This is a genomic window from Paenibacillus sp. 32O-W (assembly GCF_007679495.1).
Taxonomy (GTDB): Bacteria; Bacillota; Bacilli; order Paenibacillales; family NBRC-103111; genus Paenibacillus_L; species Paenibacillus_L residui.
The window spans coordinates 1-55,850 of the sequence record NZ_VEGP01000026.1 but is presented as its reverse complement, the minus strand read 5'-3'; the positions used below and the strand labels follow the sequence as shown (position 1 = coordinate 55,850).

The 55,850-nt window shown below is 48.8% G+C and carries 71 protein-coding genes and 1 other annotated feature (1 of these 72 running past the window's edge); of the genes, 2 read left to right on the top strand and 69 right to left on the bottom strand.

What is annotated here, in order from left to right; translation table 11 throughout:
* From FS806_RS12385 to FS806_RS12080, 62 genes are all read right to left on the bottom strand, one after another.
* Nucleotides 1-662: the 5' portion of a primosomal protein N' gene (locus FS806_RS12385; protein ID WP_144936612.1), read on the bottom strand. It extends 367 nt beyond the left edge of the window; 662 of the gene's 1,029 nt are visible here — the first part of the coding sequence; it begins with the start codon at nt 660-662; its stop codon lies off the left edge, out of view.
* A 123-nt stretch (nt 663-785) separates the two neighbouring features.
* Nucleotides 786-1,466, bottom strand: coding sequence for a PspA/IM30 family protein (locus tag FS806_RS12380; RefSeq protein WP_144936609.1), 681 nt, complete (start codon nt 1,464-1,466; stop codon nt 786-788).
* A gap of 185 nt (nt 1,467-1,651) precedes the next feature.
* Complete coding sequence (locus FS806_RS12375) at nt 1,652-2,086, bottom strand: SgcJ/EcaC family oxidoreductase (protein WP_144936605.1); 435 nt, start codon at nt 2,084-2,086, stop codon at nt 1,652-1,654.
* 262 nt (nt 2,087-2,348) lie between these two features.
* Complete coding sequence (gene rpsI, locus FS806_RS12370; protein ID WP_144936602.1) at nt 2,349-2,741, bottom strand: 30S ribosomal protein S9; 393 nt, start codon at nt 2,739-2,741, stop codon at nt 2,349-2,351.
* An 18-nt stretch (nt 2,742-2,759) separates the two neighbouring features.
* Nucleotides 2,760-3,197 (bottom strand): 50S ribosomal protein L13, encoded by a 438-nt coding sequence (gene rplM, locus FS806_RS12365; protein WP_144936599.1) that lies wholly within the window; start codon nt 3,195-3,197, stop codon nt 2,760-2,762.
* Between the two features lie 187 nt (nt 3,198-3,384).
* Entirely contained in the window at nt 3,385-4,149 is a 765-nt protein-coding gene (gene truA, locus FS806_RS12360) for a tRNA pseudouridine(38-40) synthase TruA (protein ID WP_144936596.1), read from the bottom strand.
* 94 nt (nt 4,150-4,243) lie between these two features.
* Nucleotides 4,244-4,609 (bottom strand): 50S ribosomal protein L17, encoded by a 366-nt coding sequence (gene rplQ / locus FS806_RS12355; RefSeq protein ID WP_144936593.1) that lies wholly within the window; start codon nt 4,607-4,609, stop codon nt 4,244-4,246.
* Nucleotides 4,610-4,635: 26 nt separating this feature from the next.
* Entirely contained in the window at nt 4,636-5,580 is a 945-nt protein-coding gene (locus FS806_RS12350) for a DNA-directed RNA polymerase subunit alpha (RefSeq protein ID WP_144936590.1), read from the bottom strand.
* Between the two features lie 129 nt (nt 5,581-5,709).
* Entirely contained in the window at nt 5,710-6,108 is a 399-nt protein-coding gene (gene rpsK / locus FS806_RS12345; protein WP_144936587.1) for a 30S ribosomal protein S11, read from the bottom strand.
* A 19-nt stretch (nt 6,109-6,127) separates the two neighbouring features.
* Entirely contained in the window at nt 6,128-6,496 is a 369-nt protein-coding gene (rpsM, locus tag FS806_RS12340; protein WP_144936584.1) for a 30S ribosomal protein S13, read from the bottom strand.
* A 17-nt stretch (nt 6,497-6,513) separates the two neighbouring features.
* On the bottom strand, nt 6,514-6,627 hold the full coding sequence (gene rpmJ / locus FS806_RS12335; protein ID WP_023388342.1) for a 50S ribosomal protein L36: 114 nt from the start codon (nt 6,625-6,627) through the stop codon (nt 6,514-6,516).
* A 135-nt stretch (nt 6,628-6,762) separates the two neighbouring features.
* Entirely contained in the window at nt 6,763-6,981 is a 219-nt protein-coding gene (infA, locus tag FS806_RS12330; RefSeq protein ID WP_144936581.1) for a translation initiation factor IF-1, read from the bottom strand.
* A gap of 2 nt (nt 6,982-6,983) precedes the next feature.
* Complete coding sequence (locus FS806_RS12325) at nt 6,984-7,298, bottom strand: KOW domain-containing RNA-binding protein (protein ID WP_144936578.1); 315 nt, start codon at nt 7,296-7,298, stop codon at nt 6,984-6,986.
* Between the two features lie 3 nt (nt 7,299-7,301).
* Complete coding sequence (map, locus tag FS806_RS12320) at nt 7,302-8,054, bottom strand: type I methionyl aminopeptidase (RefSeq protein WP_144936575.1); 753 nt, start codon at nt 8,052-8,054, stop codon at nt 7,302-7,304.
* Nucleotides 8,054-8,704 carry an adenylate kinase gene (locus tag FS806_RS12315; protein ID WP_144936572.1) on the bottom strand — a complete coding sequence of 217 codons (651 nt, stop codon included), beginning with the start codon at nt 8,702-8,704 and terminating at the stop codon, nt 8,054-8,056. Before FS806_RS12315 ends, map begins: the two co-directional genes overlap by 1 nt.
* An 85-nt stretch (nt 8,705-8,789) precedes the next feature.
* Nucleotides 8,790-10,088, bottom strand: a complete 1,299-nt coding sequence (gene secY / locus FS806_RS12310) for a preprotein translocase subunit SecY (protein ID WP_144936569.1) — start codon at nt 10,086-10,088, stop codon at nt 8,790-8,792.
* Complete coding sequence (gene rplO / locus FS806_RS12305) at nt 10,088-10,528, bottom strand: 50S ribosomal protein L15 (RefSeq protein WP_144936566.1); 441 nt, start codon at nt 10,526-10,528, stop codon at nt 10,088-10,090. Before rplO ends, secY begins: the two co-directional genes overlap by 1 nt.
* A 67-nt stretch (nt 10,529-10,595) precedes the next feature.
* Nucleotides 10,596-10,784, bottom strand: coding sequence for a 50S ribosomal protein L30 (rpmD, locus tag FS806_RS12300; RefSeq protein ID WP_144936563.1), 189 nt, complete (start codon nt 10,782-10,784; stop codon nt 10,596-10,598).
* Between the two features lie 11 nt (nt 10,785-10,795).
* The gene (gene rpsE / locus FS806_RS12295) at nt 10,796-11,293 is read right to left on the bottom strand and encodes a 30S ribosomal protein S5 (protein WP_144936561.1); all 498 of its coding nucleotides are present in this window, start codon (nt 11,291-11,293) and stop codon (nt 10,796-10,798) included.
* Nucleotides 11,294-11,326: 33 nt separating this feature from the next.
* The gene (gene rplR, locus FS806_RS12290) at nt 11,327-11,689 is read right to left on the bottom strand and encodes a 50S ribosomal protein L18 (RefSeq protein WP_144936558.1); all 363 of its coding nucleotides are present in this window, start codon (nt 11,687-11,689) and stop codon (nt 11,327-11,329) included.
* A gap of 45 nt (nt 11,690-11,734) precedes the next feature.
* Nucleotides 11,735-12,277 (bottom strand): 50S ribosomal protein L6, encoded by a 543-nt coding sequence (gene rplF / locus FS806_RS12285; RefSeq protein ID WP_144936555.1) that lies wholly within the window; start codon nt 12,275-12,277, stop codon nt 11,735-11,737.
* Between the two features lie 32 nt (nt 12,278-12,309).
* Nucleotides 12,310-12,708, bottom strand: coding sequence for a 30S ribosomal protein S8 (gene rpsH, locus FS806_RS12280; protein ID WP_144936552.1), 399 nt, complete (start codon nt 12,706-12,708; stop codon nt 12,310-12,312).
* Nucleotides 12,709-12,738: 30 nt separating this feature from the next.
* Nucleotides 12,739-12,924, bottom strand: a complete 186-nt coding sequence (locus FS806_RS12275) for a type Z 30S ribosomal protein S14 (protein ID WP_144936548.1) — start codon at nt 12,922-12,924, stop codon at nt 12,739-12,741.
* 26 nt (nt 12,925-12,950) lie between these two features.
* The gene (gene rplE / locus FS806_RS12270) at nt 12,951-13,493 is read right to left on the bottom strand and encodes a 50S ribosomal protein L5 (protein ID WP_144936545.1); all 543 of its coding nucleotides are present in this window, start codon (nt 13,491-13,493) and stop codon (nt 12,951-12,953) included.
* Between the two features lie 30 nt (nt 13,494-13,523).
* Complete coding sequence (rplX, locus tag FS806_RS12265; protein ID WP_222126656.1) at nt 13,524-13,874, bottom strand: 50S ribosomal protein L24; 351 nt, start codon at nt 13,872-13,874, stop codon at nt 13,524-13,526.
* 58 nt (nt 13,875-13,932) lie between these two features.
* Nucleotides 13,933-14,301, bottom strand: coding sequence for a 50S ribosomal protein L14 (gene rplN / locus FS806_RS12260; RefSeq protein ID WP_144936542.1), 369 nt, complete (start codon nt 14,299-14,301; stop codon nt 13,933-13,935).
* A gap of 51 nt (nt 14,302-14,352) precedes the next feature.
* Nucleotides 14,353-14,616: a 30S ribosomal protein S17 gene (gene rpsQ / locus FS806_RS12255; protein ID WP_144936539.1), complete on the bottom strand. Its 264-nt coding sequence runs from the start codon at nt 14,614-14,616 to the stop codon at nt 14,353-14,355.
* A 32-nt stretch (nt 14,617-14,648) separates the two neighbouring features.
* Complete coding sequence (gene rpmC, locus FS806_RS12250; protein WP_144936536.1) at nt 14,649-14,846, bottom strand: 50S ribosomal protein L29; 198 nt, start codon at nt 14,844-14,846, stop codon at nt 14,649-14,651.
* Entirely contained in the window at nt 14,836-15,270 is a 435-nt protein-coding gene (gene rplP / locus FS806_RS12245; protein WP_144936533.1) for a 50S ribosomal protein L16, read from the bottom strand. The genes rpmC and rplP overlap by 11 nt, the downstream gene beginning before the upstream one ends.
* A gap of 2 nt (nt 15,271-15,272) precedes the next feature.
* On the bottom strand, nt 15,273-15,935 hold the full coding sequence (gene rpsC, locus FS806_RS12240; protein WP_144936530.1) for a 30S ribosomal protein S3: 663 nt from the start codon (nt 15,933-15,935) through the stop codon (nt 15,273-15,275).
* A gap of 12 nt (nt 15,936-15,947) precedes the next feature.
* Nucleotides 15,948-16,280, bottom strand: a complete 333-nt coding sequence (rplV, locus tag FS806_RS12235) for a 50S ribosomal protein L22 (RefSeq protein WP_144936528.1) — start codon at nt 16,278-16,280, stop codon at nt 15,948-15,950.
* Nucleotides 16,281-16,323: 43 nt separating this feature from the next.
* Nucleotides 16,324-16,605, bottom strand: a complete 282-nt coding sequence (gene rpsS / locus FS806_RS12230; protein ID WP_144936525.1) for a 30S ribosomal protein S19 — start codon at nt 16,603-16,605, stop codon at nt 16,324-16,326.
* 39 nt (nt 16,606-16,644) lie between these two features.
* On the bottom strand, nt 16,645-17,475 hold the full coding sequence (gene rplB / locus FS806_RS12225) for a 50S ribosomal protein L2 (RefSeq protein WP_144936522.1): 831 nt from the start codon (nt 17,473-17,475) through the stop codon (nt 16,645-16,647).
* 31 nt (nt 17,476-17,506) lie between these two features.
* A complete protein-coding gene (gene rplW / locus FS806_RS12220; protein ID WP_144936519.1) occupies nt 17,507-17,797 on the bottom strand; it encodes a 50S ribosomal protein L23 in 291 nt (96 codons plus the stop codon).
* Complete coding sequence (gene rplD, locus FS806_RS12215) at nt 17,797-18,420, bottom strand: 50S ribosomal protein L4 (RefSeq protein WP_144936516.1); 624 nt, start codon at nt 18,418-18,420, stop codon at nt 17,797-17,799. Before rplD ends, rplW begins: the two co-directional genes overlap by 1 nt.
* Before the next feature lie 24 nt (nt 18,421-18,444).
* Nucleotides 18,445-19,071 carry a 50S ribosomal protein L3 gene (rplC, locus tag FS806_RS12210; protein WP_144936513.1) on the bottom strand — a complete coding sequence of 209 codons (627 nt, stop codon included), beginning with the start codon at nt 19,069-19,071 and terminating at the stop codon, nt 18,445-18,447.
* A gap of 71 nt (nt 19,072-19,142) precedes the next feature.
* Entirely contained in the window at nt 19,143-19,451 is a 309-nt protein-coding gene (gene rpsJ / locus FS806_RS12205; protein WP_005544556.1) for a 30S ribosomal protein S10, read from the bottom strand.
* Between the two features lie 331 nt (nt 19,452-19,782).
* A complete protein-coding gene (gene tuf, locus FS806_RS12200; protein WP_144936510.1) occupies nt 19,783-20,976 on the bottom strand; it encodes an elongation factor Tu in 1,194 nt (397 codons plus the stop codon).
* A 30-nt stretch (nt 20,977-21,006) separates the two neighbouring features.
* On the bottom strand, nt 21,007-23,082 hold the full coding sequence (gene fusA / locus FS806_RS12195) for an elongation factor G (protein WP_144936507.1): 2,076 nt from the start codon (nt 23,080-23,082) through the stop codon (nt 21,007-21,009).
* A gap of 42 nt (nt 23,083-23,124) precedes the next feature.
* Nucleotides 23,125-23,595, bottom strand: a complete 471-nt coding sequence (gene rpsG, locus FS806_RS12190) for a 30S ribosomal protein S7 (protein ID WP_144936504.1) — start codon at nt 23,593-23,595, stop codon at nt 23,125-23,127.
* A gap of 52 nt (nt 23,596-23,647) precedes the next feature.
* Entirely contained in the window at nt 23,648-24,067 is a 420-nt protein-coding gene (gene rpsL, locus FS806_RS12185) for a 30S ribosomal protein S12 (protein ID WP_144936501.1), read from the bottom strand.
* A gap of 164 nt (nt 24,068-24,231) precedes the next feature.
* Entirely contained in the window at nt 24,232-24,486 is a 255-nt protein-coding gene (locus FS806_RS12180) for a 50S ribosomal protein L7ae-like protein (RefSeq protein WP_144936498.1), read from the bottom strand.
* A 131-nt stretch (nt 24,487-24,617) separates the two neighbouring features.
* On the bottom strand, nt 24,618-28,274 hold the full coding sequence (gene rpoC / locus FS806_RS12175; RefSeq protein ID WP_144936496.1) for a DNA-directed RNA polymerase subunit beta': 3,657 nt from the start codon (nt 28,272-28,274) through the stop codon (nt 24,618-24,620).
* Between the two features lie 73 nt (nt 28,275-28,347).
* Nucleotides 28,348-31,884: a DNA-directed RNA polymerase subunit beta gene (gene rpoB, locus FS806_RS12170; RefSeq protein ID WP_144936650.1), complete on the bottom strand. Its 3,537-nt coding sequence runs from the start codon at nt 31,882-31,884 to the stop codon at nt 28,348-28,350.
* Between the two features lie 989 nt (nt 31,885-32,873).
* Nucleotides 32,874-33,476, bottom strand: coding sequence for a class I SAM-dependent methyltransferase (locus FS806_RS12165; protein ID WP_144936493.1), 603 nt, complete (start codon nt 33,474-33,476; stop codon nt 32,874-32,876).
* A 139-nt stretch (nt 33,477-33,615) separates the two neighbouring features.
* A complete protein-coding gene (gene rplL / locus FS806_RS12160; RefSeq protein WP_144936490.1) occupies nt 33,616-33,981 on the bottom strand; it encodes a 50S ribosomal protein L7/L12 in 366 nt (121 codons plus the stop codon).
* A 54-nt stretch (nt 33,982-34,035) separates the two neighbouring features.
* Nucleotides 34,036-34,545: a 50S ribosomal protein L10 gene (rplJ, locus tag FS806_RS12155; RefSeq protein ID WP_144936488.1), complete on the bottom strand. Its 510-nt coding sequence runs from the start codon at nt 34,543-34,545 to the stop codon at nt 34,036-34,038.
* Between the two features lie 38 nt (nt 34,546-34,583).
* Nucleotides 34,584-34,731 (bottom strand) — a sequence feature (ribosomal protein L10 leader region).
* 46 nt (nt 34,732-34,777) lie between these two features.
* Nucleotides 34,778-35,470, bottom strand: a complete 693-nt coding sequence (gene rplA, locus FS806_RS12150; protein WP_144936485.1) for a 50S ribosomal protein L1 — start codon at nt 35,468-35,470, stop codon at nt 34,778-34,780.
* Between the two features lie 103 nt (nt 35,471-35,573).
* Nucleotides 35,574-35,999 (bottom strand): 50S ribosomal protein L11, encoded by a 426-nt coding sequence (rplK, locus tag FS806_RS12145; protein WP_144936482.1) that lies wholly within the window; start codon nt 35,997-35,999, stop codon nt 35,574-35,576.
* A gap of 137 nt (nt 36,000-36,136) precedes the next feature.
* Nucleotides 36,137-36,670: a transcription termination/antitermination protein NusG gene (gene nusG, locus FS806_RS12140; RefSeq protein ID WP_144936479.1), complete on the bottom strand. Its 534-nt coding sequence runs from the start codon at nt 36,668-36,670 to the stop codon at nt 36,137-36,139.
* 17 nt (nt 36,671-36,687) lie between these two features.
* On the bottom strand, nt 36,688-36,900 hold the full coding sequence (gene secE, locus FS806_RS12135; protein ID WP_144936476.1) for a preprotein translocase subunit SecE: 213 nt from the start codon (nt 36,898-36,900) through the stop codon (nt 36,688-36,690).
* Between the two features lie 17 nt (nt 36,901-36,917).
* Nucleotides 36,918-37,067, bottom strand: a complete 150-nt coding sequence (gene rpmG / locus FS806_RS12130) for a 50S ribosomal protein L33 (RefSeq protein ID WP_144936473.1) — start codon at nt 37,065-37,067, stop codon at nt 36,918-36,920.
* Between the two features lie 823 nt (nt 37,068-37,890).
* Nucleotides 37,891-38,538, bottom strand: coding sequence for an RNA polymerase sporulation sigma factor SigH (gene sigH / locus FS806_RS12125; protein WP_144936470.1), 648 nt, complete (start codon nt 38,536-38,538; stop codon nt 37,891-37,893).
* A 127-nt stretch (nt 38,539-38,665) separates the two neighbouring features.
* Nucleotides 38,666-39,181 carry an NYN domain-containing protein gene (locus FS806_RS12120; protein ID WP_144936467.1) on the bottom strand — a complete coding sequence of 172 codons (516 nt, stop codon included), beginning with the start codon at nt 39,179-39,181 and terminating at the stop codon, nt 38,666-38,668.
* A gap of 4 nt (nt 39,182-39,185) precedes the next feature.
* Nucleotides 39,186-39,935: a 23S rRNA (guanosine(2251)-2'-O)-methyltransferase RlmB gene (rlmB, locus tag FS806_RS12115; RefSeq protein ID WP_144936464.1), complete on the bottom strand. Its 750-nt coding sequence runs from the start codon at nt 39,933-39,935 to the stop codon at nt 39,186-39,188.
* Between the two features lies 1 nt (nt 39,936).
* Nucleotides 39,937-40,395: a Mini-ribonuclease 3 gene (locus tag FS806_RS12110; protein WP_186328341.1), complete on the bottom strand. Its 459-nt coding sequence runs from the start codon at nt 40,393-40,395 to the stop codon at nt 39,937-39,939.
* A gap of 8 nt (nt 40,396-40,403) precedes the next feature.
* Nucleotides 40,404-41,798 (bottom strand): cysteine--tRNA ligase, encoded by a 1,395-nt coding sequence (gene cysS / locus FS806_RS12105; protein WP_144936458.1) that lies wholly within the window; start codon nt 41,796-41,798, stop codon nt 40,404-40,406.
* Nucleotides 41,799-41,800: 2 nt separating this feature from the next.
* Nucleotides 41,801-42,448: a serine O-acetyltransferase EpsC gene (epsC, locus tag FS806_RS12100; protein WP_144936647.1), complete on the bottom strand. Its 648-nt coding sequence runs from the start codon at nt 42,446-42,448 to the stop codon at nt 41,801-41,803.
* Between the two features lie 391 nt (nt 42,449-42,839).
* Nucleotides 42,840-44,297, bottom strand: a complete 1,458-nt coding sequence (gltX, locus tag FS806_RS12095) for a glutamate--tRNA ligase (RefSeq protein ID WP_144936455.1) — start codon at nt 44,295-44,297, stop codon at nt 42,840-42,842.
* A gap of 49 nt (nt 44,298-44,346) precedes the next feature.
* On the bottom strand, nt 44,347-44,829 hold the full coding sequence (gene ispF, locus FS806_RS12090) for a 2-C-methyl-D-erythritol 2,4-cyclodiphosphate synthase (RefSeq protein WP_144936452.1): 483 nt from the start codon (nt 44,827-44,829) through the stop codon (nt 44,347-44,349).
* Entirely contained in the window at nt 44,826-45,530 is a 705-nt protein-coding gene (gene ispD / locus FS806_RS12085; RefSeq protein WP_144936449.1) for a 2-C-methyl-D-erythritol 4-phosphate cytidylyltransferase, read from the bottom strand. The genes ispF and ispD overlap by 4 nt, the downstream gene beginning before the upstream one ends.
* A gap of 40 nt (nt 45,531-45,570) precedes the next feature.
* The gene (locus FS806_RS12080; RefSeq protein WP_144936446.1) at nt 45,571-46,659 is read right to left on the bottom strand and encodes a PIN/TRAM domain-containing protein; all 1,089 of its coding nucleotides are present in this window, start codon (nt 46,657-46,659) and stop codon (nt 45,571-45,573) included.
* Nucleotides 46,660-46,834: 175 nt separating this feature from the next.
* Here FS806_RS12080 and FS806_RS12075 point away from each other — a divergent pair, with 175 nt between their 5' ends.
* Nucleotides 46,835-47,230, top strand: coding sequence for a nucleoside triphosphate pyrophosphohydrolase family protein (locus FS806_RS12075; protein WP_144936443.1), 396 nt, complete (start codon nt 46,835-46,837; stop codon nt 47,228-47,230).
* 110 nt (nt 47,231-47,340) lie between these two features.
* On the opposite strand, the gene pssA is transcribed toward FS806_RS12075, so the two are convergent.
* From pssA to FS806_RS12040, 7 genes are all read right to left on the bottom strand, one after another.
* The gene (pssA, locus tag FS806_RS12070; protein WP_144936440.1) at nt 47,341-48,015 is read right to left on the bottom strand and encodes a CDP-diacylglycerol--serine O-phosphatidyltransferase; all 675 of its coding nucleotides are present in this window, start codon (nt 48,013-48,015) and stop codon (nt 47,341-47,343) included.
* Nucleotides 48,016-48,065: 50 nt separating this feature from the next.
* Complete coding sequence (gene disA, locus FS806_RS12065) at nt 48,066-49,145, bottom strand: DNA integrity scanning diadenylate cyclase DisA (RefSeq protein ID WP_144936437.1); 1,080 nt, start codon at nt 49,143-49,145, stop codon at nt 48,066-48,068.
* Between the two features lie 29 nt (nt 49,146-49,174).
* Nucleotides 49,175-50,542: a DNA repair protein RadA gene (radA, locus tag FS806_RS12060; protein ID WP_144936434.1), complete on the bottom strand. Its 1,368-nt coding sequence runs from the start codon at nt 50,540-50,542 to the stop codon at nt 49,175-49,177.
* Between the two features lie 217 nt (nt 50,543-50,759).
* Nucleotides 50,760-53,207: an ATP-dependent protease ATP-binding subunit ClpC gene (clpC, locus tag FS806_RS12055; protein WP_144936432.1), complete on the bottom strand. Its 2,448-nt coding sequence runs from the start codon at nt 53,205-53,207 to the stop codon at nt 50,760-50,762.
* A gap of 50 nt (nt 53,208-53,257) precedes the next feature.
* Nucleotides 53,258-54,316, bottom strand: a complete 1,059-nt coding sequence (gene mcsB, locus FS806_RS12050; RefSeq protein ID WP_144936429.1) for a protein-arginine kinase McsB — start codon at nt 54,314-54,316, stop codon at nt 53,258-53,260.
* 19 nt (nt 54,317-54,335) lie between these two features.
* On the bottom strand, nt 54,336-54,854 hold the full coding sequence (mcsA, locus tag FS806_RS12045; protein WP_144936426.1) for a protein-arginine kinase activator protein McsA: 519 nt from the start codon (nt 54,852-54,854) through the stop codon (nt 54,336-54,338).
* 102 nt (nt 54,855-54,956) lie between these two features.
* Nucleotides 54,957-55,418, bottom strand: a complete 462-nt coding sequence (locus FS806_RS12040) for a CtsR family transcriptional regulator (protein WP_144936423.1) — start codon at nt 55,416-55,418, stop codon at nt 54,957-54,959.
* Between the two features lie 168 nt (nt 55,419-55,586).
* Between FS806_RS12040 and FS806_RS26170 the strand changes: the two genes are divergently transcribed.
* Nucleotides 55,587-55,850, top strand: a 264-nt coding sequence (locus FS806_RS26170; protein ID WP_222126655.1) for a hypothetical protein, incomplete at its 3' end; no start/stop codon positions are given.

Sequence of the window (55,850 nt, the reverse complement as noted above, 5' to 3'; positions counted from 1 at the left end):
CCTGCCAGATACGGTGTTTTAAAATCTTTCAAATGGCTGTAATCATACGGCTCTAATTTATCCATTAATTCATCATTCATTTTTTTGGAGGCATCCACGGGAACCTTAACATAATTCAGATCAATATCTCTATACACATCATAATGTTTCGTCTCTGTATATATATAATTACCGCTTGTATATTGCCTCACCCTCGTACAATCGGCACTTACCTTCGCTTTCGTGTTTAAATCATACAACCAGAAGGGAATGTACATTCCTGTAATCCCCTTAACCCTATCCGCTGTCATAAAACCTTTAGGAGTTAGCCTGCCGTTCTTACACCATCTGCGAAATGCAGCCATCGCTTGTTCCTTGCTAATGGTAAATGGAATAACCTTGGCTGGAGCCAATGCCCCCGATAACCGGTCCCCAAGCACAACACCCGCTCCGCAGAAGCTGCACGTCGTAGCCGCTGTTTCCGCCTCTGTAATCAATATGGCGCCGCAATTGTCGCAGTGATATTCGTGGGCGTCCTCGTCAGAAAACGTCGTTGTTATGAAATCTTCGGAAAATTCCTCTATTCTATCCTGTCTTCCGCAGCTATGACAGGTTAACCTTCCCGAATCGCTGTCGAATGCCATATCATCGCCGCAGTTGGGACATTTGTAATGGATAACCATCCCCTGTGTCACCTCGCTCAATGCCTTTCATTATGAAAGCTGTAGCTACAGCTACAGCTTATTCCTTCATTTTAACACTTTCAGTTGGAATGAAGAAACCCGATCCGGTGAAGCTTCGTGCGATTATTCTTTATTGTTTTTAAGTTCCTTTTTGAGGGCCTCCAACTCATCTTCCACATCGTTACTTTCCTCGTATTTCTCCGTTAACTCCTCGAATTCGTCTGCCGGATCCTTTCTTAATTCGGCCAACGCCTCAGCCTCGTCGTATGCCCTGTTCACCTTCTCCTCCATCCTTCCGAAAGCAGAAATGGATGAATTGGCACCGGCGACGGATGAACCCATTTCATTCATTCTCTTCAAGGCCTTGGCTGCGGCCATTTTGCCCTTGAGCATGGCTGCCTTTGATTCCAGCTCTCCGATATCGGATACGAGCTTGTCATGCATTTCTTTCATTCTAACCGCATTGGCGGACGCCAGATTGTAGGCTGCTTGCAGCTCCTCTTCTTTCGCAGCCAGAGAAGACTTTTTCTCCAGGAAGGTCCGGGCATCGCCCTCATTCCCGGCTTCCAAAGCTTTAACCGCGTACTTTTTCAGCTTGCTGATCTCCGATTTGCATTCATCCCACTGCCTCTTGCTTCTTTGTTCTTCCGCCATAATCGAAGCCGTTTCCGCCTTTACCTGGCCTAAATCGCTTCTGAGATTTCGTAAGTATTGATCCAGCATTTTCTCCGGGTCCTCCGCCTTATCTAAAAAAGCATGGATATTGCTGGACATAATGTCTTTAAATCTGGATAAGATCCCCATAGTCTTCTCCTCTTTAAAATTAGTCTTAGTATATATACTGTTTATCTTACCAAAAGGATTCATTTTATACGGAACACTTTGCCAAATGGAGAAATTTAGAAAATAAAAATACCCTTTCCGACAGAACTAGGAAAGGGCTGTATACATGTAAGCTGCACGCTCTGTTTCAGAGTCGCTTAAGCGAGTCATGATAGCATGGATCGTAATTCCTCTGTCATACGTTCGACCAACTCTGGTCTACCATGAAACTGAGCAGGGGTATTTTGAAAAAGTTCGATTTTCCATTTCCCTTCTTTCCTGCTAACAACAAGGGTCTGATGTGCATTGGCGTCCGGGTTGATATCAGTTTGTCCACGGGGAACCATGCCCGCTATCGCTCTTAACAATGCTGTCTCTGAACCTAAGAAGCGCACATCATTAACTTTACTAACGAATTTTGCGGTGGGGTGGTCTCTGAAGATGGGGTCAAGGTGCGAAAAAATGTTTTCCGGTCCAATTTCTTGACTTCCGTCAAAACCGATAAGCTCGCCGCTCTCCGAAAACAAGTCAGCCATTTCTCGTGCATCTTGATTGTTCCACGCATTCAACAACTGTCGGTAGATTGTCTCGATTTCGTTCATGCTGTATGCCTCCCTCACTAAAAATTCATATATTTTTCTTAATATAACCTAAATGCATTTTATGAATTTCTTCCGAATTGCTTTTATTTTAGCTCATTAAAGAAAAACCAAGTGTAATTTTGAAGTTATCAACAAAAAGAGCACACCACCCGGGTGATGTGCTTCTTATATTGTGGATTTTGCTTTTTCTTTTGGTGCCTAATATAGCTTTCGCCCATTTGCGAATAACGCAAATGGGCGAAAGGGTTGAAAATAAGGTTTTTTAACGTTTCGAGAATTGAGGTGCGCGACGAGCGGCTTTCAAGCCGTATTTCTTACGCTCCTTCATACGCGGATCGCGGGTCAGGAAGCCGGCTTTCTTCAAAGAACCGCGGAATTCCGGATCTGCTTTAAGCAGTGCACGGGAAATTCCGTGGCGGATAGCACCTGCTTGCCCAGTCGTTCCGCCGCCATGTGCCGTTACCAGCACATCATATTTACCTTCCGTTTCGGTAAGGGCCAATGGTTGCTTAACGATTAATTTTAATGTTTCCAGACCAAAATATTCATTCAGATCGCGTTTATTAATAACAATTCGTCCTTCACCCGGTACAAGGCGGACACGTGCTACCGAATGCTTACGACGACCGGTTCCATAGTATTGTACTTGTGCCACGAAAGAGTCCTCCCTTTATTACCCGCGAAGTTCCCAAACTTCGGGTTGTTGTGCTTGATGTGGATGCTCGCTTCCGGCATACACTTTCAGCTTTAATTTCATTTTGTTGCCGAGACGGTTCTTAGGCAGCATTCCATGAACAGCCAGTTCGATCATCCGCTCCGGTTTCTTGGCCAGCATTTCCTGAGCCGAGGTTACTTTCAGACCGCCGGAATGCAGCGAGTGTCTGTAGTATTTCTTGTCTTGCAATTTGTTCCCCGACAGGACAATCTTGCTGGCATTAATAATGATAACGAAGTCACCCGTATCAATATGTGGCGTAAAGGTCGGCTTATGCTTACCGCGAATCAGGCTGGCCGCTTCGCTGGCCAGTCGACCCAAGGTCTTGCCTTCGGCGTCGATAATGTACCATTTACGTTCAACTTCGTTAGGCTTAGCCATATATGTGGTACTCATTTGCTTAATCCTCCTAAGCATCAGAAATAGCTTGTATGATTTAATTCATTAATGTTCAATTATCCGGTGGTCATTTCATGACTCGGGGCCGTGGGATAGCCAGTTATGAAACACCATCTAATATCTTACTATACCTGGATTTGAATAGCAAGAAAAAGTCGTACAAATCAGCAGGCAATATGAAGATTTATTCATACCTGACTTCCCATAGCGTGAGTCCGTGAGCCATAGCTGTCGGCCCTGCCAGTTTACGGTCCCGGGCATCAAGAATTTGTTTGATTTCCGACTCGCTTCTCTTGCCTGTGCCGACCTCCAATACGGTCCCGACGATAATTCTCACCATATTGAATAGAAAACCGTTCCCCGTGATATAAATATGAATCACACCTGCCTCACCATCTCCCAGCATCGGTTCCGGCCTATACTCCACGCTGGTCGAGAAGATGGTACGCACGTGTGATTCAACCGAAGTCCGGGTGGAGCAGAAGGAAGTAAAATCGTGCTCCCCTTCCAAGTAGCGAAGGGACCTTCTCATAGCATCGATGTCCAGCAATGAAGGGTGATGCAAGCGTGTCTTCCGGTGGAAGACGTCCGGCCAGCGGCTCCTATGAATGCTGTAGCGGTAGGTCTTTTGTTTGGCATCGTGTCTGGCGTGGAAATTAAGAGGCATTTCTTCGGCAGTATGAACGGTAATATCGTCAGGAAGTCTGGAATTGATCGCAAGGCACCAGCGTTCGATCGGGATGGCCGACCTGGTTAAGAAGTTAATGACCTGGGCCCGGGCATGAACCCCCGCATCCGTCCTACCGGAAGAGGTAATATGAACCTCTTCACCGGTAAGGATGGAGACGGCTTCTTCCAGCTTGCCCTGAATAGTCACCTGATCCGGTTGAATCTGATATCCGCAATAGGCTGTACCATCGTAGCTTACCTGCATCTTAATGTTTCTCACGATATGCTCCTGTTCCTCACCTAATCGCGTGAACGATACAAAAAAAGGGCTTCAGCAGAATCAGAGATTCTGTCCACCCTTTCCTATCCAGTCGTTAAGCTTGATCCACCAGTTCCAAATAAACCATAGGAGCAGCATCTCCGCGACGAGGCCCCAGCTTCAGGATACGTGTGTATCCGCCTGGACGCTCGGAATAGCGGGTGGCCAATTCAGTAAACAGCTTTTGAATGGCGTCCTGCTCATCGTTAGCCGCTTCACGGCGAACGTAGGCGGCTGCTTGGCGACGAGCATGAAGATCTCCGCGTTTAGCCAGAGTGATCAGCTTCTCCGCGATGGATCTAACCTCTTTCGCCTTAGCCTCTGTCGTTTGGATGCGCTCTTGAATGAATAAGTCGGTCACCAGATCACGGAACAAGGCTTTCCGCGCACTGGAATCACGACCCAGCTTTTGATATGCCATGTTGTTCCCTCCTTCTAATGGGAAATTTAATCTTCCGATCGAAGGCTTAATCCTAATTCGTCGAGCTTCTCCTGAACTTCTTCCAGAGATTTGCGGCCAAGATTGCGGACCTTCATCATGTCCTCTTCCGTCTTGGTTATCAGCTCTTGAACGGTATTAATTCCCGCACGTTTCAAACAGTTGTAAGAACGAACGGAAAGATCCAACTCTTCGATGGTCATTTCCAATACTTTTTCTTTTTTGTCTTCTTCTTTCTCTATCATGATCTCAGCATCTTTGGCTTCATCCGTCAAGCCAACAAAGAGCATAAGATGTTCGGTCAAAATCTTGGCTCCGAGACTAACCGCTTCCTCCGGACGAATACTGCCATCGGTCCATACTTCGAGGGTAAGTTTATCGTAGTTAGTAACTTGACCAACACGAGTGTTCTCAATACTGTAGTTGACGCGGGTAATTGGAGTGTAGATCGAGTCAATCGGGATAACACCGATCGGATGATCCTCACGCTTATTCTTGTCCGCCTGTACGTACCCTCTGCCACGATTGGCATTGATTCGCATATGAAGGCGTGCGTCAGCCGATAAAGTAGCAATATGAAGGTCCGGGTTCAAAATTTCTACATCGCTGTCCGCGCGAATGTCTCCAGCTGTGACTACTCCTTCGCCATCCGCGTCAATTTCCAGTACTTTCTCTTCGTCGGAATGAATCTTTAACGATAGTCCTTTGAGGTTTAGGATAATTTCCGTAACATCTTCCATTACACCGGGAATGGTCGAGAACTCATGAAGGACACCTTCGATTTGAACGGAGTTAACAGCAGCTCCCGGCAAAGAAGAGAGCAAAATACGACGTAAAGAATTGCCAAGCGTCGTCCCGTAACCCCGTTCCAAAGGTTCAACCACAAACATGCCGTATGTGCCTTCTTCGTTTACTGTCACGGTCTCAATCTTTGGTTTTTCAATTTCTATCATTAAATTTACCCTCCTTCGAAACGTCGTTTCCACTGGATACCCGATAACCGATAAAAACATCTAGTATTCCTATCCTTCAACACCATTATTCACATGTTACGGATATTTATACTAGTTTTCGATCCTTAATTAGACACGACGACGTTTAGGAGGACGGCAACCGTTATGCGGAATCGGAGTTACGTCTTTGATCATGTTGACTTCCAGACCTGCAGCCTGCAAGGAACGAATTGCAGCTTCACGTCCGGCGCCAGGACCTTTAACCATAACCTCCACAGTTTTCATACCGTGCTCCATAGCAGTTTTGGCTGCGGCTTCGGCTGCCATTTGTGCTGCAAAAGGAGTACTCTTACGGGAGCCTTTAAATCCAAGGTTTCCGGAGCTTGCCCAAGAAATAGCGTTCCCGTGCGGGTCCGTAATCGTAACGATCGTATTGTTAAATGTGGAACGGATATGAGCTACTCCAGATTCAATATTTTTACGGTCACGACGTTTTGTACGGGTTACTTTTGTTTTAGGTTTAGCCATTCGTCTTTATCCCCCCTTATTATTTCTTCTTGTTAGCTACGGTACGACGAGGACCTTTACGCGTACGTGCATTCGTCTTAGTCCGTTGACCACGAACCGGAAGTCCGCGACGGTGACGAATTCCCCGATAAGATCCGATCTCAATCAAACGCTTGATGTTGAGAGAAATTTCACGGCGAAGGTCACCTTCCACTTTCACCGTCTTGTCAATTGCGTCACGCAGTTTGCTGACTTCATCTTCCGTTAAATCACGGACACGAGTATCCGGATTAACGCCGGTGCTGCTCAGAATTTTCTGCGAAGTGGTGCGGCCAATTCCAAAAATGTAGGTAAGGGCAATCTCCACCCGCTTATCACGAGGCAAGTCTACTCCAGCTATACGAGCCATTGATTGAATGCACCTCCTTAACCTTGTTTTTGTTTATGCTTCGGATTTTCGCAAATCACCATAACGTTACCTTTACGCTTGATGACTTTGCATTTTTCGCATATAGGTTTAACCGACGGTCTAACCTTCATTGTGGTTACCTCCTATTGGTTTTGTCTTAGCAAAACCTACTTCGTAAGCTTGAGCTTTGGGGTTTTGCCTGAGCAAAACCATACTTCATATGCATAACCTCATCTATCTCATGCGTCACTAACAGGAATGCCGACTTATTTAAAGCGGTACGTAATGCGTCCTCTTGTCAGATCATAAGGGGAAAGCTCGACTGTAACCTTGTCTCCAGGCAAAATCCGGATAAAGTGCATTCGAATTTTACCAGATACGTGAGCCAAAATTTTATGACCGTTCTCCAATTCCACTTTAAACATGGCATTCGGGAGAGGTTCTACTACCGTACCTTCAACTTCAATAACATCTTCTTTGGCCACCGTTATTCTCCTTTCTCATGAACTGAGGCTTGTTGCTCTTCCACAAACTTGCTCAGTGCATATCGCAGTTTTCCGTTGGTCACACGACCGGTTTCCGTTAAACTATCCACAACCTCACTGCTTACCGCTTCTAGCAATTTAAGGTGAAGCAGGTTTTTCTTCTTTGGCTGATCGAATTTCCTCTTATCGCCGTCCGCGATAAGAACGAAACGGTCATCGACGATTTGTATGATAATCCCGAATTTTCCAGTGTCCCTTCCTTTCAGGATCTGTACAATTTGCCCAAGCCGGGGATGATCGGATACCTCCACGCTCATCACCTACATTTCCGATTTAGTCAGGATCTCGTACCCATCGTTCGTAATCGCGATAGTATGCTCGAAATGAGCACAGAGAGATCCGTCTACCGTCACAACCGTCCATTGATCATCCAATGTTTTGACATACCGTTCGCCGATGTTTACCATCGGCTCGATGGCCAAGACCATACCGGGCTTCAGGCGAGGCCCTCGGTCAGGAAGTCCGTAGTTCGGTATTTGCGGCTCTTCATGCAGGCTGGCCCCGATTCCATGACCGACATATTCCCGGACAATGGAGAACCCTTCCGCTTCAACCGTGCGTTGAATAGCATGTGAAATTGTGAACAGGCGAGCATCCGGTTTGGCTTCTGCAAGTCCATCATATAGAGCCTTTTCGGTCACTTCCAGCAATTTCTGAGCGCTTGAAGAGATCTCCCCTACCGGATAGGTCCATGCAGAGTCGCCATGATAGCCTTGATATTGTGCTCCGATATCTATGCTGATGATGTCGCCTTCTTTTAGTTTTCTGGGTCCGGGTATTCCATGTACCAACTCTTCATTGACTGAAGCACAGATACTGCCGGAAAAACCGTTGTAGCCTTTAAAAGATGGTGTCGCACCCTGACTGCGAATGAATTCTTCCGCGATCCGATCCAATTCTTTGGTCGTCACACCAGGTCGGATCTCTTTGGAAAGCAATCGGTGGGTCTCCGCCACAATCCGACCTGCTTCCCTCATTAAATCCAACTCGTATTCGGACTTACAAATAATCATCAGGCATTCCCTCTTAGCAGAGAATGGATGTTTGCAGTAACCGAATCAATTTCCTGCTCTCCGTCAACTTGACGTAAAATACCTTTAGCCCGGTAGTAATCAAGCAGAGGTGCCGTCTTGTTGGTATATTCATCCAACCGGGTACCTACTTTCTCCTCGTTATCATCGGCCCGCTGATACAGCTCGCCGCCGCATTTATCGCATGTTCCCTCCGCCTGAGGCGGATTAAACATAACGTGGTAAGTAGCTCCGCAGGATTTGCAAATTCTTCTACCGGTCAATCTCGCCAACAGCAGGTTGCGATCGACTTGCAGATCAATGACGTGATCCAGTTTTCTTCCCATGGACTCCATGATTTCATCAAGTGCTTCGGCCTGGGCCGTCGTTCTTGGAAACCCGTCCAGCAGAAATCCTTGTTCACAATCCGGCTGCATCAGTCTGTCCCTCACAATGCCGATCGTTATGTCGTCCGGCACCAGGAGACCCTGATCCATATACTTCTGGGCTTCCAAGCCAAGCGGTGTAGCCTGGCTCTTGGCCAAACGAAAAGCGTCTCCGGTAGAAATGTGAGGGATCCCGAACTCGCTGACGATTCTTTCCGCTTGAGTCCCTTTCCCCGCCCCGGGAGGACCCATAAATAAAATGTTCACTTCGCTTTAACCTCCCCGAAGGTGACAGACAAAGCGATGAATCCAGTCTACTTATCGCTAGCCTGCAATGCGAATGCAAAGCTTCTTATTTGTTGATAAACCCTTTGTAGTGACGTTTGATCAGCTGGCTTTCGATTTGTTTCATAGTCTCAAGCGCAACTCCGACTACGATCAAGAGTGAAGTTCCACCGATTCGCACCGATTCCGGCAGACCGGCCAATCCTCCGAACAGCATAGGGAGAATGGAGATAGCCGCCAGGAATATGGCACCCGATAATGTAATTCTTGTCATTACTCTCGTTAAATAAACCGAGGTCGTCTTACCTGGACGAATCCCAGGAATGTATCCGCCGTTTTTCTTCATTTGGTCCGCCATTTGCTCAGGGTTAATTTGTACGAACGTATAGAAGAATGTAAATCCGATAATCAACAGAACGTACAGAACCATACCGAGCGGAGCGGTGAAGGACAGATTTTCGATGATCCAATTAGCGACGACATTTCCACTCCAGAACTGTGCAATCGTAGCTGGGAACATCAGCAGCGACATCGCGAAGATGACCGGAATAACCCCTGCTGCGTTCACTTTAAGCGGAATATGAGTCGACTGACCGCCGTACATTTTACGCCCAACTACGCGTTTGGCATACTGTACAGGGATTTTGCGCACACCTTGTTGAACGAAAATAACCCCGGCAATAATGAGGACAATCGCAACAAGGATAACAATAAATTTAATGATATTAAGGAACAGCGCATCTCCTGCGTCAACGAACAGCTGAAGATAGATTGCGCGTCCGTGAGTCGGAATTCCTGCTACAATACCGGCAAAGATAAGGATGGAAATCCCGTTTCCGATCCCATGCTCGGTAATTTGTTCACCCAACCACATCAAGAAAGCAGTACCTGCAGTCAATACGATAGCGATCATCGCGTAGGTTGTGAAGCTCGGATCGATGACCAGATTGCCGTAATAGCTGTTAAATCCAACCGAAGTTCCGAAAGCCTGGATCAACCCAAGTACGATCGTTCCGTATCTTGTAAATTGAGTAAGCTTCTTGCGTCCCGCTTCCCCTTCTTTAGCCCACTGCGCAAACTTGGGGACAACATCCATAGACAACAGCTGAACGATAATGGACGCTGTAATGTATGGAAAAATACCCATGGCGAAAATGGAGAATTGGAACAAGGCGCCGCCTGAGAAAGTATTTAACAGCCCGAATATATCTGCTTGCTGCCGGTCAGTAGCTGATAAAATGTCAGTATCGATATTGGGCACTGGAATAAACGCACCAATCCGATAGACAATCAGAACGAGAAGAGTAAACAGGATCCTTCTGCGAAGATCCTCTACTTTCATGATGTTTGATATGGTCTTTAACATTAAATCACCTCGGTTTTACCACCGGCAGCTTCAATTTTTTCCACCGCAGATTTAGAGAACTTATTGGCTTTAACTGTCAGCTTAACGGTCAGTTCGCCTTCCCCTAAGATCTTGATGCCGCTCAGAGTATTTTTAACAATACCGGCTTGCACTAAAACCTCTGGTGTCACCTCAGCGCCCTCTGTAAATTGATTCAGGCGGTCGAGGTTAACCACTGCATATTCCTTGCGCGAAATGTTCGTAAAACCGCGTTTTGGAAGTCGACGGAACAGCGGGTTTTGTCCACCCTCGAATCCAGGACGTACACCGCCGCCGGAACGGGCTTTCTGCCCCTTATGACCTCTGCCTGCAGTTTTTCCGTTACCGCTGGCAATACCACGACCAACACGCTTTTTCTCATGACGGGAGCCGGCTGCAGGAGTAAGTTCATGCAATTTCATCGTGTGCACCTCCTTATAATTTTTGCAATCTGTTATGTTGAAGCCGGAATGTCATCCGAACGGATTCTTAAGCTTCGACTTCTTTAACTTCAACCAAATGGCTAACTTGATTCACCATGCCCCGAATAGCCGCGTTATCCGGTTGAACAACAGTCTGGTGCAGTTTACGCAGACCTAAAGTTCTAACCGTTGTGCGGTGGGTCTCCGGACGTCCGATCAAACTGCGCTTGAGGGTGATTGCTAATTGCTTGGTCATCGTTTCCCCTCCTAACCTAATAACTCTTCTACAGTTTTACCCCGAAGTTTAGCAACGTCTTCTGCTTTCTTCAAACGCTGCAAGCCTTCCAAAGTGGCGTTGACCATGTTGATAGGATTGGAAGATCCTAAAGACTTGGTCAGAATGTCGCCTACGCCTGCCAGTTCGAGCACCGCACGAACAGGTCCTCCGGCAATAACTCCGGTACCTTCTGCTGCCGGCTTCATCAAAACTTTACCCGCACCGAACCGTCCAATTACAAAGTGCGGAATAGTAGTGTTGACCAGCGGAACATAGACCAGATTCTTCTTGGCGTCTTCGATGCCTTTGCGGATCGCATCGCCGACTTCAGAAGCTTTACCGATTCCGGCGCCAACCCAGCCCTTCTCGTCGCCAACAACAACGAGAGCGCTGAAGCTGAAGCGACGACCACCTTTAACTACTTTAGCAACACGGTTGATGTGAACTGTTTTATCCTTAAGTTCTAAAGTGTTGGGATCTACACGCAAGTTCTATTACCTCCTTATTAAGTGAATTCGCGGTTAGAATTCTAATCCTGCTTCCCGTGCCGCATCGGCCAGAGCCTGTACGCGACCATGATACAGATAACCACCGCGGTCAAATACTACTTTGTCGATGCCTTTCTCTTTGGCACGCTTGGCAATCAAGGCACCTACTTGGCGGGCCGCTTCGACATTGCCGCCGTTCTCCATCTTCAATTCTTTATCCAATGTAGAGGCCGCTGCGATCGTAACGCCTTTAACATCGTCAATAACTTGAGCGTACATATGCTTCTCGGAACGGAAAATGTTCAGGCGAGGACGTTCCGTCGTCCCTTCAATTTTCTTGCGGACACGAAGGTGTCTTTTCACGCGGGCTTGATTTTTATCGGATTTAGTAATCATTCGGTTGTCACTCCTTTCCATTTCCCTTAACACGCTTCAGAGAAATCACTTCTTCTTACCGGCTTTACCTTCCTTGCGGATAATCCGTTCGCCTTCATACTTGATTCCTTTGCCTTTGTAAGGCTCAGGCTTACGAATAGAGCGGATTTTGGCCGCTGTAGCGCCAACCTGCTCTTTATCGATACCTTTAACAATCACTTTCGTATTGGAAGGAACTTCGAACTCGATTCCTTCTTCCGCTTCGATCTCAACCGGATGGGAGTAGCCAACGTTCAGCACAAGCTTGTTGCCGCTTTTGTTAGCGCGGTATCCGACCCCGACAAGCTCTAACGCTTTCGCGTATCCTTCCGTTACACCGTTAACCATATTCGCTACCACAGTGCGGGTAGTTCCGTGCAGGGAACGATGCAATTTATTATCTGAAGGACGTTCGATCAGAATAGTGTTATCTTCAATATTTACATTAATTTCCTTATGCAGTTCGCGGGTCAATGTTCCTTTAGGACCTTTAACCGTAATTACGGAATTGTCCAAAGTCACTGTAACGCCGCCTGGAACAGCAATCGGTTTGCGTCCAACTCGAGACATGTGTGCACCTCCATTCGTTTACGATAAAAACATTACCATACGTAGCAGAGAACTTCTCCGCCTGCGTTGGCCTGACGTGCTTCCTTATCCGTCATCACACCGCGAGACGTGGAAATGATCGCCAAACCCAGACCGCCCAATACTTTAGGAATCTCTTGGCTTTTGGAATATACGCGCAATCCCGGCTTGCTGATTCTTTTCAGCCCGGTAATAACGCGCTCGTTGTTCGGACCATATTTCAGAAACAGGCGGATAATTCCTTGCTTGCTATCCTGAACGTATTCCGCGTCGCGGATGAAACCTTCTCTTTTCAGGATTTCAGCAATTTCCTTCTTGATCTTGGAAGCGGGAATTTCCACAGTTTCATGACGAACTGTATTAGCGTTGCGAATGCGAGTAAGCATATCTGCAATCGGATCAGACATTACCATATTGCGAACCTCCTTCCCGAACTAGGGTGATTACCAGCTTGCTTTTCTGACGCCAGGAATCTGGCCTTTGTATGCTAATTCACGGAAACATATTCTGCAGATTTTGAATTTGCGCAGAACGGAATGCGGACGACCACAACGCTCGCAACGGGTATATGCACGAACCTGAAATTTCGGTTTACGGCGTTGCTTTACGATCATCGAGGTTTTTGCCACTTACTTTCCACCTCCAATAGTTGGAATTATTTGGCGAAAGGCATACCCAATTGAGCAAGCAATTCGCGGGATTCTTCATCCGTTTTGGCGGTTGTTACGATAACTACGTCCATACCGCGAACTTTGTCTACTTTGTCATAATCGATTTCCGGGAAAATGAGCTGTTCCTTCAAACCAAGCGTATAGTTGCCGCGGCCGTCGAATGCCTTGTTCGACACCCCGCGGAAGTCACGTACGCGTGGAAGAGCTACGTTAAACAGCTTATCCAGGAAATGGTACATGCGTTCACCGCGCAGGGTTACTTTAACTCCGATCGGCATTCCTTCACGCAATTTAAAACCTGCAATAGATTTCTTTGCTCTTGTAATAACAGGCTTCTGACCGGCGATCAGCTGAAGATCCTCAACTGCGCTGTCCAGAACCTTGGAGTTAGCCACAGCGTCGCCCACGCCCATATTGATGACAATCTTCTCTATTTTAGGAACCTGCATGACGGTCGTGTAATTAAACTTCTGCATCAATGCAGGGGTAACATCATTCAGATAACGATCCTTTAATCTAGCTGCCATGCTGACATGTACCTCCTTTCCGCACTAAACTTAATCAATAACTTCTCCGGATTTTTTCGCGATCCGGACTTTTTTGCCATTGTCGAGCGTTTTGTATCCGATACGGGTCGGTTGTCCGCTCTTCGGATCCAGCAGCATCACGTTGGAAACATGAATCGGAGCTTCCTGTTCGATGATTCCGCCTTGCGGATTTTGCTGGGATGGTTTGGAATGCTTCTTGACCATGTTCACGCCTTCCACCAACACGCGGTTCTGACGCGGATAAGCTGCGATGACACGGCCCTTCTTGCCTTTATCTTTACCGGTAATAACAAATACCGTATCGTCTTTTTTGACGTGCAATTTGTTATTATGGGATTCAAGCTGTTTAGCTTTCGGCATTTTCAAGTACACCTCCTAAGTAACGGATGGTTCTAACTGCGTTACGCCAGCGGCCCAATTAAATAACTTCAGGCGCCAACGAAATAATCTTCATGAAGTCTTTATCACGAAGCTCCCGGGCAACCGGCCCGAAAATACGGGTTCCGCGAGGGCTTTTGTCTTCTTTGACGATAACAGCTGCGTTCTCATCGAAAGTGATGTAAGAACCATCTTTCCGGCGAGCACCACGCTTAGAACGAACGATAACCGCCTTAACTACATCACCCTTTTTGACAACGCCGCCTGGTGTTGCTTCTTTGACGGAGCAGACGATCAAATCACCAATATTGGCAAACTTGCGTCCTGTTCCACCAAGTACGCGAATACACATCAATTGCTTCGCACCAGAGTTGTCGGCTACGCTTAAACGGCTTTGTTGTTGAATCATTCCAGCGACCTCCTTTCAACCTATTTCCGAAAAAATCTATATAGCAACGGCTTAAATGACTACAGCTTCCTCTACGATTTCAACCAGTCTCCAGCGCTTGTCTTTGGACAGCGGACGGGTTTCCATAATTTTAACCACATCGCCGATCTTGGCTTGGTTGTTCTCGTCATGCGCCTTGAATTTCTTCGTATATTTAATACGCTTGTGGTAGAGGGAGTGCTTCTTGTAAGTTTCTACAGCTACAACGATGGTTTTATCCATTTTGTCGCTGACAACTTTACCGATTTGAACTTTGCGTTCGTTACGTTCACTCATGAAGGATCCTCCTTTCTTCTCTCTGGTTCAGCTTAGCTGATGCCGAGTTCTCTTTCACGCAAAATGGTCTTGGCACGTGCAATTTCTTTGCGCACTTTACGGATTTGAGACGGGTTATCCAGTTGGCCGGTAGCCAGTTGAAAACGGAGGTTGAACAGTTCTTCCTTGAAACCGGAAATTTTGCGCTCGATCTCTTCAGTGGTTAAGTTGCGAAATTCACTAGCCTTCATTTGCTTCACCACCCAATTCATCACGTTTCACAAACTTTGTTTTGATCGGCAGTTTGTGAGCAGCCAGGCGCATCGCTTCGCGAGCCACCTCTTCGCTTACTCCGGCCAATTCAAACAAAATTTTACCGGGTTTAACAACTGCAACCCATTTCTCTACGCTTCCTTTACCGCTACCCATCCGCACCTCAAGAGGCTTCTGGGTGATCGGCTTGGAAGGGAAAATTTTAATCCATACTTTACCGCCACGCTTAATGTAACGGGTCATGGCAATACGGGCAGCCTCAATCTGACGGTTGGTAACCCAGGACGGCTCCATAGCCTGCAGGCCATATTCGCCGAAAGTGACTTCCGTCCCGCCCTTGGCTCTGCCTTTCATCTTACCGCGATGTTCCTTGCGGTGTTTAACACGTTTAGGCATTAACATGATTAGTTTCCTCCTTCCTGTTCAGCCTTCTTCTTAGCTGGCGGAAGAACCTCTCCACGATAGATCCATACCTTCACACCGATCCGTCCGTAAGTGGTATGAGCTTCAGCAGTTCCGTAGTCGATGTCCGCACGCAGAGTGTGCAGAGGCACGGTACCTTCGCTGTAGCCTTCCGTACGAGCGATTTCCGCCCCGCCCAAACGTCCGCTGACAGACGTCTTGATTCCTTTAGCGCCTGCTCTTATCGATCTTTGAATAGCCTGCTTCATAGCCCGGCGGAAAGATACGCGACGCTCGAGTTGCTGTGCAATGCTTTCTGCAACCAATGTTGCATCCAGCTCAGGATTTTTAATTTCTGTAATATTGATGTGGACCTTCTTGTTAGACAATTTGGCAATGTAGGCGCGGATATTCTCTACCTCGGAACCGCCTTTACCAATAACCATTCCTGGTTTAGCCGTATGGATGGTTACGTTCACCCGATTAGCAGCACGTTCGATATCAATACGGGAAACAGAAGCATCCTTCAGCTTACCTTTAAGATATTCGCGGATTTTGACATCCTCCAGGAGCAGATCGCCATAGTCTTTATCTGCGTACCATTTGGATTCCCAATCACGAATGATGCCTATTCTCAATCCGACCGGACTTACTTTTTGACCCACATGTATCCCTCCTTATTTTTCAGATACCACTAACGTAATGTGGCTTGTGCGTTTATTGATACGGCTAGCACGTCCCATAGCACGCGGCCGAAAACGTTTCATGATCGGACCCTGATTTACATAAGCTTGAGCGATATACAGCTTCTCCGGATCCAGGGAATGATTATGCTCAGCATTCGCAATCGCTGCGTTCAAAATTTTCTCCACGACCGGAGAAGCGGCTTTAGGCGTATGACGCAAAATAGCGATAGCTTCTCCCACGTTCTTGCCGCGGATCAGATCGATAACCAATTGAACTTTACGAGGAGCAATGCGAATATATCTTGCACTTGCAGTTGCTTGCATGAGTCTACCTCCTCTCAAACATATCGCTTACTGATTCCGGCTATTAGCGTCTGCCGGTTTTTTTGTCGTCGTCCGTATGCCCTTTGTATGTCCGGGTTGGAGCAAATTCACCGAGCTTATGCCCAACCATGTCTTCCGTTACATACACAGGCACATGCTTTCTGCCATCGTATACTGCAAAAGTATGTCCGACAAATTGAGGGAAAATGGTGGAGCGGCGAGACCAGGTCTTGATCACTACTTTTTTGCTTGTGCTGTCGGCTTCCTCAACCTTCTTAAGCAAATAGCTGTCCACAAACGGTCCTTTTTTCAAACTGCGACCCATAGCTGTTCCTCCCTTCATCCAACCTTACGGATCTGAATATTATTTCGTACGTCCACGTACAATGTACTTACTAGAAGCTTTACCTTTTTTACGGGTTTTGTAACCAAGCGTAGGTTTACCCCATGGAGACATCGGAGATTTGCGTCCGATTGGAGCACGACCTTCACCACCACCGTGAGGGTGATCGTTCGGGTTCATAACTACCCCGCGGACTACCGGGCGTTTGCCCAACCAACGGGAGCGGCCGGCTTTACCGATTTTGAGCAGCTCATGGTCCTCGTTGCCGACAGAACCGATCGTTGCGCGGCAAACCTTGAGAATGCGGCGTACTTCTCCAGAAGATAAACGAACAGTTACGTACTTATCTTCTTTACCAAGAAGCTGAGCCTCTGTTCCAGCAGCACGAACGAGCTGTCCGCCTTTGCCGGGCTTCAATTCGATATTGTGGATAAGCGTACCTACCGGAATATTTTCCAGTGGAAGGCTGTTTCCGACCTTGATATCCGCAGCTGCTCCGGACTCGATTACATCGTTCACCTTCAAACCTTGTGGGGCAAGAATGTAACGCTTCTCTCCGTCTGCATAGTGGATCAAGGCAATATTAGCTGTCCGGTTCGGATCGTACTCGATCGTAGCAACGCGTCCAGGTATTCCATCTTTGTTCCGTCTGAAATCGATAATCCGGTACTTACGCTTATGTCCGCCGCCATGGTGACGAACCGTAATTTTACCTTGGTTGTTCCGTCCTGCCGTCTTGCTCAGCGGAGCCAGCAAAGACTTCTCAGGCGTGCTTGTCGTAATCTCTTCGAAGGTAGATACGTTCATACCGCGTCTTCCCGGAGATGTCGGTTTGTATTTTTTAAATGACATTCGGATTCCCTCCTATCTTCACAAAATGGCCTTAGACCGTTTCAAAGAACTCAAGTTCTTTGCTGTCCGGGCTTAAGGTAACAAAAGCTTTCTTCCAATCCGGTCTGTATCCGGAGAAACGGCCATAGCGCTTCGGCTTGCCGGGCATTCTTAAAGTGTTGACTTTAAGGACTTTCACTTTGAAAATTTCTTCAATCGCCTGCCGAATTTGCGTTTTGTTGGCCTTAATATCCACTTCAAACACGTATTTCTTCTCGGCCATCATATCTGCAGAACGTTCCGTAATTAACGGACGCTTGATAATGTCACGAGGATTTTTCATTACGCAAGAACCTCCTCTACTTTCTCAACCGCTTCCTTCGTAATGATGAGTTTGTCGTGAACCAATACGTCCAATACGTTGATTCCTTCAGCAGTTACAAATTTAACTCCCGGGAGATTACGAGCGGACAATGCCACATTTTCATCGAAGCTCGGAGCGACGATCAGTGCCTTGCGATCGGCCTTCAAATTTTTCAGAATAGCTGCGAATTCCTTCGTTTTAGGCTGATTCATTTGAAGTTGATCCAACACAATAATCTCGTTCTCGATCACTTTAGAAGAAAGAGCTGATTTGATTGCTAAACGGCGAACCTTCTTAGGCAATTTGTATCCATAGCTGCGTGGAGTCGGGCCGAATACAACACCTCCGCCTTTCCACTGCGGCGCACGGATGCTGCCTTGACGAGCGCGACCAGTTCCTTTTTGTTTCCAAGGCTTGCGTCCTCCGCCTCTTACTTCGGAGCGACCTTTAACCTTGTGCGTTCCCTGACGCTGGGAAGCCTGCTGCATAACAACAGCTTCATGAAGCACGTGTTGATTCGGTTCAACTCCGAATACGGCATCGGACAGTTCAACTTCACCAACCTGAGCTCCGCTAACGTTGTATAATGCTACTTTTGGCATGATGAATCCTCCTTTCTCGCAAAATTACTTCTTAACCGAAGATTTGATGCTGACGAAGCTATTTTTAGGTCCTGGAATAGATCCTTTAACCAGAATTACATTGCGCTCCGCATCCACTTTAACGACTTGCAGATTTTGCAGCGTAACGGTTTCCTGACCCATATGTCCCGGTAATTTCTTGCCTTTGGGAACACGGTTGGCTTGAATCGATCCCATCGAACCCGGTCCACGATGATAACGGGAACCGTGAGACATAGGCCCTCTGTGCTGTCCATGTCTTTTGATAGATCCGGCAAATCCCTTACCTTTCGAAGTGCCAGTTACGTCTACGAATTCGCCTTCGCTGAACAGATCTACTTTAATTTCTTGTCCTACCTCATAATCTGCCAACTGAACTCCGCGAAATTCTTTAATGTAGCGCTTAGGTGCTGTGTTCGCTTTTTTGGCATGGCCTGACTCAGGCTTGTTGGCGCGAACTTCCTTCTTATCTTCAAAACCGATCTGAATCGCCTCATAACCGTCGTTCTCCACGTCTTTCTTCTGCAGAACAACACAAGGGCCGGCTTGAATTACCGTTACGGGCAGAACTACACCTTCCGGTGTAAATACTTGAGTCATCCCCAGTTTTCTACCTAAGATACCTTTAGTCATGTTGACACCTCTTTTCCTTTACAATCCTTCTGAAATGAAATATTCGTTACTCGTTGCTTCGATCTTCTATTCTACAGCTTGATTTCGATGTCCACACCGGACGGCAAGTCCAAACGCATGAGCGCATCGACCGTTTGCGGCGTCGGGTTGACAATGTCAATCAAACGTTTATGCGTACGCATTTCGAATTGCTCTCTGGAATCCTTGTACTTGTGAACCGCACGCAGAATCGTGATGATTTGCTTCTCGGTAGGAAGCGGAATCGGTCCGGATACACCTGCTCCCGAACGTTTTGCCGTTTCTACGATTTTCTCGGCGGATTGATCAAGAATTCTGTGATCGTATGCTTTCAAGCGAATACGAATCTTTTGCTTTGCCATAGTAGTCCCTCCTTCTTTCGCCCAAATTATAATCGGACATACTCCGTGAAAATCTCCTGAACACCGTCCATGGCAAAGGGGCCGGGTGTGTCAGCAACCTCTCACATCATCGCAACGTCACAGACCAACGTTCACTATTATATTAAAAACCCAGCAAGAAATCAAGAAAATTTCAAAAAAACTTACTCAAACGCTATTCTTTTATAGAAACAACCAAAGCATTAAGGGCTATAGGCCTTATGCAGCTTCTATGTCGGCTTGAATTCTTCCTCTTCTTAAATCGCAAAGAGAACCTTCACCTATTAAGATGAAGGTTCTCATAATTGCATTATTACTTCACGATTGTAGCAACCGCACCGGCACCTACTGTACGTCCGCCTTCGCGAATAGCGAATTTGGTTCCTTGCTCGATAGCGATCGGAGCAATCAGTTCAACGGTAACGGTGATGTTGTCCCCAGGCATAACCATCTCGGTTCCTTCCGGAAGAGTGATGATTCCTGTTACGTCCGTTGTACGGAAGTAGAACTGAGGACGATATCCGGTGAAGAAAGGCTTATGACGTCCGCCTTCTTCTTTAGTCAGTACGTAGATTTGAGCGGTGAAGCTGGTGTGCGGATTAACGGAACCAGGCTTAGCCAAAACTTGGCCGCGCTCGATTTCTTTACGATCCACACCGCGGAGAAGAGCACCGATGTTGTCCCCGGCTTGAGCGGAGTCAAGCAGCTTACGGAACATTTCTACTCCGGTTACAACGGATTTCTTAGTTTCTTCTACAAGACCAACGATTTCGATCTCGTCGCCCACTTTAACTGTTCCACGCTCTACACGGCCAGTAGCAACCGTACCGCGTCCGGTGATGGAGAATACGTCCTCGACAGGCATCAAGAAAGGCTTGTCAGTGTCGCGCTCAGGAGTCGGAATGTAGGTGTCGATTTGCTCGAACAGCTCGACGATTTTCTGAGCCCATTCTCCGTCCGGATTTTGCAGAGCTTCACGTGCGGAACCACGGATAACCGGAGTGTCATCTCCAGGGAATTCATATTCGCTCAGCAGATCGCGAACTTCCATTTCAACCAGTTCGAGAAGCTCTTCGTCTTCTACCATGTCGCATTTGTTCAGGAAGACTACAATATAAGGTACGCCAACCTGACGGGAGAGCAGGATGTGCTCACGAGTTTGCGGCATAGGACCATCAGCAGCGGATACAACCAGGATAGCTCCGTCCATTTGGGCAGCGCCGGTGATCATGTTTTTAACATAGTCGGCGTGTCCAGGGCAGTCAACGTGAGCATAGTGACGGTTAGCGGACTCATACTCAACGTGGGAAGTAGAGATCGTAATACCGCGCTCGCGCTCTTCAGGAGCTTTGTCGATTTGATCGTAGGAGAATGCTTCTCCGCCGCCGTATTTCCTTGTCAATACAGTTGTGATGGCAGCTGTCAAAGTTGTTTTACCATGGTCAACGTGACCGATAGTTCCGATATTAACGTGCGGTTTTGTACGTTCGAATTTTGCTTTTGCCATGTTTAATAAGCCTCCTTAAAATTAAATATATTAGGCGCCTTTGTTCTTAGCGATGATTTCATCGGCGATAGATTTAGGCACTTCTTCATAATGGGAAATTTCCATAGAGTAAACCCCGCGACCTTGGGTACGGGAGCGGAGAGTCGTGGAGTATCCGAACATTTCGGCCAAAGGTACTTTGGCGCGAATGACTTGGGCTCCTGCGCGTGCATCCATTCCTTCAATGCGTCCGCGGCGGGAGTTCAAATCTCCCATAACGTCTCCCATATACTCTTCCGGTACAGTGACTTCCACTTTCATGATAGGCTCAAGGATGGCAGGATTACACTTATCCTTGGCTGCCTTGAGCGCCATAGATCCGGCAATTTTGAACGCCATCTCACTAGAGTCAACATCATGGTAGGAACCATCAAACAGTGTTGCTTTGATGTCAACCAGCGGATATCCGGCCAAAACCCCGTTCTTCATAGCTTCTTCGATTCCTGCCTGAACAGGAACGACGTACTCCTTCGGAACGGCTCCACCGACAATCTTGTTCTCGAATTGGAAACCAGTTCCCGGCTCAAGAGGCTCGAACTCAACCCATACGTGTCCGTATTGACCGCGTCCACCGGACTGACGTACGAATTTACCTTCGACTTTAGCCGCACTGCGGAAGGTTTCTCTGTAGGCTACCTGAGGCTTACCTACGTTCGCTTCCACCTTGAACTCGCGAAGCATACGATCAACGATAACTTCCAGGTGAAGCTCACCCATACCGGAAATGATCGTCTGCCCTGTTTCTTCATCGGTGTGCGTTCTGAAAGTCGGGTCTTCTTCAGCCAGCTTGGACAAAGCAATACCCATCTTGTCCTGGTCGGCTTTCGTCTTCGGTTCGATAGCTACGTCAATAACAGGCTCTGGGAAGGTCATTGACTCCAGAATAACAGGATTTTTCTCATCACACAAGGTGTCCCCTGTAGTTGTATCCTTCAAACCTACGGCAGCCGCGATATCACCGGCATGAACCTCGGTAATTTCCTGACGGCTGTTAGCGTGCATTTGCAGGATACGTCCCACTCTTTCGCGCTTTCCTTTGGTTGTGTTCAACACATAGGAACCGGAATTCAGAATACCGGAGTAAACACGGAAGAAGGTCAGTTTACCTACATACGGGTCAGTCATAATTTTGAACGCAAGCGCTGCGAAAGGCTCATCATCGGAGGACTTTCTGGTAGCTTCGGTTCCGTCTTCCAAATGCCCCGTAATATCCGGAACATCGGTAGGAGCCGGCAGATAAGCTACGACAGCGTCAAGCATCAACTGAACACCTTTGTTACGGTAAGAGGATCCGCACAGAACCGGAGTGATCTTAACATCGATTACTCCCTTGCGAAGAGCAGCCTTCAGCTCATCTACGCTGATTTCTTCCCCTTCCAGGTATTTCATCGTCAGTTCTTCATCCAGCTCGGCGATTTTCTCTATCAATTCTCCACGAAGCGTTTCAACTTTATCTTGATACTCTGCAGGAACTTCAACCTTCTCAATTTCCTGCCCTTTGTCATCTTTATAGATGTAGGCGCAGTTTTCGATCAGGTCGATAATACCAACAAATTCGCTCTCCGCACCAATAGGGTATTGGATTGCAACAGCGTTGGCCTGCAGTCTTTCACGCATCTGTTCGATGACACCATCGAAGTTTGCACCGATAATGTCCATCTTGTTAACATATGCGATCCGCGGAACGCCATAACGGTCTGCCTGACGCCATACGGTTTCAGATTGGGGCTCTACGCCGCCCTTGGCGCAAAACACACCAACTGCTCCATCCAGTACACGAAGCGACCGTTCAACTTCAACGGTGAAGTCTACGTGACCAGGCGTGTCGATAATATTGATGCGGTGACCTTTCCACTGGGCTGTCGTCGCCGCCGAAGTGATCGTGATTCCACGTTCTTGCTCCTGCTCCATCCAGTCCATAGTAGCGGAACCCTCGTGGGTCTCCCCAATCTTGTGGGTACGACCCGTGTAGAACAGGATCCGCTCCGTCGTGGTAGTCTTACCGGCGTCAATGTGCGCCATGATCCCGATGTTTCGTGTATCTTGTAAGGAGAACTCTCTTGCCATAGTCATTCGTCTCCTTTCTAATATGCTGCCATTTTTGGAATTCTACCAGCGGTAATGAGCAAAAGCTTTGTTAGCCTCAGCCATTTTATGAGTATCTTCGCGCTTCTTAACCGAAGCACCGGAGTTATTGCTGGCATCGATGATTTCCGCAGCCAGTCTTTCCTGCATTGTCTTCTCGCCGCGAAGACGAGAGTAATGCACCAACCAGCGCAAACCAAGCGAAGTGCGGCGCTCAGGCTTTACTTCGATAGGTACTTGGTAGTTGGCACCCCCGACACGACGGGCTTTTACTTCCAATACAGGCATGATGTTCTTCAGCGCTTGTTCAAAAACTTCCATTGGCTCTTTGCCGGTACGTTCTTTAACCGCGTTGAAAGCATCATATAGAATTCTTTGTGCCGTACCTCTCTTACCGTCGATCATAATACGATTGATCAGACGGGTTACCAGCTTGCTGTTGTAAATCGGATCCGGCAATACGTCTCTGCGTGGAACTGGTCCTTTACGTGGCATAGTTATCCCCCTTTCGTTACATTCTTCATCCATTTATCGGATCGAGTCCGGTTTATTTCTTCTCCTTAGGACGCTTCGCTCCGTATTTGGAACGAGCCTGCATCCGGTTGGCTACACCTGCGGTATCCAATGCTCCGCGAACGATGTGGTAACGTACCCCCGGAAGATCTTTAACCCTACCTCCACGCACCAGAACAACGCTGTGCTCTTGAAGGTTGTGCCCGATTCCCGGAATATAGGCGGTTACCTCTACACGGTTACTCAAGCGTACACGGGCATATTTCCTGAGGGCGGAGTTCGGTTTCTTCGGTGTCATCGTGCCCACACGAGTACAAACTCCGCGCTTTTGAGGGGCGTTCAAATCTGTTTCCTCTCTCTTCAGCGCGTTAAACCCTTTTTGCAGGGCCGGAGATTTCGAAGTGTAAACCTTCGCCTTGCGGCCTTTGCGAACTAGTTGGTTAATTGTTGGCATTCATCGCACCTCCTTCCTTTATACTTTCTACTTCCTTGCAGCAAGCCCACAGATCCAGGTGAATCATAAAAAAGCAAAGGAAAGTTTTTGCCCGCAGAAGTACACCATGAAACACTCCGTTTCCGGTGTGCTTCATATAAGGCCTTCCGTTAACAAAAACATATCTATCCTTCATTCACCACTGCAGCCATGGCAGCACCCACTTCGATCCCGCATGCTTTTCCAAGCATTTTCATAGAATCGACATAGGTTACTTTAACCCCCATTTTTTTGCAGAGGTTTACCATTTTCGTTGTTATGCGCGGATCGGCGTCCTTGGCAATAATGACCTCTTCGGCTTTACCAAGCTCCACCATCCTTGTCGCTTGCTTGGTGCCAACGATTAAATGATTTGCCTGCTTAACTTTATCATAAGACATGATTAACTCGTATCCTCCAAAGTACAGGTGAGATCAAATAGGCACACTCCGATATAATATCACTTCAAAAAAACTGTGTCAAGAAAGTTCATGCATGTAATTTCATGAACTTTCTTGACTATCTGGAAGTATTAATTCTGGCTCAATGCAACCTCGCTGCCCGCTTCGGGATCCAAACCGTTCTCTACAGCCTCATCGCCTTCGGGCTCCGTTACCGGCGCATTCGGATCCAGGATGCGTACATTCCGGTACCGCGCCATTCCTGTTCCGGCAGGAATCAGCTTACCGATAATGACGTTCTCCTTAAGACCGAGCAATTGGTCCACCTTGCCCTTGATGGCGGCATCCGTAAGGACACGGGTCGTCTCCTGGAAGGATGCGGCCGACAAGAAGGAGTCGGTCTCCAGCGAAGCCTTGGTGATTCCAAGCAGTACGGGTCTGGCCACTGCAGGCTCAAGCCCGTTAAGCAGCGCTTCACGGTTGGCCGCTTCGTATTCATGGATATCCACATACGAACCCGGCAAGAGCGGTGTATCTCCGGAATCGACGATACGGATCTTACGCAGCATCTGGCGGATCATAACCTCGATATGCTTGTCGTTGATTTCAACGCCTTGGTTCCGGTATACGCGGTGAACTTCTTGCAGAATATAATTCTGAACGCCGCGTATTCCTTTAATCCGCAGCATATCCTTCGGATCGATCGAGCCATCCGTCAGCTCGTCTCCGGCTTCCACCGTCTGTCCCTTCGTTACCCGGATTCGGGAACCGAAGGTTACGGAGTACACCTTGGTCTCCGCCTCGCCCTGGACTTCAATCTCCCGGCGATCTTTGGCTTCGCGGATATCCTTGATCACGCCGTCGACTTCGGTGATGATCGCCTGACCTTTCGGATTCCGGGCCTCGAACAGCTCCTGAATCCGCGGCAAACCTTGGGTAATATCGTCTCCGGCTACTCCCCCGGTGTGGAACGTACGCATCGTCAGCTGCGTTCCAGGCTCCCCGATCGATTGTGCGGCGATAATTCCGACAGCTTCACCTATTTCAACGAACTGACCTGTTGCCAGGTTGCGTCCGTAGCATTTCTTACATACTCCGTGCTTGGCACGGCAGCTCAGCACCGAACGGATTTGCACCTTCTCCACCCCGGCACGTACGATCTGATCGGCAATGGACGCCGTGATCATCTCGTTCCGTCCGACAATGATCTCACCGGTTTCCGGATGTCTTACCGTCTCGAAGGAATACCTTCCCTCAATCCGGTCGTACAGATCCTCGATGACCTCTTTACCGTCCTGAATTTTGGTGACGACAAGACCTTTGTCCGTGCCGCAATCCTCTTCACGGACGATAACATCCTGAGCCACGTCAACCAGACGGCGTGTCAGATAACCCGAGTCAGCGGTACGAAGCGCCGTATCCGACAATCCTTTCCGGGCACCGTGCGTGGAGATAAAGTACTCCAGAACGGTAAGTCCTTCCCGGAAGTTGGACTTGATCGGCAACTCGATGATCCGTCCGGACGGGTTAGCCATTAAGCCGCGCATTCCGCCGAGCTGGGTAATCTGGGATTTGTTACCCCGTGCTTTGGATTCAACCATCATGTTGATGGAGTTGAATTTATCCAGCGATTTCATGAGGATGTCTGTAATGTCATCCTTGGCTTTACTCCAGATGCCGATGACGCGGTCGTACCGTTCTTCATCGGTGATCAGACCTCTGCGGTATTGGTTCGTGACGGTCAGTACCTTCTCTTCCGATGCCTTGATGATCTGGTCTTTCTCTTGAGGCACGGTTACGTCCGCCACGGCAATGGTAATACCGGCGCGAGTCGAGTAAGTAAAGCCCAGGCTCTTGATTTTATCAAGGATTACGGAAGTCTCCGTCGTATGGTAGCGGCGGAAGCATTCCGCAATGATGGCTCCGAGGTATTCCTTGCCTATAGCCGGCTTCTCCTCGGCCTGCATGATGCGCTCGCGGATGTCCACGCCTTTGTCGAACACGAAGTGCTCGTCGGATATTCCATTCAGCAAGTTAGCCTTGGAGGCTTCGTTGATATATGGGAAATCACTCGGGAAGATTTCATTGAATATAATTTTCCCGATGGTAGTAATCAGCATAGCATTTTGCTGCTTTTCCGTGAATGATGTCTTATTAAGGGCCTTGGCCGGAATCCCGACAACCGCATGCAGAGACGCAATTCCGCGCTGATACAGCGAGACGGCCTCATGAACGGATGCCAGTATCATACCCGCCCCGTTGGCTTCCTTATTAGACATCGTCAAGTAGAAGCTTCCCAATACCATATCCTGAGACGGAGTAACGACAGGCTTTCCGTCTTTCGGGTTAAGAATATTGCCGGATGCCAGCATCAGAAGGCGGGCTTCCGCTTGAGCTTCTGCAGACAACGGAACGTGAACCGCCATCTGGTCACCGTCAAAGTCAGCGTTGTAAGCCGTACATACGAGCGGGTGAAGCTTAATGGCACGTCCTTCTACGAGAATAGGCTCGAACGCCTGAATTCCAAGTCTGTGCAGCGTAGGCGCACGGTTCAGAAGAACTGGGTGTTCTTTGATTACTTCCTCCAGAACGTCCCACACTTCCGCGCTGCTTCGCTCTACCTTCCGCTTGGCACTTTTAATGTTATGGGCCAGCCCTTTGTTCACCAATTCCTTCATGACGAACGGCTTGAACAGCTCCAACGCCATTTCTTTAGGTAATCCGCATTGATACATTTTCAGGCTCGGGCCTACAACGATAACCGAACGGCCCGAATAGTCTACCCGTTTACCAAGCAGGTTCTGACGGAAACGGCCTTGCTTTCCTTTAAGCATATGGCTTAAGGATTTCAGAGGACGGTTTCCGGGCCCGGTTACGGGACGCCCGCGGCGGCCGTTATCGATCAGGGCATCGACCGCTTCCTGCAGCATCCGCTTCTCGTTCTGAACAATGATATCTGGTGCACCCAGATCCAACAGGCGCTTAAGCCGGTTGTTCCGGTTAATAACACGCCGATACAGATCGTTCAGGTCGGAAGTCGCAAAGCGGCCACCATCGAGCTGAACCATCGGACGAAGCTCCGGCGGTATAACCGGGAGCACGTCGAGGACCATCCACTCAGGCAGGTTCTTGGAGTTGCGGAAAGCCTCAATGACTTCAAGACGTTTAATCGCACGATTCCTGCGCTGACCCTGAGCGGTCTTGAGTTCTTCTTTAAGAGAATCTAATTCCTTCTCTATATCGATGTCCTGAAGCAGCTTCTTGATCGCTTCGGCACCCATTCCCGCCTGGAAAGCATATCCGTATTTCTCGCGGTAGCTGCGGTATTCCTTCTCCGATAGCAGCTGCTTCTTCTCCAGCGGCGTATCTCCCGGATCGGTCACGACATAGGAGGCGAAATAAATCACTTCCTCCAAGGAACGCGGCGACATGTCCAAAGCCAGGCCCATCCGGCTCGGAATGCCCTTGAAATACCAGATGTGGGAGACAGGAGCAGCCAGCTCAATATGGCCCATCCGCTCACGGCGAACCTTCTGACGGGTGACCTCTACACCGCATCGGTCACAGACGACTCCTTTATAGCGGACCCGCTTGTATTTACCGCAATGACACTCCCAATCCTTGGTCGGTCCGAAGATCTTTTCGCAGAACAACCCTTCTTTCTCGGGCTTTAACGTTCTGTAGTTGATCGTCTCCGGCTTTTTGACTTCCCCTCGCGACCAGGAACGAATCTTCTCAGGCGATGCCAATCCGATCTTCATATACTCAAAGTTGTTAACGTCGATCAAGGAGCAACCCTCCTTAGAAATGTGCATTACTCTTCAAACTAGCGACCGTGTGTCGTCCAAAGCTGAAACCGGGCTATTCTACGCCCAGTTCAGCTCCTTCCAGATTGAGGTTGAGCTTGTCACTGCCCGTGTCATCCTCATCATCTATTTCCTTCATTTCGATTTCTTCTTCGTTCTCAGTCAGGATCTTGACGTCCATACCTAAGCTTTGCAGCTCTTTGATCAATACTTTAAACGATTCAGGAACACCTGGCTCCGGCACATTCTCGCCTTTGACAATGGATTCGTAGGTTTTCACCCGGCCGACCACGTCATCGGACTTGACCGTAAGGATTTCCTGAAGGGTATAGGCCGCGCCATAAGCCTCCAGCGCCCATACCTCCATCTCACCGAACCGCTGTCCGCCAAACTGCGCCTTACCACCCAGCGGCTGCTGGGTAACGAGGGAGTATGGCCCTGTGGAACGGGCATGGATCTTATCATCGACCATGTGTGCCAGCTTGATCATGTACATGACGCCAACGGTGACCTCGCGTTCGAACGGCTCTCCTGTCCGTCCGTCGTAGAGAATGGTCTTACCGTTCCGCTGCATTCCGGCTTCTTCCATCGTATCGAATACGTCATACTCGGTGGCTCCATCAAAGACAGGGCTCGCGGTATGAATGCCGAGCAGCTTGGCTGCCATCCCGAGGTGAACCTCCAGAACCTGACCAATATTCATCCGGGAAGGAACCCCAAGAGGGTTCAGAACAACTTCTACAGGCGTTCCGTCCGGCAGGAAAGGCATATCCTCCTCAGGCAGAATCCGGGCCACAACCCCTTTGTTCCCGTGACGTCCGGCCATCTTGTCGCCCTCGGAAATCTTCCGTTTCTGAGCGATATATACCCGTACAAGCTGGTTGACTCCAGGAGGCAGCTCATCGCCATTCTCCCGGGTAAACACTTTAACGTCAACGACGATTCCGTCTGTTCCGTGCGGCACTCTTAAGGAGGTGTCTCTGACTTCACGTGCCTTCTCACCGAAGATCGCGTGCAGCAGGCGCTCCTCTGCAGTCAGTTCCGTTACCCCTTTAGGAGTGACTTTCCCGACCAGAATGTCCCCGGCGCCAATTTCCGCACCGACCCGAATAATTCCCCGTTCATCCAGATTCTTCAACGCCTCTTCCCCGACGTTAGGAATATCCCGGGTGATTTCTTCCGGTCCGAGCTTGGTATCCCGCGCCTCGGACTCGTATTCCTCAATATGAATAGACGTATACACGTCTTCCTTAACCAGTTTTTCGCTCAGCAGAATGGCATCCTCGTAGTTATAGCCTTCCCATGTCATGAACGCTACGACAACGTTACGGCCGAGAGCCAATTCGCCCTGCTCGGTGGAAGGACCGTCCGCCAGAATATCTCCGACTTTGACGATATCCCCGCGCTTGACGAGCGGCCGCTGGTTGATGCAAGTCCCTTGGTTAGAGCGGAAAAATTTGTGCAGCTTATACTTGATAAGATCTCCGCTTACCTTCTTGCCATCTATGGTCTCCTGGCGGCGAAGCCAGATTTCATTCGCGGAAGCTTTCTCGATTACACCATCGTGCTTGGCAACGACACAGACTCCCGAATCTTTAGCCACTTTATGCTCCATACCGGTTCCGACTAACGGAGCTTGCGGAACGAGCAAAGGCACCGCTTGCCGCTGCATGTTCGAACCCATCAGCGCACGGTTCGAGTCGTCGTTCTCCAGGAACGGAATCAACGCCGTCGCTACAGATACAACCTGCTTAGGCGAAACGTCCATATAGTCAACCCGATCGCGCGGAAGAGTCAGAATATCATCCTTATAGCGGATAATTACGTTCTCGTTCACGAACGTACCTTCCGGAGACAGCTCCGCATTCGCCTGAGCAATAACGTAATTATCTTCCTCATCGGCGGTCAGATAGGCAATCTTGTCCGTGACGACTCCCGTTTGCGGATCCACCCAACGATACGGAGCCTCAATAAAGCCGTATTCGTTGATTCTCGCAAAGGTTGACAAAGAGTTGATCAGACCGATGTTCGGTCCTTCCGGCGTCTCAATCGGACACATCCGTCCATAGTGAGAGTGGTGAACGTCCCGAACCTCCAGCCCGGCGCGTTCTCTTGTCAATCCGCCAGGTCCCAAAGCAGAGAGACGGCGCTTGTGCGTCAGCTCAGCCAGCGGGTTCGTCTGGTCCATAAACTGGGACAGCTGAGAGCTTCCGAAGAACTCCTTGATCGAAGCGATCACCGGACGAATGTTAATCAGCGCTTGCGGCGTAATGACATTGGCATCCTGAATGGACATCCGCTCCCGCACAACACGTTCCATCCGGGACAGACCGATCCGGAACTGGTTCTGCAGCAATTCTCCGACAGACCGGAGACGGCGGTTGCCCAGATGGTCAATATCATCCGTACTGCCGATACCATGAAGCAAATTAATAAAGTAGTTAATGGAGGAAATAATATCGGCAGGCGTAATATGCTTTACTGATTTATCAATATTCCCGTTGGAGATGACCTTGATGACCTTGCCATCTTCATAAGGGGAGAATACGTCAATGCATTGCAGCGGAATATCATCCGACTCGGTTACCCCGCCATTTACCGGAAACTCCTTCAAATTGACGCCTTCTTCCAAATAAGGAAGAATTTTGTCCAGGAGTCTGCGGTCAAGCATTTGGCCCGTCTCTGCAATAATCTCACCCGTTTCGGGGTCGAACAGCGTTTCAGCAAGGCGCTGGTTGAACAGACGGTTCTTGATATGAAGCTTCTTATTGATCTTGTAACGTCCGACATTAGCCAAATCGTATCTTTTCGGATCAAAGAATCTGGCTACGAGCAAGCTCTTGGCGTTATCCAACGTCGGCGGCTCGCCGGGACGCAATCTCTCATAGATTTCGATCAAAGCTTTTTCCGTGGAATCCGTATTATCCTTGTCCAGCGTATTACGGATGTACTCATCTTCGCCGAGGAGGTCGAGTATTTCGGCATCCGTGCCGAAACCAAGAGCTCTCAGCAGAACGGTTACCGGAATTTTCCGAGTCCGGTCAATCCGCACATAGATGATATCCTTGGCGTCTGTTTCCAGCTCCAACCAGGCCCCCCGGTTGGGAATAACCGTAGCCGTATAGGTGGTTTTGCCGTTTTTATCAACTTTCGTACTAAAATAGACACTAGGGGAGCGTACTAGCTGACTGACGATTACCCGTTCCGCCCCGTTAATAATAAAAGTGCCTGTTTCCGTCATCAGAGGGAAATCCCCCATGAACACTTCCTGTTCCTTAACCTCACCCGTCTCTTTGTTAATAAGACGGACCTTCACCCGGAGAGGAGCTGCATAAGTGACATCCCGCTCTTTGGCGTCGTCGACCGTATATTTGGGCTCGCCCAAACTATAGTCGATAAACTCCAAAACCAAGTTTCCCGTGAAATCTTGAATTGGCGATATGTCTTGAAACATCTCCCGAAGGCCTTCCTCCAGAAACCAATCGTATGATTTCTGTTGAATTTCGATCAGGTTAGGAATCTCCAGCACTTCATTAATACGTGCATACGACCTGCGTGTGCGTCGACCATATTGAACAAGATGACCCGCCAACATTCTTCACCCCTCGTGACTACTCAAATTATGTTGCTAAAACTTCCGGAGCCTGTTCATAGAGAACAACTCCGCTCACCAAGCTATATAAGACGGTCAAATCTGGAGCGAATGAAGCATAGTCTCTTATATAGCGAAAAGACATCTAACGAGGCCCCTTTCGCAGTAGAAAGCGGCCGCATGAGAAGCGGTTAACGCGGAAAGAACTGCTCCGGATCCCTCTGAATCCTTAACCCTTCCGCTGTATAGGAAAACTCCTCTCGGAGTATTTCGAGGATGAGCGACCGCACTAGAGGAAATTGACCGCTCCCGAATTTCAGATCCGCTTAATTTAAGGCGAACCCCTTTCGAGTTGTCGAGAAAAGCTGTAGTATAGAGGAACGACCGCCCTCGATATAGCTTCAACAGAGCTTTTCTTAACATCAAAATAGAATTTGAAGTCGTCCGGAAAGCAGATACCTACAAATTCTACCGCGGGCAAAAATACTACTCATTATTTAAGTCCCTCTTAAGCGGTCATCGGAAAGTCGTTCACGAACATCTGATGAACAAAACCTTTCCGATGGAATAAACTAGAAAAAGCTTCATTAGAAGCCTTCCTTTTTGAACTTTTTTTCCAAAAAAGCCCAGTCGTAATTCTCTCTGTATTTCATTATGCCCTTAGTAAATATCCCATAATCTTCAAAACGGCAGATTGGACTAAATCTTTCCATTTCTTGTCCTTTGGGTAAAAAAATATCGCACCTCTCTTCCGCAATTCTGTAGAAGATAAAAAATGCTTGACATTTTAATTAACTAAAGACATAAAGCCTATTTTATGCTGACATTTTATAATAATAACATATCTGGAGAGTAGAGTCAATGAAGGAAGCAAAAAAGACTTCATAACTACTCCTTTTCTTTAAACGGCGATCCATGAAAATAACTACAGATTTTCAAATGCTCCATTTAAACCTTTCTAACCCGACTCAACCGAAAACCATTTGTTATCAGACGGTTTTGGTCGCTTTAAATATACGGTACCCTTTATCCTTGGTTATTTCCTCCACCTGACCAAACATTTCTTCCAGCTTCAGCTTGGCGGAAGGAGCTCCCTGCTTTTTCTGAATAACCACCCACAACTGTCCGGAAGGAAGCAAACAATGATACGCCTGTTCGAAAATTTGATGAACGACCGCCTTGCCCGCACGTATGGGAGGGTTCGTCAGAATGCAATGAAACCGGTCATCCAATACCTGTTCCAGCATGTTGCTTTGCATAACTTTAACGTTGGCCAAGCCATTACGTCTTGCATTCTCACGAGCTAACTCAACGGCGCGCTCGTTAATATCGATCATCGTCACCGATCCAAGGCTCACCTCTGCCGCCACAGCGATACCGATCGGACCGTAGCCGCAGCCGACATCCAGCACCTTGGCATCTTCCGCAACTTCCACCGACTCGATCAGCAATCGGCTTCCGAAATCAATCGCGTTCTTCGAGAAGACCCCTGCATCCGTAACAAATTGAAAATCCCGGCCCCGCAGGCTTTGTCTAATCATTCGCAAATCGTGAGCGGCGACCGGTTTCGGCGTATAGTAGTGATCGGACATCTAAATTCCTCCCTGCATCGGTGATTAGTTCATCCCTTTATTTCCAAATCCGGTGCCGATCCGGGATAACCGCATCCACGCCGACTAAGGAAAGACCCTTTGAAGAACAAACTTCAAAGGGTCCATATAGGAAACTGCATTATTTTACTTCAACAGTTGCTCCTGCTTCTTCCAGCTTAGCTTTGATAGCTTCAGCATCTTCTTTGGATACTTTCTCTTTGATCGGCTTCGGTGCGCCGTCAACCAGATCTTTAGCTTCTTTCAGGCCAAGACCAGTGATTTCGCGAACCACTTTGATAACGTTGATCTTGGATCCGCCGGCATTAGCCAGGATTACGTCGAATTCGCTTTGCTCTTCAGCTTCAGCAGCAGCACCGGCTCCGCCGATAACCGCTACAGGAGCGGCAGCCGTTACGCCGAATTCTTCTTCAATTGCTTTAACCAGGTCGTTCAGTTCCAAAACGGACATGCCTTTAATGGCTTCTAAAATTTGCTCTTTACTCATGGTTAAACCTCCAATATAGTATAATATCTTATCCTTATCGTTTCTTCCGTCAGCTTAAGCTTCCGCTCCGCTCTCCTGCTTCTCCGCCACAGCTTTAACTGCAAGCGCAAAGTTGCGGACAGGTGCTTGAAGCACGCTGAGCAACATGGACAGAAGACCTTCTCTGGAAGGAAGATCCGCCAGTTCCTTGATCTGGCTGATGTCCACGATTTTGCCTTCGACAATACCCGCTTTAATGCTCAGCTTGTCGTTCTTCTTGGCAAAATCGGACAAAATCTTGGCAGGTGCGACGACATCCTCTTTACTGAATGCAATCGCTGTTGGTCCCGTCAGAGCGGTGTCCAGCTCCGTCAGTTCAGCTTCTGCCGTAGCACGGCGTACCAACGTATTCTTAAGGACCTGGAATTCCACTCCCGCTTCACGCAGCTGCTTACGAAGCTCGGTTACCTGGGCCACATTCAAACCGCGATAGTCTGCTACGATCGTACAACTGCTTTCGCGAAGCTTGCTTACCACCTCGGAAACCAGCTGTTGTTTCTGTTCACGAACTTTTGCATTACCCATCTGTTACACCTCCTGGTACTTAGTTGCTAGGATGGAGCGTTACAAATAGAAAAGCCTTCGCAGACAGTACGAAGGCATGATGATTCGAGATTCCGTAACGAAATACGAAACTATATCATAACACCTCGGCAGGAAATTAAGCTTGCAATAAGCACCTGCTGTCTACGGCAGCATATTCAATTTCAGAAAACCTCACTTAGAGTAGCATAGATGACTGTTTGAAGTCAACCGCTTATCTAAAAGATTGAAGGTTTAATTTCACGCTCGGCCCCATAGTGGACGAAATCGCTGCACTCTTCAAGTAAACCCCTTTAGCCGCAGCAGGCTTGCTTCTGACCAGTGCTTCGACTAATGCACGCAGGTTCTCGGTCAGCTTCTGTTCGTCGAAAGAAACTTTCCCTACAGGCGCATGAATTTGTCCTGCTCTGTCAAGACGGTACTCAATCTTACCGGCCTTGATTTCCTGGACAGCTTTCGCTACGTCGAAGGTTACGGTTCCCGCTTTCGGGTTCGGCATCAGACCTTTCCCCCCGAGCAACCGTCCCAATTTCCCTACTTCACTCATCATGTCCGGAGTTGCCACACAGACATCGAATTCGAACCAGCCTTGTTGGATTTTGTTGATCATGTCCTGATCGCCTACAAAATCAGCGCCGGCGCTTTCGGCTTCCTTGGCTTTCTCTCCTTTGGCAAAAACCAAAACCCGCTTGGTTTTACCCGTACCGTGCGGCATAACAACTACGCCGCGAACCGCTTGGTCCTGCTTCTTGGGGTCAACTCCCAGACGCACGGCAACTTCTACTGTCTCATCAAATTTAGCAGAGGCCATCTTCTTCACAAGAGCAACAGCTTCCGCAGGCTCATATTGAGCATCTGCATCAACCAGCTTGACTGCCTCCGAATATTTCTTACCATGTTTAGGCATTTGGTTTCCTCCTTCGTGGTATTAACGGATAATCCTCCCACGGTTATGCGGATAATTACCGCCACTTATTGCATTCATTATTGCGGGAAGCATTCGGTAAATCTTAATCTTCAATCTTGATTCCCATGCTGCGGGCAGTTCCTTCTACCATACGCATAGCGGCTTCCACCGATGCAGCATTCAAATCAGCCATTTTGGATTCGGCGATTTCACGAACTTTGTCGCGTTTTACCGTTGCTACCTTAACCTTGTTAGGCTCGCCGGAGCCTTTCTCGATTCCTGCTGCTACACGCAACAGTACGGCTGCCGGAGGAGTTTTGGTTACGAACGTGAAAGAACGGTCTTCGAAAACAGACAGCTCTACCGGAATAACCAAACCAGCCTGATCGGCCGTACGAGCGTTAAATTCCTTACAGAATGCCATGATGTTGACACCTGCTTGACCTAGAGCCGGACCTACTGGCGGAGCCGGATTAGCTTTACCAGCGGGAATTTGCAGCTTAACGACTTTGATTACCTTCTTTGCCATGTGAGACACCTCCTTGCACTTAGTGTGGTCTAACGGGATGTTTCCCTCCCACCAATGAAGGCCTATCCCAATCCAGATAGACCTGGCATAACCTTATGAGAAGAAGAGAACAAGCGAAGAGCACCCGGCCGGGTTCTCTACAGTTTCTCCACCTGATGGAAGTCAAGCTCCAACGGGGTTTCTCTTCCAAACATGTTTACATGCACCTTTAGCTTACTTTTGTCAGGCAAAATCTCCTCAACGGATCCCACAAAATCGGCAAAAGGACCCACTTTAACACGAACCGTCTCTTTCAAGTCAAAGTCAATCTTCGGCTTAGGCTCTTCCATTCCCATATGCTTCAGAATAGAATCCACTTCTTCCGGCAACAGTGGAATCGGCTTGGAACCGGAACCTGTAGAACCGACAAAACCAGTCACTCCCGGCGTGTTGCGAACCACATACCAGGAATCGTCCGTCTGGATCATCTCTACAAGAACATAACCGGGATACACTTTGCGCATGACGGTTTTCTTCTTGCCGTCTTTGTTGACTACTTCTTCTTCCATCGGAACAAGCACGCGAAAGATCTTGTCCATCATGTTCATCGATTCGACGCGCTTCTCCAGATTGGCCTTAACCTTGTTCTCGTAGCCGGAATAAGTGTGAACAACGTACCATCTTTTTTCCATAAAGGTCACCCCGGTCCCTATTCCGTTATCAAACGGACTATATTGGAAATCCCAAGGTCGAGAATAGTAAAGTAGATCGTTACGAAAATAACGGTAACCAACACGACAAGAGTATAGCTCACCATTTCTTTACGATTGGGCCACTTGACTTTCTTCAGCTCAGCCCAGCTATCCGCAAAGTAGGAAAAGGTGGAGCCGAAGCCTCGCTTGATTCTACCTAAAAAAGCCATTGCTGCACCCCCACTGCTTACCTTGTTTCGCGATGAAGCACGTGTTCATTGCAAAACTTGCAATATTTCTTCATCTCCATGCGGTCCGGATGGTTCCGCTTGTTCTTATTGGACGTATAGTTACGCTGTTTACAGTTAGTACATGCCAACGTAATGATTACCCGCATGATCACACCCCCCTGGTAGACAACCTTCTTAATAAAGAACCCCCGATTGTCTGAGGAGAGCCTGACAATTTAGGGTTACTGAATTAATTTATCATACCGCGATTTTCATGTCAAGGAATGGATCATTACCATTATTCTCTTACCTAAGGATTAGTAAACCTAGAACTCCAATATTTACATATGTACTATAATTTATACTAGGATAACCCTACAAAGTGACGAGCATTGCCTTAGCAAGCTTTTCCGCCAGAGATGTTTAACTGGATTTCATACAGCTAGTTCCTCTGTAGCGAAAGTCGGTAACTAAGTGGAAAAACCGCAGCTCATTGTGCAAAACGGGCGATTCAGCAAGAAACCTCGATTCTAACTACAGTTTTTCCATTTACTTTAATGGCTTTCTACCATTCGCTTGATTTTACCTGCACAAATTACATTTAGAGCCTGTCGATTCATTGTGAGAAAGGCGTTCAACAGGATACTGTACCAGTAAAAATCCAACAGCGAAAACGTAACGGAACTGGTAGACCCTATTTCGTCAAAATAGGCGCTTTTTTTAGACTAACGGACACCGTTGCGCTTATTGCCTAGAATTCTCCTACTTCCGCGAACATTTCTTGGGAATAAGGTCATCTGGTTCCGTTAAAATTACCGAAAGGCCCTTTTGGTACGATTAAGGTCTCTGGGGTCCGTTAAAACCAAACTGCGTAGGATTTTCGCATGACCTTTGGTCATCTCGAAGATGAATAACCCGGTATTAGAGGCGGCCACTTTCTAACGGGGTAAAAAAATAACTTTCCGCCCAACATGGCTAGAAAGCTATTCGTTACATATTGTCCCTGACTTCCAGGTATTTCTCCAGCTTGCGCTTTACCCGTTGAAGAGCGTTATCGATAGATTTCACATGGCGATCCAGATCTACCGCGATCTCCTGATAGGAGCGTCCGTCCAGATAGAGCATCAGCACCCTGCGCTCCAGCTCGCTCAGAATTTCACTCATCTTATCTTCCAGTCCGAAGAATTCCTCCTGATTGATGATCAGTTCCTCCGGATCGGTTACTCTGGAACCGCAAATAACGTCCAGCAGCGTCCGGTCGGAATCTTCGTCATAGATAGGCTTGTCCAACGAAACATAAGAATTAAGCGGAATGTGCTTCTGACGTGTGGCGGTTTTGATCGCGGTAATAATTTGGCGGGTAATGCATAATTCTGCAAACGCTTTAAACGAGGCCAGCTTGTCTCCCCGGAAATCGCGAATCGCCTTGTATAATCCGATCATGCCTTCCTGAACAATGTCTTCACGGTCAGCGCCAATCAAAAAGTAAGAGCGGGCCTTCGCCCGTACAAAATTTTTGTACTTGTTGATCAAATATTCCAGTGCGCCACTGTTGCCATCACGAACCGCTTCGACGTTGTCCTCGTCGCTTTTGAGCTCATAGATATCGCTTCTCAAATCATTGAGGTCAACATTCACGAACAATCCCTCCGGCCTGGCCAATTCGGCAATCTCTCTAAACAGAGATAGGTTAAGTATACATTAGGGCCTAATGACCGTCAATGAGAAAAAGCCGTTATTATGGACTTTTCCCGGGGATGACGCGCTAAGAATCCCCTCTCCTCCATTTTTCGAACAGCTGTTTCATCTCAGGAGTCAGGACCGCATCGAAGGAATTCCGCTTGCCCCGCTCCGTCTTCTCCAGCTCCCGGCCGATGTCCTGCTGGCTCTGTCTGACCTTCACCAGCAGCTCCCTGGCGGAAATTCTTAGCGCCCCTTTGCCGAAAATAACATGCTGCTCCACCATATCCGAGGTGGCAACATAAATCCTGTTTCTTCTCCCTATCAGGTCGTTGACCAGCCTTTCGATCAGCTCATCAGCGGTCTCTTTTTCTTTCGTATAGAAGATTTTCAGCCGTCTCTGTTCGGTCTTCACCGCCAAGCCGGGAACACGATGGGCGTCAAAAACGATATATACCCGGATTCCCGAATAAGCCTGGTAATCGGCCAGAATATCAATCAGACGGTCGCGAGCCTCCACCAATTGAATGTCTTTCAGCTTCTGCAGCTCGGGCCAGGCCCCGATAATATTATATCCGTCTACAATCAAGTATTCGTTCATAGCGTCAACCGGAGGATAATTGGCCGATTCTCTGACGCAGCGCTTCATACATGAGCACGGATGCCGCTACCGAGGCGTTCAAGGAAGAGATACTGCCCAACATCGGCAGTTTGATCAGAAAGTCGCAATGCTCTCTTACCAACCTTCCAATCCCTTTGCTCTCATTCCCAATGACGATGGCCAGCGGCATGGTCAAATCCGCCTCGAACACCGTCTGTTCCGCGGAGCCGTCCGCACCGGCGACCCAGACTCCCCGCTCTTTTAACTCTTCGATCGTCTGGACCAGGTTGGTCACTTTGGCGACCGGAACATATTCAACGGCCCCCGCCGATATTTTGGACACCGTGGCGGTCAGTCCGACGGCCCGGCGCTTGGGGATGATGATCCCATGCACACCGGTACAATCCGCCGTTCTCAGGATGGCTCCCAAATTATGCGGATCTTCAATTTCGTCCAGAATAACGATCAATGGCGCCTGCCCCTTGCGTGCCGCAAGGTCCAAGATATCATCCACACTGGCATAGTCATACGCCGCAATCTGTGCAACAACCCCCTGATTCTGCACGTTAGGTACCAATTGATCCAGCTTGCGCCTGGCGGCGGTTTGCACGAGTATGCCATTGGCCTTGGCTTCCGCCATTATCGGGTGTACGTAGTGCTTCTGGGCATTGTCGGCAATCCATATTTTATGAATGGTCCGGCCGGAACGGATCGCCTCCAGCACCGAGTGCTTCCCCGCAATATATTCCTCCAAGCTAATCCCTCCTTCTGTCATGCTGCAGCTCGTCTGTCGAAGGGGACTCGCCGCCCTCCATGCCCAAGCTTAGATTAATGAGCTGAGAGAGCCTGTCCTCTCTGCCAAGACAATATAAGTATCCAACGAGACATTCCAGCGCCGTACTGTGACGATAGACAAGAATATCCGTATTTTTGGGGGACGTGCCCGATTTCGCATTGCGTCCCCGGCGGACGACATCGGCTTCTTCCTCCGTCAGCACAGGCTGCCATCGCTCCAGCGCCAGAGCTTGGGCCTTCGCCGACACATATCGGGTCGCCTGCTTATGAAGCTGATTCGGGCGGAAATTGGCGCGTGATGCAAGATGCTGACGAACCGCCAGCTCATAGACGGCGTCACCGATATACGCCAGAACCAGCGGGTTCATCAGTTTGGGATCGGCCCCCCCGCGGTATTGGAACAATGAATGTTTGGTCATAGAATCACTCATTTCCGGCGCCAGCGAATTCCTTGAGGTGTATCCTCGAGAATGATGCCCTTCTCCGTCAGCAAATCCCGAATTTCATCGGCCCGGGACCAATTTTTCGCCGCTCTCGCTTCCGTCCGCTCTTGAATAAGCTGCTCGATTTCGTCATCCAGCAGTTCTTCCTGCCTTTCTTGAACGATCCCGAGGATTTGATTCATCTCTGCAAACCGCTGCTTGACCAGCTCCAGAGATGCTAGAGTTACTTGTTCCTTCTGAAGATACCGGTTTGTCTCCGTAACAAGGTCGAACATAACGGTTATAGCGTCTGCCGTATTGAAATCGTCATTCATCTTCTCGACAAAATCGGCATGTGCCTTCTTGACCGCCTCGGCTATCGTTTCGTCAACCTCTCCCTCCGAGGCATCCTTAAGACGGTAGTCGAGATTAGCCAGGCAATTTTCAATCCGCTCCAACCCTGCGGCAGCCTGCCGAATAGTGTCCTCGCTGTAATTCAACGGGTGGCGGTAATGCGTGGCCAGCATGAAGAAGCGGATCACCTGCGGCCGGACAGTTTGCAAAATTTCCCGAACATTCAGGCCGTTGCCGAGTGATTTCGACATTTTCTCATTATTGATGTTCAAGTAGCCATTATGCATCCAATAGTTGGCAAGGGGCTTGCCGTGAAGTGCCTCGGATTGGGCCACCTCGCATTCATGATGCGGAAACTGCAGGTCCTGACCGCCTCCATGGATGTCGATCGTTTCCCCCAAATATTTTCTGGCCATGGCGGAGCATTCGATATGCCATCCCGGACGCCCGTCGCCCCAAGGGCTGGGCCAGGAAATCTCGCCAGGCTTGGCCTGCTTCCATAACACGAAATCTTTAGGGTCTTCCTTCCTCTCATCCACTTCCACCCGAATACCGGATTGCAGCTCCTCGATATTCTGGTGAGACACTTTTCCGTATTCCGGGAAACGGTGTACGCGGAAATAAACATCTCCCCCGCTCTCATAAGCGAAGCCCTGCTCTACCAACTCGGAAATAAAGGAGATAATTTCCGGAATGTTTTCGGTCACTCGCGGGTGCAGCGCTTCTTCCACTCCTAGAGCTTTCGCATCCTCGATGAAGGCTTCTATAAATTTATCCGCCACTTCCGGTACGGTGGAGCCGGTTTCTGCCGCTCTACGGATCAGTTTATCGTCAACATCGGTAAAATTGCTGACATACTGAACATCGTATCCAAGATAAGCCAAATATCGTCGAACGGTGTCGAATACGATCAGCGGGCGGGCATTGCCTATATGGATATAATCATACACCGTCGGACCGCAAACATACATTGTCACTTTGCCGGGGCTCAACGGAACGAAAGTTTCCTTCGCTCTGGTCAATGTATTATAGATTTTCAATCCCATTGTCAGGCTCCTCCATTCATTCTCTTCTGTTCTTCCAATTGTTCCCGCAGCTCCTCAATTTGCCGCTGCAGCTGCTTGCAGGTATCGATCACCGGATCGGGGAGATTGCCGTGATCCAGCCGGTTGACACGCACTCCGTCGCGCTTGACGACCTTGCCCGGAATTCCGACTACCGTACAATTCGGGGGCACTTCGGACAGCACAACGGCATTCGCACCGATGATCGAGTAGTCGCCGACCGTAAAAGAGCCGAGAACCTTGGCTCCGGAAGAGACGACAACATGATTGCCGATGGTCGGATGACGCTTTCCTTTTTCCTTGCCTGTTCCTCCAAGGGTGACTCCCTGATAAAGGATAACATCGTCCCCTATCTCACAGGTTTCCCCGATGACAACCCCCATTCCATGGTCGATAAACAAGCGCCGGCCAATTTTCGCCCCGGGGTGGATCTCGATCCCGGTCATAAATCTAGAAAATTGAGAGATCATCCGGGCCGGCATAAACCATTTCCGCCTATAAAACCAATGGGCTATTCTATGAAACCAGACGGCGTGAAGGCCGGAATAGGTCAGCACCACTTCCAACACACTGCGCGCAGCCGGGTCGTTATCGAATACCGCTTGAATATCCGAGCGGATCGTACGAAACAAAGGAGTCACCTTCTTCCTCAATTCGACAATAATAATGTCGCCGCAATCCCCATGAAACAAAAAAACTCTGCAGCGCCAAGGCTGCAGAGGCGTAAGATCACGCGGTTCCACTCTGCTTGGGCCCATTGACTCCGGCCATCGTACGGCTTCCGGCTTAGGACCCATCTTTCCGGTTTGGTATCGGGCACCACCCGGCACCATCTACCCTGCGCCAAAGGCAGCTCAATGGTGCTGTTCACAGGCGCATTTCCATAGGGAAGGGATGGACATCTTACAGCCGGCCCTCTACGGGCACCGGATGTCCTCTCTGGCAATCCCATTCCAAATGTACTCTCCTGATCAACACATTCACTTATATAAACTATAGTTCAGTATACCAAAAGGTTCCGAATTACGACAATAGCTTCTGCAAACGGTCCAAGACCTTATCCCGTCCAATTAAGTAGATGGTTTGATTCAGATCCGGCCCGTGCATCTGTCCGGTCAGGGCGACACGAATCGACATAAATAGCTGTTTCCCTTTGTAGCCCGTCTCCTTCTGCACCTGTTTCAGCATGGCTTTAACGGAATCCGGAGAGAATTCCTCGGCATTTCTTACCTGTTCAGCGAAGCCGGCCAAAACGACAGGCACATGCTCCTCCGCAAGCAATTCTTTAGCCTCGCCCTCATATTCCAGATGCTCCCGGAAGAACAGATCGGACAGTTCTACAATCTCTGCAGCATATCTCATCTGCTCCTGATACAGGCCGATGAGCTGAGAGGCCCACTCCTTCTCCGAATCGTTCAACGTCTCGGGCAGCTTGCCGGCTTTCTGAAGGTGCGGCAGCGTCAGTTCGACAATCCGCTCTTTGTCGGCTTTTTTGAAATAATGATTGTTCATCCAGTTTAATTTATCCATATCGAAGACGGCCGGACTCTTGGAGATTCGGTCCAGGCTGAACTGTTCAATCAACTGCTCCATGGAGAAAATCTCCTCTTCGCCGCCTGGGGACCAGCCGAGCAGGGTGATGAAATTAACGACTGCCTCCGGCAAATAGCCCAAATCTCTATATTGCTCGATAAACTGAATGATCGATTCGTCGCGCTTGCTCATCTTCTTGCGGTCCTGATTCAGGATGAGCGCAAGATGGGCGAAGCTCGGCGGCTCCCATCCCAATGCTCTGTAGAGCATGATTTGGCGCGGTGTATTGGACAGATGCTCTTCGCCGCGAATGACATGAGTAATGTTCATTAAGTGATCATCAAGCACTACGGCAAAGTTATACATCGGAATTCCGTCAGGACGAACAATGATGAAGTCGCCGATCCCGTTGGTCTCGAATTCGACCGTTCCGCGCACTTCATCTTCGAAGCGGATGACTTCATTCTCCGGAACCCGGAAACGAAGGGTAGGCTTCCTGCCTTCCGCACGATATTTCTCGGCCTGTTCTTCGGTCAGATGGCGGCATTTGCCCGAGTATCGCGGCATCTCACCGCGGGCCTCCTGGGCAGCCCGCTCCTGCTCCAGCTCCTCCTCAGTGCAGTAACAGTGATAAATCTTCTTATCCGCCAGCAATTGGTCGATATAAGGACGATACAGCGGCAGACGCTCCATCTGCCGGTAAGGCCCGTAATCGCCCCCGAGATCGACGCTCTCATCCCAGTCCATACCAAGCCAGCGCAGACCATTCAACTGGTTCTCCACCCCGGACTCGATATGGCGGGTCTGGTCCGTATCCTCGAACCGGATAATGAACCGTCCTTGCTTGCTGCGGGCGTATAGATAATTGAATAAAGCGGTTCTGGCGCCGCCGATGTGCAGATGACCGGTCGGGCTAGGCGCATAGCGAACACGAACATTAGCAGACATTGAAGTTAACCCCTCTCATCGAATCAGAACATAAAATATTTATGAGCTATCATAGCATATCTTTAACCAGGCAAACAACAGATTGTGCAGCTATTCCTTCCCCTCTTCCGGTGAAGCCAAGCTGCTCGGTCGTAGTGGCTTTGACATTAACCTGTTCCTCATCCGCTTCCAGCGCCTCGGCAATAATCTTGACCATTTGCGGAATATAAGGTGCCATCTTGGGCTTCTGAGCGATCAATGTGGCGTCCACGTTGCCGAGTCTATAGCCTCTCTCCTTCACTAGTGCCCAGACATCCTTCAGCAGCTTCAAGCTGTCCGCATCCTTGTAGGCCTCATCCGTGTCCGGAAAGTGCCTGCCAATATCGCCTAACGCCAGTGCCCCGAGGACCGCGTCGGTAATGGCGTGAAGCAGCACATCCGCGTCTGAATGCCCCAGCAGCCCTTTCTCATATGGAATGTCTACTCCCCCAATAATGCATTTGCGTCCGGCGACCAGCTGATGAACGTCGAAGCCATGTCCAACCCGAATCATGATTGCATCTCCCCTCTTCCCGATTGTATGAACCATTCCGCCCACCCCATATCTTCGGGTGTCGTAATTTTAATATTGGTATAGCTGCCTTCCACTACATGTACGGAATGCCCCGCCCGCTCCATTAACATGGCGTCGTCCGTGCCGACGAAACCGGCGGCGGCGGCCTGCTCATGAGCCTGAATCAGTGCAGACAGACGAAAAGCTTGCGGGGTCTGAATCGCCCACAAGCTTCGCCGATCCGGCGTCGATTCTATCGCTCCGTCCGCTCCGACCACTTTGATCGTATCCTTCACCGGAACAGCCAGAACAGCGGCTCCCGTCTCCCTGGCTTTGGCCAGGCATCGCAGGATATCCTGCCGGGACACGAATGGGCGGACCGCATCATGCACCAGCACCCACTCGACCGCCTCGGGCATTGCGCGGAGCCCCCGGAGGACCGAATGCTGCCGTTCAGTTCCCCCCGTGACGATCCGCTTGACCTTAGTCACCCCGTAATGGTCGACATAATCCCGACACCTTTCCAGGTCGGCTTGTCCAACTACAAGAACGATTGAATCAATCTCTTCTATTTGTTGAAAAGTCTGCAGCGTATGAACCAATACCGGTTTATCGCCCAGCTTCAAGTATTGCTTGCTCTCGGCGGTTCCCATTCGGGAACCCGTACCTGCCGCGACAATGATGACTCCTTGCTTGCCCATAGCTTCCCCCGCGCCCTGTTTTTCTCTCTATCATAACGCTTTATTGAGCTTTTTCCAACAATTTTGGCTTCGCAAAGATCATCCGCCCCGCAGAAGTCTGCAGAACGCTGGTCACCATCACTTCCATCGTCATTCCGATATATTCTCTGCCGCCTTCCACAACAATCATCGTTCCGTCATCCAGGTAAGCGACGCCTTGACCGAATTCCTTGCCATCCTTGATGATTTGGATCATAATTTCTTCTCCCGGCAGCACAACAGGCTTAACCGCATTAGCCAAATCGTTAATATTGAGGACAGATACACCCTGGAGCTCGCATACTTTGTTCAGATTGAAGTCATTTGTAATCACTTTCCCCCTCAGCAGCTTGGCCAGCCGGACCAGTTTGCTGTCGACCTCCGAAATATCCTCGAAGTCCCCCTCATAAATAAGCACTTTCACTTCCAGCTCTTTCTGAATCTTGTTCAAAATGTCCAATCCCCTGCGCCCGCGATTCCTCTTCAGCAGGTCGGAAGAATCGGCAATATGCTGCAGTTCCTCCAGCACGAATTCGGGAATGACAAGAATTCCTTCAATAAAGCCGGTTTTACAAATGTCCGCTATCCTTCCGTCAATAATGACACTGGTATCTAAAATTTTATGTTCTTCCATCACCTGTTCTTCCGCAGCGGGGCCTTGACTAGAACGTATCTTGGAAAATAGAGAGGCGAACTCTTCAGTCTGCGAACTCCCCCAACGAAACCCGCCGATTCCCAGCAACAATGTGACTGCGATCGGCAGAACGCTTCCTCCACCGGCGGTCATTCGATTCAGGGCAGGGAACAGCAGAACGGCAATGATCAACCCGACGATCATTCCGGCAATGCCGGTTAACAGCTCGGTAAGGGGCATTTGCTGAGATTCACCCTCTCGCTGAAGAAGCCTCCTTCCCCCCCATCTAAGCAGTACGGCCAAGACATAACCGGCCGCTGCCCCCAAGCCAACCAACCAATACACCTGACCTTTAAGCTGTGCTTGACCCGTCAGGGACTCCAACCATGGAAGCGAGCCTTCACCCAAGTACAGATTCCATTGGAATCCCATAATACCACCGATGATTGCCGCCACAATTCCTATCCATAATTTCATTACTGCTTCACCTCCGAATATAATGAATTCTCTTTCTAGTAGTAATTATGTTCCAATTCATTCCACCCTAAACCTTTGGTTTTCGAGTTCTCTCACCCTTATTCTCAAATTGAAAACCAATCCTCCAATAAGCTATAATGATTTCCAAACACTAAACTTGATTGAGGTGGATGGAATGAACTCGCTCGATTTGAAGCAGTTCCAGGAACAAGTCTCCGAATTGTTGCTCCGACACCGAAGTTTGCTTGATGTTTTATCTAAATGCCAGCAATCTAACGCCGCAGTGCACCGCTCCGTCGTGAAAGCCGTAACCGAATGCGGGTGCATTGAGGTCAATGCCAAGAAACAGCAATACTCGGCCGAGATGTCTCTGAAGGACGCCAGTCAAACTCTGGATACTCACATTGCAGGACAGCTATGCGAAAATTGTCTGGAGGTTATTAGCGCAGAACTGGGGAAGAATTTGTTTTACACGGCTTCCCTGTGCAATTTGCTTCAAATCGATTTGCAGGAAATCGTCTCAGACGAATCCAAGAAATGCTCGACTCTCGGTTTTTTTAATCTATCGTAATATTTCCACTTATCGATCGGAATTTTCGAAGAGAAATAAAAAAAGCATTTATTTCCTGAGTTTCAGAAAATAAATGCTTTTTATTTTCGATATTTACTTGTCGCCGCCAGCTAGCGTCTTTTCCTGAAGCTTTGAAGCGTCCCATATAAAGCGTACAGTACAAGCGGGACGAATATAAGCTTGGATAACGGTCCGGGATAAGCAAAGGCTATTGCCGTAGCGGCAATAACGATCAAGGGTGCTAACCAAATGATCGGCTTCGGAACATTCACTTTCTTAAAGCTGGGGTATTTGATATTGCTGACCATTAAATAGGACAGAAGTACCGTACAAGCTACCAAAATATAAGGGTGAATTTCCTGATGGAACAAAGCCAGTGTACACAGAATTCCTCCGGCCGCAGGAATCGGCAGGCCGATGAAGTACCCCGGAATTCCCTCCACCACATTGAATCGGGCCAACCTCAATGCTCCGCAAATAGGGAACAGCGCTGTTGTGATCCAGGCAGTAGGAGGATTCAAGCCGGAGAAAGCAACCACATACATAATAAAAGCGGGAGCTACCCCGAATGAAATGACATCTGATAACGAATCTAGTTCTTTGCCGAATTCGCTCTGAGCATTTAATGCCCTGGCGACTCTGCCGTCCAAACCATCCATAAGCATAGCAATAATAACCATAACAGCCGCGAGGCTTGGCTTATCGGTATAAACTAGAATAATGGCGATAATTCCCAGGAAAAGGTTCAACACCGTAAAGACACTGGGAAGGGATTTTTTAATCATTCCTTGACCACCTTTAGAATAGTCACCTAATCTTAAACATTTTACGGGAATTAAATATGTCTGTCAACAAACAACTGGCCTTGAATTCGTTTCAGACCTTCCTTGATCGCCCGGGCTCTCACTTCTCCAATTCCGTCTACTTCATCTAATTGCTCCGTCGTCGCGGTCAAAATGTGGGAAAAACTTTCGAACTGTTCTACCAAATTGGTAATAATGGGGGAAGGAAGTCTAGGAATTTTATGAAGCACCCGGAACCCTCGGGGCTGCACCTGTTCTTCCAATGTCGTGTTAGTAATGCTGTAGCCGAGAATGCGGGCAAGATGCTGGTGATCGAGCAATTCTTCGCTGGTCAGCTTACGCAGAGCCGTGCGGATGTCTCTTACCTTCTCTTCGCTCAAATCTTTGCAATAATCCCTGATCAGAAGCGTCGATTCCTGTTCGGTATAAGCTACCAGTTCCTCGAGCTGCATGCGAATCAGCCGCCCCTCCGTTCCCAGCTCGTTGATATATTTCTTGATTTCTTCTTTGACCTTGAGTACCATCCCCACTCTTTGAAATACGTTGGTCACGTCATAAAGTGTCACCATTTCCTCAAATTCGGATGCTCCCAAGTTTATAATCGCCTGATCCAGCACCGCTTTGTACTTCTCCAACGTTTGAATAGCCTGGTTGGCCTTCGTCAGGATCACGCCGATATCTTTAAGCGAATATCGCATATTCCCTTGGTAGAGTGTGATGACACGCCTGCGCTGGGAGATGGAAACGACCAGTTTGCCGGTTTGCTTGGCTACCCTTTCTGCCGTCCGATGCCTGATCCCCGTCTCCGTCGATGGAATGGAGGAATCGGGAATCAACTGCGTGTTGGCATATAAAATTCTTTTTAAATCTTCACTGAGAATAATAGCCCCATCCATCTTGGCCAGTTCATAAAGAAAATTCGGGGAGAAATCGCAATTGATCGAAAAGCCTCCGTCTACAATTTCCATAACCTCGGGACTATATCCAACAACAATTAATGCTCCTGTATTGGCACGCAGCACATTCTCCAATCCATCGCGAAAAGAGGTGCCGGGCGCCACCAATTGCAGAAGCTGATTCATCACATCCCGGTTTGTATCATCCTTACCCATGTTAGCCCCCCTAGTCACTATTGATCCTTCTATCGCATAGCCGCTGCCAAAGCTTCCGAGACGGTCGTTACTCCAACGATATCCATTTGACTTGGAGGTGTCCAGCCCTTCAGACTTTTTTCCGGCATGATGACTCTCTTAAATCCAAGCTTCTGAGCTTCCTTCACCCGTTGATCGATGCGTGAAACCCCTCTGACCTCTCCGGTCAGGCCGATCTCCCCGAACACGACTACGTCCGGTTCCACGGGATAATCGCGGAAGCTCGAGGCAATGCTGACGGCCGCCGCCAGATCGACAGCCGGCTCATCCAGCTTTACGCCTCCCGCTACATTCAAATAAACGTCCTGACTCTGCAGAACCAGTCCTATTCTCTTCTCCAATACCGCAATAATGAGCGATAGCCGGTTATGGTCAAAGCCGGCCGACATTCTTCGAGGCGACGGAAAATTGGTAGAGGCAACGAGCGCCTGAAGCTCCACAAGCACGGGACGGGTCCCCTCCATGCTTGCCGCAACGGCAGAGCCGGAAGCCCCCACCGGCCGCTCGGACAGAAATAACTCTGATGGATTATTCACTTCCGTTAATCCGCCTTCAGACATCTCGAAGATGCCGATTTCGTTGGTCGAACCGAACCGGTTCTTCACTGCCCTGAGAAGTCTGTACGTATGATGGCGTTCCCCTTCAAAATACAACACACAATCGACCATATGTTCGAGAAGTCGCGGTCCGGCAATCGCTCCCTCTTTGGTCACATGGCCTACAAGAACAGTCGCTATTCCTTTGACCTTAGCTATACGCATAAAGTGCGCAGTGCATTCGCGTACCTGAGCGACACTGCCAGGCGCTGAGGAAATAGCCGGGTGATAAACCGTCTGAATGGAGTCCATGACTAGAAAATCAGGCTTAACCTCATCAATGGCGGCCTGAATATGTTCGAAGTTAGTTTCGCAGAGAACGTACAGATCGGGAGAAGCGGCTGCAAGCCGGTCCGCTCTTAGCTTGGTTTGGCGGGCCGACTCCTCTCCGGATATATATAGCACGCGAAGCTTGTTGGCGGTTAAGGCGAAGGAAGTCTGAAGCAGTAAGGTAGACTTTCCTATCCCCGGGTCTCCGCCTACCAAAATAAGAGATCCCGGAACAATCCCTCCTCCAAGCACACGATTCAGTTCCCGGTTGTTGGTGTCTATCCGCGGTTCCCTTGTACTTTCTATATCTATGATTGGAACGGGCTTTTCTTTCGTCTGGAGCAGAGAAGAACCGATTCCCTGTGTTTTAATAACCGTCTCTATCTCTTCCACCATGCTGTTCCAGGCTTGGCATCCGGGGCATTTGCCCAGCCATTTGGCCGATTCGTAACCGCATTCCTGACAGCAAAATTTCGTCTTTTGTTTAGCCATTGGAGCCTTCTCCTATCTTCAAAAAAACACACATTCTATCAAAGTTTACCATGTCCTGCAATGTCCTTCAACGGTGTTCCCCTGTCCGTTGCTTATTCCTTCTTTAAATCATCGAAAAAAAGCCTCACTAACGGCTCATAGGCCGATTAGTGAGGCGTTTGGGAAAATGCAAACTTGAGCATCGCGGGTAACTCATTAGCCTATGTCGAAAGCGTCCTTATTCCGATGCCACGCCTGCAGGCTTCGATCGGGTTACGATCAGTTCCCCGTCTTTTTCATCTATAGATACGGTATCTCCCTTGGAGATGTTGCCTTTCAGCAATTCCTCCGAGAGACGATCCTCAATATGCTTCTGGATGGCACGGCGCAACGGTCTTGCTCCATAAGCCGGATCGTAGCCTTCGTTAGCCAGGAATTCTTTCGCCCCATCGGTCAGAACGAAGTCGACTTCCTGCTCCTTCAGTCGCTTCCGCAGTTCATCCGACATCAGGGTAACAATTTGCGCAATGTGCTCCTTATCCAGAGAGTGGAATACAATAATTTCGTCGATCCGGTTGAGGAATTCCGGACGGAAGCTTTTCTTCAGCTCGGACATCACTTTGTCCTTCATATTATTGTAATCCTTGTCGTTGTCCCGGCTAACGGTAAATCCGAGGGAAGTGTTTTTCTTAATCATTTCCGCACCGACGTTCGAGGTCATAATGATCAAGGTATTGCGGAAATCGACTGTCCGTCCCTTGGAATCGGTCAACCGGCCGTCTTCCAGCACCTGCAGCAGAATGTTGAATACTTCTGGATGTGCCTTTTCAATCTCATCGAGCAGTACAACGGAGTAAGGCTTACGGCGTACTTTCTCGGTGAGCTGTCCGCCTTCATCATACCCGACATATCCCGGAGGAGCTCCGACCAGACGGGAGGTCGAGTGCTTCTCCATATACTCCGACATATCGATGCGTATGACGGCATTCTCATCGCCGAATAGAGATTCGGCAAGCGCCCTTGCCAGCTCTGTCTTTCCGACCCCGGTCGGTCCCAGGAAGATGAAGGAGCCCATCGGTCTCTTCGGGTCCTTCAGCCCTGCACGGGCTCTGCGAATGGCCCGGCTGACCGCCTTGACCGCTTCGGATTGGCCGATGACACGCGAATGAAGAATGTCTTCCATTCGGAGCAGACGCTCCGTCTCTTCTTCCTTCAGTTTGCTTACCGGAATCCCTGTCCAACTGGCGACAACCTGGGCGATATCCTCCGGAGTGACTTCAGAATCGGTTCTGCCTTGCTTCTCTTTCCAGTCGTTCTTGGTAATTTCCAGCTCTTCCCGCAGCTTCTGCTCGGTATCGCGCAGCGCAGCGGCTTTCTCGAACTCTTGGCTTTGAACCGCGGAGTCCTTCTCCTTGCGGATATTCTCCAGCTTGCTCTCCAGCTCCTTCAGATTCGGCGGTACCGTATAAGAGCGGAGCCTTACTTTAGAACCGGCTTCATCAATGAGATCGATCGCCTTATCCGGCAGGAAACGATCCGTGATGTACCGGTCAGACAATTTCACCGCGGCTTCAATGGATTCATTGGGGATCTTCACGCGATGATGCGCCTCGTACCGGTCTCTCAACCCGTGTAAAATTTGAATCGCTTCTTCAGGAGAAGGCTGATCCACCGTAATAGGTTGGAAACGTCTTTCCAATGCGGCGTCTTTCTCGATATATTTGCGGTATTCATCTAGCGTCGTCGCCCCGATGCATTGCAATTCACCCCGGGCCAGAGACGGCTTTAGAATATTCGAAGCATCGATGGCTCCCTCGGCTCCTCCCGCACCAATTAAAGTGTGGAGCTCGTCAATAAACAGAATGATGTTGCCGGCTTGACGGATTTCGTCCATTATTTTCTTAAGACGATCCTCAAATTCTCCCCGGTATTTCGTCCCTGCCACGACCGATCCCATATCCAGGGTCATCACTCTTTTGTCACGCAGTGTCTCCGGAATTTCGTTGTTGATTATTTTCTGTGCCAGACCTTCGGCGATGGCGGTCTTACCAACCCCCGGTTCCCCGATCAGAACGGGATTGTTCTTGGTCCGGCGGCTCAGCACCTGGATGACGCGCTCAATTTCTTTATTCCGGCCGATAACAGGGTCCAGATTACCTTCTTTGGCAATAGCAGTCAGATCTCTGGCCAGACTATCCAACGTTGGCGTGTTGACATTTGCCGGAGTACCATGATTGGACGAAACCACCTCGCTGCTCCCCAGAAGCTGCAGAACTTGCTGACGGGCTTTATTCAGAGAGATTCCCAGGTTGTTAAGAACTCTGGCGGCTACCCCTTCTCCTTCACGGATTAATCCAAGCAGAATATGCTCTGTGCCCACATAAGTATGTCCCAGCTTGCGAGCCTCGTCCATGGACAGCTCGATCACTTTCTTCGCCCGCGGTGTATAAGCGAAATTAGTAGGCTGCTCCTGCCCGCGTCCAATTAACGATTCCACCTCATCCTGAATTTTCTCCAGGCCCAGACCCAGGGCTACAAGGGCTTTGGCAGCTATGCCTTCCCCTTCACGAATAAGCCCCAACAGAATGTGCTCCGTGCCGATATTGTTGTGCCCCAGCCGGACGGCTTCTTCTTGCGCCAAGGCCAGAACCTTCTGTGCACGTTCCGTAAATCTGCCAAACATCATATCCTACACCTCCAGATAATTTCTAATGCTATTGAAGAAACAGTTGAACATCACGCTTGGTTAAAACGCTCTCTGATCAATTGGGCTCTGCGGATATCCCTTTCCTCCGGCGAAAGCTTCTGTCCGGCATATTGCTGCAGAAATCCGGGTTGAGTCATGACCATCAGCTCGTTTAATACCCGGGCCGACAGTTGTTTAATGATCCCCAGATCAATGCCCAACCGGACATCGGACAAGCGTTGTGCAGCTTCTTTGGAATCCATGATGATGGCGTGGGACAAGATGCCATAGGAGCGGTTCACCCTGTCGCTTAAACGGTGTCTGGATTCCTCCATCAACCTTACTCTGGCAGCCCGCTCATGCTCGATAATCTGCCGAACCACACTGTACAAATTATCTATAATTTCCTCTTCGCTCTGTCCCAATGTTATTTGATTCGAGATTTGAAACAGATTTCCTGTTGCCTCGCTGCCTTCTCCATATAGCCCTCTTACAGCCAACCCTACCTGGGTAATCGCCGACAGAATGCGGTTGATCTGCTGAGTAAGGACGAGGGCAGGCAGATGAATCATAACGGACGCTCTGATCCCCGTTCCGACATTGGTAGGGCAGCTGGTTAAATATCCTCTCTTCTCATCATAGGCGTAATCCAGCTGGCTTTCGAAAATATCGTCCAATTGATTGGCCAGGTCCCAAGCCTCTTTAATCTGAAATCCGGAACAAAGAACCTGGATGCGCAGGTGATCCTCTTCGTTGACCATTATGCTGATCGACTCATTTTTACTCAGAATTACGGCACCGTTACGCGATTCATTCGCCAAGCTCGGACTGATTAGATGCTTTTCGACCAGAACCCTCTTTTCCAAATCGTTCAGGTCAGCCAGATGCATCGTATCCAGTTCACTAATTTCGGTCAGCCCTTCATTGGACAGAACTGCCGTTATTTTCTCCATGACTTCTCTGGATTGTTGGTTGGTGGCCAGCATCGGAAAAGGAAACGAGCGCAAATTGCGGGCAATCCGGATACGGCTGCTAATCACGATATCGGAATCCGGTCCGTTGTCTTTCATCCATTCGCTTAAAGCTTCGCTTGTGTAACGCCCAGGCATGCGATTTCCTCCTCGTTTCTTAAAATTCAGCCATTCGTCTTTCCAAATCCCGAATTTTATCCCGGATTCTGGCCGCTTGCTCGAATTCTTCAAACTCAATCTTCTTGGACAGCTCTTGCTTCAAATTTTCAATTTCCCGCTTATACTTAATAATTCCTCCCGATCTTTTGGGAACTTTACCCACGTGCGAAGTGTTGCCATGCACTCTTTTGAACAAAGGATCGAGGCGTTCCGAAAAATACCGGTAGCAGGAACTGCAGCCAAATCTCCCGAGCTTGCTGAACTGGGAATAGGTTAACCCGCATTCCTCGCAGCGTATGGATTGCGGTTTATTGCCTAGCGAGCTGTGGGAGGACGGATCGAAATCAAGCAGACCGGAAAGCAGGTTATGGATGGAAAAGCCGTTAGGTGTTCCGGGAATCATCTCCCCTTTTTCCCTGGCGCAGGCTTCACAAAGATGAAATTCTGTTTTTTCCGCGTTGACAATTTTGGTAAAATGAAGTGTCGCCGGTCTTTTACCGCATTCTTGGCAATTCATAGCTCAACCCTCCTGTACGCTTCCCTGATTAAATGTATATGAGAAGCAAGTGAAGTATAGCGACTTATCTTTGCTTCGCAGCTCATGGACAGCCAAACGCATTTATTTGCTTAACAAGGCTAACAGCATAGACCTCAATATTTTAGCCCGTATTTCATCCCTCAATGGCAGTTTAACCATTAATACATCTCGTGAAATGGCCGCTTTTATTAATTTGGCTTCCCTGCGGGAAATATATCCCCCTTCTTCCAACTGGTAAACAAGACCTTCGGAAGTGGTCTGGTCAATGGAATCAATAACGGTTCGCAAAATATGGTCCAAAACCGGGCCTTGCGTTCCTAACGGCACCTTCTGAATACGAATGTATCCCCCTCCGCCGCGTTTGCTCTGGACAATATATCCTTTCTCCAACGTAAATCGTGTACTGATTACATAATTAATTTGCGAAGGGACACAATCAAATCGTTCAGCGAGTTCGTTTCGCTGGATTTCAATGACGCCGTTCGGACTTTGCATCATGATTTGCTTTAGATACTGTTCGATGATTTCCGAGGCGTTGCGCATTGCTTCCATCCCTCACTTCTGACATAATAAGCATTCTTAAATATATTTTGTTAAGCTTCATACAGGTCAAACTGACTTTGACTATCTTTGACCTTAAACTTATTATAGCATGTTTTTATCATTTGCCAATAGTTTTTGTGCAAATCATTCAGTAGATGTTATTTATTTTTGGCTTGTGATGTTCGTTTTATTCAAAACTTTGGCAGTTTGAGCCAGTTTGTAGTGTCAATTCTTCGGTTAAGCGGCGGTGAAAAGCAAAATAAAAAAAGCCCTGCCGGCAATATACCCGCAAGGCTTGGCTCTCATAAAAAATTCCGCATACTCTCCTTCGGGAGAGATTACGTTAAATTCAGGCAAAAAAAGCCGCTTGGCAACGTCCTTCCGCACCGGCTGAGACTGCTTCTCGATTCACTTCGAGGTCGGCATCGGAAT

Excerpts from the sequence above, each read along its gene's own strand:
- FS806_RS12380 (WP_144936609.1), bottom strand. The coding sequence starts at position 1,466 with ATGGGGATCTTATCCAGATTTAAAGACATTATGTCCAGCAATATCCAT.
- FS806_RS12375 (WP_144936605.1), bottom strand. The coding sequence starts at position 2,086 with ATGAACGAAATCGAGACAATCTACCGACAGTTGTTGAATGCGTGGAAC.
- rplM (WP_144936599.1), bottom strand. The coding sequence starts at position 3,197 with ATGAGTACCACATATATGGCTAAGCCTAACGAAGTTGAACGTAAATGG.
- rplQ (WP_144936593.1), bottom strand. The coding sequence starts at position 4,609 with ATGGCATATCAAAAGCTGGGTCGTGATTCCAGTGCGCGGAAAGCCTTG.
- FS806_RS12350 (WP_144936590.1), bottom strand. The coding sequence starts at position 5,580 with ATGATAGAAATTGAAAAACCAAAGATTGAGACCGTGACAGTAAACGAA.
- rpsK (WP_144936587.1), bottom strand. The coding sequence starts at position 6,108 with ATGGCTAAACCTAAAACAAAAGTAACCCGTACAAAACGTCGTGACCGT.
- rpsM (WP_144936584.1), bottom strand. The coding sequence starts at position 6,496 with ATGGCTCGTATAGCTGGAGTAGACTTGCCTCGTGATAAGCGGGTGGAG.
- rpmJ (WP_023388342.1), bottom strand. The coding sequence starts at position 6,627 with ATGAAGGTTAGACCGTCGGTTAAACCTATATGCGAAAAATGCAAAGTC.
- FS806_RS12325 (WP_144936578.1), bottom strand. The coding sequence starts at position 7,298 with ATGAGCGTGGAGGTATCCGATCATCCCCGGCTTGGGCAAATTGTACAG.
- map (WP_144936575.1), bottom strand. The coding sequence starts at position 8,054 with ATGATTATTTGTAAGTCCGAATACGAGTTGGATTTAATGAGGGAAGCA.
- secY (WP_144936569.1), bottom strand. The coding sequence starts at position 10,088 with ATGTTAAAGACCATATCAAACATCATGAAAGTAGAGGATCTTCGCAGA.
- rplO (WP_144936566.1), bottom strand. The coding sequence starts at position 10,528 with ATGAAATTGCATGAACTTACTCCTGCAGCCGGCTCCCGTCATGAGAAA.
- rpmD (WP_144936563.1), bottom strand. The coding sequence starts at position 10,784 with ATGACCAAGCAATTAGCAATCACCCTCAAGCGCAGTTTGATCGGACGT.
- rplR (WP_144936558.1), bottom strand. The coding sequence starts at position 11,689 with ATGATTACTAAATCCGATAAAAATCAAGCCCGCGTGAAAAGACACCTT.
- rplF (WP_144936555.1), bottom strand. The coding sequence starts at position 12,277 with ATGTCTCGAGTTGGACGCAAACCGATTGCTGTTCCAGGCGGCGTTACA.
- rpsH (WP_144936552.1), bottom strand. The coding sequence starts at position 12,708 with ATGGTAATGTCTGATCCGATTGCAGATATGCTTACTCGCATTCGCAAC.
- rplE (WP_144936545.1), bottom strand. The coding sequence starts at position 13,493 with ATGGCAGCTAGATTAAAGGATCGTTATCTGAATGATGTTACCCCTGCA.
- rplX (WP_222126656.1), bottom strand. The coding sequence starts at position 13,874 with ATGCCGAAAGCTAAACAGCTTGAATCCCATAATAACAAATTGCACGTC.
- rplN (WP_144936542.1), bottom strand. The coding sequence starts at position 14,301 with ATGATTCAACAACAAAGCCGTTTAAGCGTAGCCGACAACTCTGGTGCG.
- rpsQ (WP_144936539.1), bottom strand. The coding sequence starts at position 14,616 with ATGAGTGAACGTAACGAACGCAAAGTTCAAATCGGTAAAGTTGTCAGC.
- rpmC (WP_144936536.1), bottom strand. The coding sequence starts at position 14,846 with ATGAAGGCTAGTGAATTTCGCAACTTAACCACTGAAGAGATCGAGCGC.
- rplP (WP_144936533.1), bottom strand. The coding sequence starts at position 15,270 with ATGTTAATGCCTAAACGTGTTAAACACCGCAAGGAACATCGCGGTAAG.
- rplV (WP_144936528.1), bottom strand. The coding sequence starts at position 16,280 with ATGCAAGCAACTGCAAGTGCAAGATATATTCGCATTGCTCCTCGTAAA.
- rpsS (WP_144936525.1), bottom strand. The coding sequence starts at position 16,605 with ATGGGTCGCAGTTTGAAAAAAGGACCGTTTGTGGACAGCTATTTGCTT.
- rplB (WP_144936522.1), bottom strand. The coding sequence starts at position 17,475 with ATGTCATTTAAAAAATACAAACCGACATCTCCGGGAAGACGCGGTATG.
- rplW (WP_144936519.1), bottom strand. The coding sequence starts at position 17,797 with ATGAAAAATCCTCGTGACATTATCAAGCGTCCGTTAATTACGGAACGT.
- rplD (WP_144936516.1), bottom strand. The coding sequence starts at position 18,420 with ATGCCAAAAGTAGCATTATACAACGTTAGCGGAGCTCAGGTTGGTGAA.
- rplC (WP_144936513.1), bottom strand. The coding sequence starts at position 19,071 with ATGACTAAAGGTATCTTAGGTAGAAAACTGGGGATGACTCAAGTATTT.
- rpsJ (WP_005544556.1), bottom strand. The coding sequence starts at position 19,451 with ATGGCAAAGCAAAAGATTCGTATTCGCTTGAAAGCATACGATCACAGA.
- tuf (WP_144936510.1), bottom strand. The coding sequence starts at position 20,976 with ATGGCAAAAGCAAAATTCGAACGTACAAAACCGCACGTTAATATCGGA.
- fusA (WP_144936507.1), bottom strand. The coding sequence starts at position 23,082 with ATGGCAAGAGAGTTCTCCTTACAAGATACACGAAACATCGGGATCATG.
- rpsG (WP_144936504.1), bottom strand. The coding sequence starts at position 23,595 with ATGCCACGTAAAGGACCAGTTCCACGCAGAGACGTATTGCCGGATCCG.
- rpsL (WP_144936501.1), bottom strand. The coding sequence starts at position 24,067 with ATGCCAACAATTAACCAACTAGTTCGCAAAGGCCGCAAGGCGAAGGTT.
- FS806_RS12180 (WP_144936498.1), bottom strand. The coding sequence starts at position 24,486 with ATGTCTTATGATAAAGTTAAGCAGGCAAATCATTTAATCGTTGGCACC.
- FS806_RS12165 (WP_144936493.1), bottom strand. The coding sequence starts at position 33,476 with ATGTCCGATCACTACTATACGCCGAAACCGGTCGCCGCTCACGATTTG.
- rplL (WP_144936490.1), bottom strand. The coding sequence starts at position 33,981 with ATGAGTAAAGAGCAAATTTTAGAAGCCATTAAAGGCATGTCCGTTTTG.
- rplJ (WP_144936488.1), bottom strand. The coding sequence starts at position 34,545 with ATGGGTAATGCAAAAGTTCGTGAACAGAAACAACAGCTGGTTTCCGAG.
- rplA (WP_144936485.1), bottom strand. The coding sequence starts at position 35,470 with ATGCCTAAACATGGTAAGAAATATTCGGAGGCAGTCAAGCTGGTTGAT.
- rplK (WP_144936482.1), bottom strand. The coding sequence starts at position 35,999 with ATGGCAAAGAAGGTAATCAAAGTCGTTAAGCTGCAAATTCCCGCTGGT.
- nusG (WP_144936479.1), bottom strand. The coding sequence starts at position 36,670 with ATGGAAAAAAGATGGTACGTTGTTCACACTTATTCCGGCTACGAGAAC.
- secE (WP_144936476.1), bottom strand. The coding sequence starts at position 36,900 with ATGGCTTTTTTAGGTAGAATCAAGCGAGGCTTCGGCTCCACCTTTTCC.
- rpmG (WP_144936473.1), bottom strand. The coding sequence starts at position 37,067 with ATGCGGGTAATCATTACGTTGGCATGTACTAACTGTAAACAGCGTAAC.
- FS806_RS12120 (WP_144936467.1), bottom strand. The coding sequence starts at position 39,181 with ATGAACGAATACTTGATTGTAGACGGATATAATATTATCGGGGCCTGG.
- FS806_RS12110 (WP_186328341.1), bottom strand. The coding sequence starts at position 40,395 with ATGACCAAACATTCATTGTTCCAATACCGCGGGGGGGCCGATCCCAAA.
- cysS (WP_144936458.1), bottom strand. The coding sequence starts at position 41,798 with ATGGGATTGAAAATCTATAATACATTGACCAGAGCGAAGGAAACTTTC.
- gltX (WP_144936455.1), bottom strand. The coding sequence starts at position 44,297 with ATGTCTGCTAATGTTCGTGTTCGCTATGCGCCTAGCCCGACCGGTCAT.
- ispF (WP_144936452.1), bottom strand. The coding sequence starts at position 44,829 with ATGATTCGGGTTGGACATGGCTTCGACGTTCATCAGCTGGTCGCCGGA.
- ispD (WP_144936449.1), bottom strand. The coding sequence starts at position 45,530 with ATGGGCAAGCAAGGAGTCATCATTGTCGCGGCAGGTACGGGTTCCCGA.
- FS806_RS12080 (WP_144936446.1), bottom strand. The coding sequence starts at position 46,659 with ATGAAATTATGGATAGGAATTGTGGCGGCAATCATCGGTGGTATTATG.
- FS806_RS12075 (WP_144936443.1), top strand. The coding sequence starts at position 46,835 with ATGAACTCGCTCGATTTGAAGCAGTTCCAGGAACAAGTCTCCGAATTG.
- pssA (WP_144936440.1), bottom strand. The coding sequence starts at position 48,015 with ATGATTAAAAAATCCCTTCCCAGTGTCTTTACGGTGTTGAACCTTTTC.
- disA (WP_144936437.1), bottom strand. The coding sequence starts at position 49,145 with ATGGGTAAGGATGATACAAACCGGGATGTGATGAATCAGCTTCTGCAA.
- radA (WP_144936434.1), bottom strand. The coding sequence starts at position 50,542 with ATGGCTAAACAAAAGACGAAATTTTGCTGTCAGGAATGCGGTTACGAA.
- clpC (WP_144936432.1), bottom strand. The coding sequence starts at position 53,207 with ATGATGTTTGGCAGATTTACGGAACGTGCACAGAAGGTTCTGGCCTTG.
- mcsB (WP_144936429.1), bottom strand. The coding sequence starts at position 54,316 with ATGCCTGGGCGTTACACAAGCGAAGCTTTAAGCGAATGGATGAAAGAC.
- mcsA (WP_144936426.1), bottom strand. The coding sequence starts at position 54,854 with ATGAATTGCCAAGAATGCGGTAAAAGACCGGCGACACTTCATTTTACC.
- FS806_RS12040 (WP_144936423.1), bottom strand. The coding sequence starts at position 55,418 with ATGCGCAACGCCTCGGAAATCATCGAACAGTATCTAAAGCAAATCATG.